This window comes from Microcoleus sp. Z1_B2, assembly GCF_036700325.1.
GTDB lineage: Bacteria > Cyanobacteriota > Cyanobacteriia > Cyanobacteriales > Microcoleaceae > Microcoleus.
In genome coordinates this window covers 129792-187462 of record NZ_JAUBOQ010000003.1, presented here as the reverse complement: position 1 = coordinate 187462, position 57671 = coordinate 129792, and the positions used below count along the sequence as shown (strand labels likewise).

Below are 57671 nucleotides of genomic sequence, written 5' to 3'. Positions count from 1 at the left end.
GGGTCAGTTTGCGATCGATATGCCGGCAAATCCCAAAATTAATTATGAAATTTTTTCAAATCAAATTATTGCTCATACATACCGATCGAACTTTAAAAACAAAGAAACTTATTTGCTTCAATACTTTGACCTAGATTTTCGCCTGACTAACAATAATATCAATAATATCAGAATAACTTTAAATAGTGCAGTTGATTTTTTCGTCGTAGGGGCGAATGCTAAAGTCTTGCAAGTGCGGGATATTTCCCTCGGAGGCTATCCGGGAAAAGAGTTTGAGTTTCAGCCACTTTCCCCTACTGAACCTGTAGGTGTAGGTCAAGTTTTTTTGGTAGAAACGCGCGTTTATGGGCTGGTAGCCACTACCTCAGAACCCGAAAATGCTCAAAAATTTCTCGACTCTTTTCGTTTATTTTGAAGCAGGAAGTTGGGTAATGGGTAGTGTACGATATTTAACGGATTTAACGGAGAAATGTTGAAGGAATAAGTCACAGATTCCAGGAAAGAGAGAAAAACGAGTGGGGAGCGGTTATCTAATTTATTAATAAAACTTATGCTTGGCAACTGGGTGTTCAGGAAAATCTTGACTTGGGCAACAAAAAAGATTCCCATCAACCGCGTTTTTGAGGAAGAATGTAGTCAGAACTAAATTACGCTTGATTTCACGTAATACCTTATTGTATTTTTTGTACTCTATCTAACGACATAGATAAATTTTACACCCGTGGAGCGATGTAGATACTTGCTCAAGTTTATATATTTGATATAAGGATTTTTAAATTGCAGAAAGCACAAACCAGAAAGCACAAACAAAGATGCTGTCTTGCTCCATCTCGCTCCCATCTGGCTCAACTAAGTCAGCCTCATAGAAAGCTTACCCGGAGGGTATTAACCTATTATGAACAAATTAACACCAATTCTCCTCAGCGGCATCCTATTATTTGGAGGTGCTGCTTGCAGCGACGTGGCTAAAACGAGCGCTGATGCTCCTAATTCGGCCACAGGAAATACCACTAGCCCGCCCCCAGCCGAGACAGTTCAAAAAACTCAGGGTGACGCCACTAGCCAGATTCGCCAAAACCAAGCAAATTCTGATATTAGGGCCAGAGAACAGCGCAACAATGTGACGGGAGGCGATGCCATAAGAGCCGATGGCGACCTGCAAAGTGAAGTGCGGTCCAAGTTAGAAGTAAACATCACTAAAGGTCAGCTAACTGTGGAGGCCAAAGACGGGCTTGTCACCGTAGGTGGCACAGTTCCCAATCAAACTGATCTAGCTAAAATTGAGCCGCTAGCTAAAGAGATTAAGGGTGTCAAAGATGTGAATGTTACGGCTGTTGTCGCCCCCGCTGCACCCGCATCGCCTAGCAGCAATCAATAAATGAGCCGGAAGAAGTCCGAGGGAAAGATGTAGTTATCTAGTAGGAGAGAAGTCTGAGGGAAGAGGGTAAAGTTTGGCATTGTAAGATTGCTTGCGGAGCAGATTACAATGCTTAGGTGACTATCTAGGGAGAGCTGGGTTTTAAAGTGAAAGAGTTTAAATTGAATTTTAAATTCACCCATTCAAAACTCACGCAATACCTGCAACTTCCCCTTCCCAATTTCCGATTTCCCATCCCGGAAAAAGAGTGGGAAACCAACCTGAAGATAGAGTGGGAAGTTATTCCCAGCGACCGATGAAAATTGTTGGGAAAAAATGACTAAATGTGATTGATGGCAGAGCATAAATTCTGTGGTTGTGTAAAAGTAGTATATTTTTCAGGAGAAAAAAAATGGCTTTAGGTCAACACAAGCGAGCTGTAGGAGCATTTTCTAATTACCGAGATACGGAACTAGCCCTGATGGAGCTGCAAAGTACCGGGTTTCCGATGAATAAAGTTTCGGTAGTTGCGGAAAAGCTAGATAACAGCGAAATTGCGGGCGCTAGCGCTGGTAAGAGTACCGACGAGAAAGTCGGTGGTGGCGCCAAAGCAGGGGCGACAGCGGGAGTCGTGACGGGCGGTTTGATTGGGTTACTCGGAAGCATTGGAGCGCTAGCGATTCCGGGAGTTGGCCCGGTGATGGCGGGGGGTGCGATCGCAACTCTGCTGGCAGATACTGTAGTCGGAGGCGCGATTGGGGCTGCAGCAGGCGGTTTGGTCGGCGGTTTGGTCGGTTTGGGAGTTCCCGAAGATAAAGCTAAAGCTTATAACGATCGCGTCTCGCGCGGAGAATATTTGGTATTCGTAGAAGGTACAGATGCCGAACTTGCCACAGCCGAAGGAATTATGAGCGTGCGGGGCATTCAGGATTGGGGCATTTACGATGTGCCAGCAGACACCGGCCGCAGAGCTTCTGGTCGCCAGAAGCGCGCCGTGGGAGTATTTTCAAGCCGCCACGAGACGGAACACGCACTGGGAGAACTGAGAACTGCCGGTTTCGACATGAATCGGGTTTCGGTCATCGCTAAGGATGCTGACTCCAAGGGCGACATCGCAGGCATTGACGTGCACGACAGCACGGACAACAAGGCCGATGAAGGGGCCACAAAAGGCGCCCTCACCGGTGGCACTTTGGGCGGTTTGACAGGCTTGTTGGTAGGTCTGGGCCTAGTGGCAATTCCGGGCATCGGGCCGATTATGCTGGCAGGAGCCTCAGCTACGGCGATCGCCACTACACTTGCCGGTACAGCTTTGGGTGCGGCAGCAGGGGGCTTGATCGGAGCTTTAGTCGGTATGGGAATTCCCGAAGAGGAAGCTAAAGTATACAACGATCGCGTGGCCAGAGGAGATTACTTGGTACTGGTTGACGGCAGCGAAGCAGAAGTCGCTAAAGCCGAAAGCATTCTGAGCCGCGGAGGTATTCAACATTGGAACACCTACGACTATAATCCCAGCGTCGATAGTGCTCGCGCTGATTACGGCGCACCGGGCACTCCAGGGGTTGATACTACGCCTGGTATTTACGATCCCAATCAGGGCGTTACGGGCAACCGTCGGATTTAATCATTCAGACTTTGTTTGGGTATGGTTTCTACTTTCTGCAGGGTAGTCGCACTCGCGCACTCGGATTGTAGAAAGCGATCCAAGCAACAGTGGCGAGCTAGCGGTTTTACGCTTCGTCGGTAAAATTATCTCAAAAGTCGGCTTTTTCTCTGAAAGCTGGCTTTTGTTTTGTTCTGGAAAGTTAAAAAAGCTCCCTGTCAAAAGTTTAATTTGGATTAGGGGCTCAATCCGTGAGCTGGGCTTTGCGCCGGAGGAGCGATGGGCTCCCTTAATTTTTATAGCCTAAATCAGCAGCAGTTTTTTACTCTGTAACACTCACTACAGCTCGATTGCAAACCCTGCAGTATTATCAAATTTGATGACATAAATTACAGCAGATATTGCCCAGTTAGTCAAAGAGCGACTATCTTTAATTATGGGGTGGCTAATTTCACCAACTTATACAGGTGAAGTACCCAGTCCCGCGCGCCCAGAAATGCCTGCGGTGGTCGGCAAATATTAGAATAGTAATAATTGTCGGAGGCTTCGGGCAAGACTTAGGCTGGTCATTAGTTAGCTGTAGCAGCAGAATTGCCGTTGGCAATACCTGCTACAGGAATACAGTTTTTCTGGGAATGCCTCACCGAAACATTTGAGAAGCCCAGAAACAGCTTTTATGTCCGGGAGCGCGTCAGGTGTCGGGTGTTCTGTAAATTAGAACCGCAAGCGCTCATGGATCGAGTAAACATTAACAGCAAGCACAGCAGCGCGGGAGCACAATGGCTCGCGGCTAATTTTTTCGCGAAATCTCAGGCTCAGCGCAGCGTATTGTTTGCTTTGCCTGCTGCTCGCTCAGCACTCCGAGGGAAACAGCCTTCCTGTTGGATTTCACGCTGCGCGCAGCACAGTGGGGGGAGGTGAAACTAGCTGAGCTGACCGAGCTCTGCTTTCAGGGGCGATCGAAGATAGAAGGCACTTATGTAGAAGGCATTTGGGGTTGAAGCTCCGATATCTTGTTTCTTGATTGCACTAACTAATAAATTCGATCGCCAGTACCAGCAATTTTTCCGGTCAGAATGCGGCGCGGATGCCGCCAGCAATACCCCAAATATTCGATCTATCTTTACAAGATCGATCGACAACTTCTCGGTATTTTGGTAATTAGTTAGCAGGTAATATTAGTGGTTAGCAGTTAGTATAAATAAAACTAACAATTAACAACTAACATCAACGGCTAAATAATTACTAGCCAAATAATACTTACAGGACTTACAGGCGGCGAGAAACGCGGTTTTTTCATAACTTCCGCGCTAGCCAACCTCAGATTATACCAGAACCCGGTTTATTTTCGTAAATTATAACTATGAGAGCAGGGTGATGGTAGGAATCAAGCAGTTTTGACAATTGTTAATGTGGCAGTATTAGTTTAAAAAACTGACTGGCAAACACGATAGTACAAACTTTCACACAACATAGAACATCGAGAAATTAAGGAAACTCACTCAATTTTTTTATGAATTTCACTGAACTTTTAAGTGCCGATGAACTTTTAATTAGACATAGAAACGGGGAACGAGATTTTCGAGGAGCTAACCTCATTGCAGCTCATTTGAGTGAAGCTAATCTCAGTCGAACAAATTTGAGCAACGCTAATTTGAAAGGTGCCAACTTAATTAGAAGCAAACTGATTGGAGCTAATTTAAACGCCGCCGACTTGAGCGGAGCTAATTTGTCTAAGGCGAAATTAATTGAAGCCAACCTGGGAAGTTCTAGTTTCACTGGAACTGTGGCGATCTCCGCAGATTTTAGCGGCGCCAATCTCAGCGGAGCAATATTGTCTCAGGCTGACTTGAGCAAAGCGGTTATGACGGGAGCGAGTTTAGTAGGAGCTTGTTTGCTAAGCGGCTCAAAACTAACTGAGGCTAATTTGAGCGGGGCGACGCTGAGCCGAGCAATTATGAGCGGGGTTGACTTAAGCAGAGCAAATTTGACGAGAGCCATTCTCAGCGAGGTAGACTTGACCGGGGCGAACCTGAGCGGAGCAACTTTAACTCGGGCTTATCTCAATCGCGGAAATCTCAGCGGCGTCAATTTGGTTGGGGCTTGTTTGAGCGAAGCAAGTCTGCGGGAGGCTTCTATTAGCGCTGCTAATTTGAGCGGTGCTGACTTGAGCGGTGCTGATTTGCAATCGGCCAATCTAAATGGCTCTAATTTGAGCGGGGCTGACTTGCAGGGAGCTAATTTAAGTAAAGCTAATTTAAATGGTTTGATTCTGCACAATGCTGATTTGAGGGCTGCGAATTTGAACAAAGCTTCTTTACGGGGAGCTAACTTGAGCGGTGCGAATTTGGCAGGTGCTAGCTTGCTGGAAGCGGATTTGCGGGGGGCGAATTTGAGTCACGCCAATTTGTCGGGAGCGGGTTTGCTCCTAAGTTCTCTGACAGGGGCGAATTTGACAGGAACTAATTTGTCCGAGGCTAATTTGATTGGGGCAAGCTTGAATGTTGATAATTTGAATGAAGCAGCTTTGGGCGGGGCGATTTTGCCGAATGGAGCTACTCACAGCCGGGATTGATGAGTTGAGTGAACTAACCTGACGGTCAACTGGGTACAGTTAGACCGCAGGCTTCTTTTTCCTTTTTTTCAAAGGCTTTTTTGAGTGACGGAGTTCCCCCGCCACTTTCGTAATTCAGACCAATCTTTCTTATGAGTTTGGCTGAGTTTTCGTCTCGATCTAATGATTCTCCACACTGACAAGAATGCCACCGCTCCGATAATTCTTTCGGTACTTTGTTGAGGCAGTTCCAGCAATGTTGGGAAGTTCCCTTCGGGTCAATAAACAAAACGCTTTTGCCTAGCTTCCAAGCGACATACTTGAGGACGTTAGTAAATTGCCCATGAGCAGCATCAAGCATGGATTTATTCAAACCGCTTTTAGCCGACTGACCGTTTGGCAAATAAACCAAACTGCCATCCTCAATATCAGTCTTGGGTTTGGCGCGTCTAGTCAGGTTTTTGACACTCAAGTCTTCAACAACTAAAACATCACACTTACCGAACAGCTCATGTGCCGTTTTGAATTGGAAATCCAATCTGGCTCTGGCAACGAATTGATGGAGTCTGGAAACCTTATCCTTGATAATTTTCCAAGGCTTAGAACCCTTGACTTTTTTGGCTAATTTCGCTTGAAGCCTTGCCAGTTTTTGGGCTGACTTTCTCAAGAATCTAGGATTCTCAACTCTTTCGCCATTGGAAAGATAGGCGTAATTTGTTATTCCTAAGTCGATACCAAGAGTGTTTTTGTCAGTCGGTTGAATTTCTGCAACCGTTACGGGAACCGTCTTATCTTCTAGCGTCAATGCAATATACCACCCATCCGCTTCTCTGATGACTGTAACCGTCTTAACTTTAAAACCAGTTGGTATTGGACGATGGAAAACCATCGGCACTTGACCTATTTTCGCGAGGTCAATACAAATCCTGTTTTGCTCATCCTTGATAATATCTAAATTGCCTAACTGAGGATAAGTGAAGGATTTGTAGTAGTGAAGCCCCTTAAATCTGGGCTTGCCTCTACGATTGCCATTTTTATCGGGCGTGGTGAAGTTTGAGAAGGAAGTTTCAACTCTGTTGACCACATCTTGCAAAACCTGAGAATCCAACACTTTGTAATCAGGAAACAGTTTTTTTGTGTTTTTCAAGTCAGCAAGTTGAATTGTCTGCCACTGTACATATCCGCCTTCAATGTTTGAGAAAACATCACCTTTTTTAGTCAAAGGATTGCCTGATTCATCCTTTTTCCTGCCATCCCTAGTTTGGACTCTCGTCAAAGGAATATTTCGATAAATCTCCTCAACGGGGACTATCGAAACAATCAAGGGACAAGCGTTTATGGGTGTTCTCGTGGTTTCCCACCACCTGAATCTTTCGCCTAATCGGTAGTTGTACTGCCGCCGACAAAGTTCTAAGTGAGCCACAATCGTTGTTGATTGAGCTTTCGTGGGTTTGAGGCGGTATTTGTAAGTGAGTTGCATTTCTAAACTTCCTGTTTTCGACCTTTGAATAGTATAGTTTATGTACGTCCAAAATGCCACCCCAAAAATTATTATTTCAACACTTGGAAAAAGCATCTAAAATCAAGATGTTCCCGAAGATTGATTCGTGATAGGCGAGATTAATTGTTGGTTTCCGTTCCTCCACCCAACGCTTCTGGACATCCCTGCGGTAATTTAGTCGGGGTACTTCGCGAGCGCTCAGATTAATCCCCTCTAAATATACCGAGGGACTTCCCGGCTGGGAGTTAAATAATCTTTCATTTAAAACTCAAAACTTTTCGAGCTTCAGCCCCAGCGGCAACTTCTTCAACCGGATTCGCGGTATGCAAGAGGGGAAGTTCAACGGTGAAGGTGGCTCCCTGTCCTTCACCCCTACTCTCAACCCAAATTCTGTCGCCGTGCAGTTCCCCAAGTTGACGCGCGCGCGCCAGCCCCAATCCCAAACCCCCAAATTTACGATTTAGAGCTCCATCCTCCTAATCTTCATCTTTCTTTGGGAAACATACTTGCAAAATTTTTGACACCGTGCTATGGTTAAAAGGTTTGAGACTTAAAAATCAATAGAGGTAAAACCCCGCAGAATGAAACAATTGGGAACCCATCTGGTCGCTGATGCTTGGCAGTCTCCTGGAGACCTGCTCAACGATCCTGAACGTATCCGCCGCGCTATTCTCGATGCGATCGAAGCCGGAGGAGCTACTCTCATCGATTTGTGCGTACACCAGTTTAGTCCTCACGGAGTGACAGCTACTGCTACTTTGGCAGAGTCTCATATAGCAATCCATACTTGGCCTGAACACGGTTATTTTGCTGCAGACTTATTTTTCTGCGGAGCCGGCGACCCTCACCGAGCCATGAAGGTGCTACAGACAGCTTTGGAAGCTAAACAGGTAAAACTCACTGAGTTCACGCGCGGTTTCGAGCCCGGGGTGGGAATCGTAGGTTCTGCTTGTGAAGAGCAGTATGCCCCTCGTTCAGTAGAAACGATTGCCGCCAGAGGATGATGGCCAATTAGCGTAACTTTGAACATTTTATGCTAGGTTTTGTTTAAAATCCCACGGCTTGAGCCGTGGGATTCTTGTTGGAATTTACTTTTTCATTAATAAAGGGCGAACAACTAAATAACCTGCACCGAAAGCTGCAATCACAATCAGAAAAATCGCGATCGCCAACCACAATCCACTTAAGTCTGAGGTTTTTTTGAGTTGCGATCGCACACGGTAAGGAGTTTCCGGCACCTCTGTAAATAATTTTTCGGGAAGTGGCTGCGGCATCGAGGCGGCTGTTGGCTCCGGTTCCGGTAGTGGGAAGGGGAAAGCCACTGTCTGAGGTGGTTGAGGTATGGCAGAGTTAGTCTGCGAGGTTACAGGTGGTGGGGGCGGAGGTTCAACGCTGAAATTGAATTTGACTGACGGCATTTGAGGCATCCCTGTCTGGGTAATACTCTGAGCCGAGTTGACTACTTGCTGTAACTGTTGGGATACTTGAACTACTGTTTCTACTTCTCGCCGCAGTTGTTGATTTTGTTGGACTAATTGCTGATTGTGGGTTTTGAGGGAGTCCACCATCGCTTGGGCTGCTTGCAGCTCTGCCGTGACTTCTCGATAGAGGGAAATTGGTACTGATGGAGAGTAACTATTTGAGTTTTCAGGGGAAGTATTGTCAGATAAGGTAGTATTTTGCATAATTGTAGATGGCGAGGGTGAACTTGTTTTAGTTTAGCCTGAGACTATTTGCAATTAGATCGATCGCAACACAATTCGTCAAGATATTTGTTACAGATATTGAACGTAAAATTAATTTAATGTTACAAGTTTTTAGTCGATCGCTATGAATAAGCACGCACCGGAACAAACTATGTCGCAAAAGTCAAGCACCGAAGAAATGAAATACGGCGAACGCCAGATTTTGGAAGGGGAGTTAATTACTTTCCCGAATCCGCGAGTCGGGCGGCGCTACTCGATTAACATTACGTTGCCAGAGTTTACTTGCAAGTGTCCGTTTTCTGGCTATCCCGATTTTGCGACTATTCACGTTACTTACGTGCCAGACGAGCGGGTGGTAGAGTTAAAGGCGCTGAAACTGTACGTCAACAGTTATCGCGATCGCTACATTTCTCACGAAGAATCGATCAATCAAATTTTAGACGATTTTGTGGCGGCTTGCGCGCCGCTGGAAGCGACGATTAAGGGCGATTTTTCGCCACGCGGGAACGTGCACACCGTGATTGAGGTGTCGCATCAGAAGTAGAAGGCTCAGCCTTTAAATGTGCGTTATCAGAATACTCAGATACCCGACTTCTTTAAGAAGTCGGGTATCTGAGTATTCTGTTTTTTTAGCCCTTGCTCACTTAACTAGATAAATTGTTATCAAAGACTAAAGATTATCCGCTGCTGGTTGGAGGCGGTATTGTTCGCGGACGCTCAATAACTTAGTCTTGGAACCCTTTGGTTCTAAGGCTTCCGTCAGCCAAAGCTCTTGCTCATGCTTGATGTTTATCGCCCGCCGGATTTCTTTCACCTCCTCACGAGAAATACCTAGCTTATCTGCCATGCAGTTATGAAGATGTAATTCTGACAAATCAATTTTGCCATCAGCAACGGCAATCTCCCAAGCTGTACATAATATTAGGCGATGCTTTAGTCGCTCTTTATTGCTTTGACTACAACTTTTTTCCCGATGTTCTTCATCAAAAGGAATACTCGTTGTCATGATTTCATCAAATTTTTGCCGTTGTTCTATGGCTTTGCGAACTAAATCTCGCTCTTCCTTTCTCATACCGGAGGTAGTCATCAATCTATCTATAGTATCTTCCTCCTTGTCATCTAATTGACCATCAATCCAAGCCATTGGTAAAGCAGCAATAATTATCTCTGATAAAAACTTGCTCATCTTGGCCGCTTCTTCTTGATTTTTCCAGCCCGTCAGACCGCTGTAAATCCCGACAGTTGCTAATACTCCCAGTCCAACAGGAGCAGCAAATGTTAGTAATGAGTAGTACCCTGCACTGACAACAATACCCGTTGAACTGCCCACCAAGCCCCCAATCAAAGGAATGCTGTGGATAGTTGTCCAAATACTAGCCGGCGCAAATACTGAGGTCGCAACTGCTGAAGCGCCAACACCAGCCAAAGCCCCTACAGTTGCACCTGTCCCTAGTGCAAAAGCATCTTTTGTCCAATCTTGCCCCTTATTTTGCTTTAATAAGTCGGCACTTATACCTTCATACTCTGCAACTGAATTTTTACCAACATATACATTCAATCCTTCTAATTCACGATCGATATAGCTTTGATAAGATTTATCACTAAAGTTGATGCCACGCTTACAGCCCTCTTCATAAATTTTCTGGCTGGCATCGTTAATAGTAGATTTAACTTTCTTCCAGGATTTGCCAAAAATATCTTTTAAATCTTTAATATCGGTTTCTATGTCATTTAATCCAGCAAAACCTTTTCCTCTTAGTCGCTCTAAGTAATAGCCTTTATTCATGTCAAAAATCATATCTAAAAGTGCCAGTGCCACCACAAGAGCAATAGCGCCAGCAATGGGACTGGTAATAGCACCGATCAGGGGTACACCCGTCCAAGGTATAACGGAATAAGCCATGAAAGTCACAATGCTACTAATTACCAGTAGTCCAACAGTAATAATTTTTCGCTCTGTGGCAGATGAGTCAATATCTGAATACAAAATTTTGAGGAGCCGAATATATGAGGGAATTTTGGGAATGCGAGTCAGAGCGAACTTGATAACAGGAGCCAGTACAGGAATCAAAAGAGCGAAAAGCGCACTGAGTATAGGTAAAACTGTTTGAAGGACAAAAGGAACGATAATTGGCATAAAAAAATACCAGGATAAGTTGATCCATAGTTATTGAGTTTTTTTAAATTTAAATAACTATGGGTAGATGATATCTCTTGTTGTGAAGATTTACAATTGTATAGTCACTGACTTTTATTAAAAATTACCTGATTAGCAGTACCATAATTTACGTAAATTCACTTATTTTCCGATATAAAATCTATTGCATTCGTGTCACCAACCAGGCTCAAACCCATAATGAAGGTCGCTTGTAGTCGAGTCTCTATCTCCCTAAATCCCCTTAAAAAGGGAGTAGGGCGTGACTTTGAATGCTCTTCCCCCTTTTTAAGGGGGGCTAAGAGAGATCGAGGGGATTGTGACTCAGACAGAAGACTGATACTACCTTTTACCTGGTTGTTGACATCAATGGTGGGCAATGCCCACCATAAAATTAATTTTGACTAGCTAGAGAAGTCGGCGCTATTTCGCTCTTTTCTTCCTCTTGTTTCGATTCTGCCAACTTGTCCAAAATCTCCACAACTTCTCTTTCAAAAGTCACCTGAGCGCGATTTGTGCGCCCGCCGACGTATAGTTTGCCGTCCTTTTCCAAAGCCCAAATCTGCGAGTGAGACAGATAGCTCATCAGCACACTAAGCATTAGCAACCCGAAGCCAGTATAAACGATCGGAATACCAGGATCGGCTTTAATTTGCAATCCCGTACTGCCTACAACTTCGTCAATTGTCAGCATGACTCCGTTAACTTCCACCGCCGTGCCGGCGCGAACTGTAGTTAACAATTTGCCATCCGTACCGTACACTAACATCGTTCCTTGCAAGTCTTTTGCTAGCAGAGAAACTCCCGCACTCAAATCTGGTTTTGTGGGAATCCAAGCACCCCAAATTCGGCCTTTACCTTGGGTGTCTAGCTGAGCCATTGGCAATTGTAAAACCGGGCTTTTGTTGAGGCGAACTCGCACGGCGGCTATTGCCCAATCTGCTTGATAAAATGTGACTCCCCGATATCTGAGGGGCTCGTTAACGTGAATGGTTTTACGATCGACCTCTTGGCCTGTTTTGTCCAAAACTGACAGATCAGAGTAAAATTGGTCGATCGCACCGCTCGGACTATAATCAATCCAGAACCGATTAACTCGCATCGACCAATCCTTCGGTATTTGCGGCCCCGCCCAAGGCCCCGCATCCAAGATATTCTGCACCTGAAATGTTTCGCCGCTGGCAACCATTTCTTGACCGAGAAATCCCGTCATTGCGCCCCATATCGACCCAGTTAAAATAATTAGCATACTGGCGTGAACAATAATCGGGCCGACTTTGCCAATTATTCCCTTGCGGGCATAAACTTTTTCGCCTTCTCGAAATATGCGGTAGTTTTTTTGCTGCAAAAGTGGTTCTAACGAAGTTAAAGCAACTGTTTCTAATTCCGCACTGAGAGCTAATTTTTCAAACTGCTTTGGTTCTTCATAAAATTTCCAGCGGCGGGCGGCTTTTAGTGCGGGAAATTGTCGGGTAAATGTACAAGCTGTTAAGCTGCTGCCAAACAAAATTAGGATTGACAAAAACCACCAAGTGCGGTATACGTGGTCAAGTCCTGCAATTAGCACAACTTTCCAAGTTAGGAAGCCGAACAAAGCAGGGTGTTCTGGATAGTTAGATTGGTAAAAGGGTACTGATTGGCCTTGTTCGATGACAGTGCCGGAAATGCTGAAAAATGCGATCGTCAGCAGCAAGATAATGGCCAGCCGCAAATCTGCGAGCACCGGCAAGATTTCTCGCTTGAAAAACTTTTGAGGGGCAGTCGCCCAGCTTGAGAGTTTTGATAGAAATACTTCTTTTGATGTCATTGGTAATTATGGAGGAAGTTCGGCAACGAGCAATGTACGGGATGTAACGGATGTCAGCAAGTTCGGCAACCAGCACTGTACGAGATGTAACGGATGGAAGAAGGGAGAAGGAAGAGAAAGGAGGGAAAAAAAAGATGAACAAAATATTATTATGTTTATTGAAAAAGTCTCAATCAATTTTGAATTCTTTCTCTTTTCTTTCTTTCTTCCTTCGTGTTCTAGCGCTTACGCGCGGCTTCGCCTAACGCGTCTTCGCGGTTCGTTAAAAAAAACTTAATTCACGCATTCCATAGTGATTGCTATATCTCTCAATAAGGACTGAATTCCTGAGAACGAAAGTTACGCGGGAAGGATGCGGGAAAGCAGAGAGAAAACGCCAAATCCTACTAGCAAAACGCCGCTAACAGGCGTAATCCAACTCGACCACCGACGTAATTCTAACAGCTTTTTTATGCTAGCAGTGAAAGTGCCTGCTATGATTAGCGGAGCGACGTAGCCAGCAGCGTAAAACAGCAGTAACACACCACCTAAAACTGTATCTCCCGTTTTGGAAACCCAAGCTAAGAGTGTAGCTAAAACCGGCGTGCTGCAGGGAGAGGCTACTAAACCAAAAGTTAAGCCCAATAAGTACGATCGCACACCCGCCGGCAAATCTTTCGGCACCCACCCCACAGCGTCGAAAGACGGCATTTGTAAGGGTAAAGCTTCGAGTAAATTCAGCCCCATTAGAATAGCAATAATGCTGACAAGAATCGGTAAACCCAGGCCAATTTTGCCGTAAACTTGTCCGGCAAATGATGCTACAATGCCTAAACCCGCAAGGGTAGTGGCCAATCCCAGGGAAAACCACGCAGACTGGGCTGCTGCTTGCAGGCGACTTTTTGCTTCGTATCCACCGATGTAGCCGATCGTGATCGGCAACATTGAAAGCATACAGGGCGTTAAGCTCGTTAGCAACCCTGCCAGAAAGATGACTCCGACGCTGACTAAACTGAGGTTTGTCAGTTGCGTATTTACTAAATTATTAGCAAATTGTGCGAGTTCGTAAAGTTGAGTTTGCAGGGTTTCCATCAGTCGATTCTAGATTTTAGATTTTAGATTTTAGATTTTAAATTTTAGATTGAGTCCACAGCCCATCGATTTTAGATTTTAGAGAGACTCTACAGATGAATTTGGGAGTTTAAACTAAATATCTAATATTTTTGTTATTCACGACTCCTGTCGGGGGCTGGTATCCCTAGGCAGGCGACTTCAGGTTCGGGGCTGTTCTGGCTTTGTTGAAAATTGTAACAGATGCGCGCAGGTTCGGTTTGAGATTTAAGATTTTAGCGAGATTTACTGGTTGGGAGTTAAAAGGTCGATCGCACCCTGGTTTAAATTGATATCTTGACCGCAAGCATCCAGGATACCCGCCACGTGATTCATTCCTTCGGAGACTCAGGAGGGAGAAATAAAAACCTGTATCCGATGAAACTTGCCGAACGTATTTATCTCGCGCAAGTCAAGGCTTCAATCTAAAATCTAAAATCTAAAATCTAAAATCGATTGACAGCATCCTCAACAAGCTGTTGGCAATGGGCGCAGCTACACCCGATAATGCGAAATCAGCCCGAAAGCCTGTTGTTGAAATTATTCAAGCAGACTTTAATTTTACTCTACTGTAAATTAAAGCCACTTTCTTCATTAATAGACCCGTCCGGCATTATTGCCCCAGCCAGCACCGCACCTCTGAGATTTGCTCCCGTTAAAATAGCGCCTTCTAAATTAGCATTGCTCAAATTTGTGACTTGTTTGGAACCTCGGAAAAAGAAGCTGTGCAAGTCAGCACCTGTTAAATTAGTGTCTGCCAAATTAGCATATTGCAAGTCAGCACCGTGCAGCGTCGCATCCGTTAAGTTAGCTTGGGTAAGATTGCTTCCCCAAAGTCGAGAATCTAAGACATTAGCATCTTGTAAATTGGCGCGGCTCAGATTTGCCAAAGTCAGATTAGCATCCCACAACTTGGTACCGTTGAAATTAGCTTCTGTCAAATTGGCTCGACTGAGATCCGTGCCTAGAATATCAGCATTTGCTAAATTAGCGCCGGTGAGGTCTGCGCCAGAAAGATCCGCATTTTTTAAGTTAGCACCGGACAAATTAGCGCCGGACAAATTAGCGCCGCTCAAATTGGCTTCTTGGAGATTAGCGCCCCGCAAATCCACAGCGCTCAAATCGCATTGCTTCCACAAAAAACTGACGCACCAATTATCCTTTAATAGGTGACTCAAATCCTCCCCATTCGCTGCCATCACAGGAGGAGTTAAGTAGAGAGTGAACAGGACGATCGCCAACAATGCAGCGAAGAAAATTTTCAACCTCATAACTTTTTTCATTGACACTAATTTGTGCCATAAATTATTGATGTCTAATCAAAGCATAGCAAATAATCGGCAACTTTCCTCAGCAATATTACTCAAAAATATTAGTAATTTGTGGAACAGGCCGTCGGGCCTGTTAAGCGAGAATGGTGCTCGGGGCGTGAGTAAAAACCGGGTTTAAGATGGCCGTGTCCGATGGACAAATCCCGATCGAATATCGCTACAAAGTAATACTTGCTGCCGACAGTTGCGATCGCTCTCCCAGGGGCATACCTGCCAATAATCCCGGTAGGAACTGCTCAATATGGGAAGAAAGAAACCGCCAATCTAGGCGGAAAACCTTATATTTAAAGGGTTCTAGACGCATTTGTTCTGAAGTGCGATCGGCATCACTAACTAAGCCCAACTTTCATCACACAAGTCAATGCCCCAGCATCACCAAATCTCATCAAAGTTATCACGTTCCTGACACTACGGATATCACTGTCAGTAGCTGAAGTATGGAGGAAAATGACAGCATACAGTTGAACACCACTCCTCCCATGCCTACTATCCCCCTTCTCCCAACCCAATTAGTTGTCACAACTATTTTCAATTCAATCGAATCTTTGGGATTCACTAATATTTCCGGGGTATTTTCGGGGGAGCAAGCTGAATCCCGACAAGAGGCAAATTTAAAAGTTAGTACCAAAAAGTTTTACACTCAGGGTTTAAGAAATCTCGAACAACAAAACTTGGACGGCGCTATTAAAAATTTTACTGCCACAATTAACATTAATCCGCAATTCGCGTCAGCTTACAACGATCGCGGTGTGGCCCGCTACAAATTAGGCTATAAGCAATCGGCGATCGAAGATTTAACTACAGCCATCGAACTCAATCCTTACCGAGCCAAGTATTACAGCAATCGGGGGTTTATGCTGACTCGTTTAAAACATTATACTGCGGCGATCGCAGATTACAACTCGGCACTCCTGCTCAACCCTAATCTAGCTCAATCTTACTTTGACCGAGGTGCTATCCGCCTGCAAATGGAGAATTCCCTAGCAGCACTAGCTGATTTTGAGTCAGCAATTCGCCTCAATAACGATTTTGCTAAAGCTTACTTTAACCGAGGAGTGATTAGATATAAATTGAGAGAGGTTCATGGAGCATTTGAGGATTTCCAGAAGGCAGCAGGGCTTTTTAAGCAGCAGGGGAGAATGGATTCTTATCAAGATGCGGTTTCTAAAATTAGTCAGCTATGGTATTAGTTGAATTTGGAAATTGGGAATTGATAATCAGGTAAGGTGCACCGAAGAGCACCCTACACCTATAATTAGGGCGCGAGTCTTGTTAAAGTTAGCCAACTCTCAAGGCGGCGTCTCCGGGGGGCAAGCCATCGGCAAGGAAAGCAGTAGAAAAGTTAATTGTAAAAGCAGCATTTTGAACTGCTGCAGGGGCGGCATTTTGAACCACAGCCAAAGTCACTCCTCCAAATTGAATGAGTGTGTTGCTGCCTGATTGGGTGAATGAGGTGTTGGATAAAGGGCTGGTTAAGCCAATACGATCGCCCTCTCCAGGCCTAAAATCAAGAATTATATCGCTCGCCCCATCCAACTCCAGATTTTCACCCGTAACCAGAACAAACGTATCAGTACCGCCACCACCAGTGAGAGTATCGCTGCCAGTATCGCCAATCAAAAAATCGTTACCATCGCCGCCGATTAAAACATCGTTTCCTCTGCCGCCTCGCAAAAAGTCGTTACCAGCATCGGCATTGATAATATCGTCGCCGAGATTTCCGTTGATAATATCGTCGCCAACACCTCCGCTAATGGAGTCGTTACCTTTGCCGCCTCTAAGAAAGTCGTCACCCGCTTCGCCCGTGATAGTATCGTTGCCTTGGCTGCCGTTAATTGCATCATCAGTCGGTGAACCGATGATGCGATCGTTTGCACTACCTCCCAGTACACCGCTGGGATTTTGCTGAGAGTCTTGGGAAGTGACTTGATAGTTGTTGGGGGTGTTTGGCAATCTGAGCGCTCCCAAAGATAGATTTACGAAATTGGTACTATTGATTAAAGCGTTGAGCGCATTAACATCGCTAACTATGCTAGAAACCCGACTGGGAACGATTCCTTGAACGACTTTTGCAGTTGAAATGCGATCGCCCTGCTGCACCGCATTCACCGTTTCAAAACCTTGAATAACGTTACCAAAAACAGCATAATTACCATCCAAAAATGGCAAATCATCCAAAGCAAAATAAAACTGCGAAGAAGCCGAATCCAAAGCATTAGAACGAGCCATTGCCACAGCCCCTCGATTATGCTGCAACTGCGGCGTCTGGGTTACAACTTGGCTGTAAACAGGTTGCGCGGCCCCTTGCGGCGTAATTTCCAAAGGAATAAAACGCGCCTGATTGGTATCAGGGTCAATAAAACTACCCGTTCCCAATTGACTCGCTGGAATTGTCCTATCTCTGCTGCGCGGATCGCCTCCTTGCACTACAAAAGGCTCTGGCTGGCGCACAACTCGGTGAAACATCACCCCGTCGTAAATGCCTCGTTCAACTAAGTCAACAAAATTTCCCCCAGTAATCGGGGCATTAGTGCCGTCTACTTCGATCGTAACGGGTTGACCGTTAATTATCTGGACTACTATAGCTTTGCCTGTTAACGGGAGTGCAGCGCTCATGGGTAAATTGCTATTTGAGTGAGTGATCGTTGGGTTTTAGAAGCAATCCGCGAATTGCCCCTACCCATTTAATCAGAAAACTGTAAACTTGTGTTAAGTACAGTTCTACTTCTAAATTTATGATGCCCCGTCGCAAGTTTTTTACCACTTTATTGGCAATTTGTCTAGTTTTTCTAAGTTTCAATTTTGCCACACCTGCATTTGCCCTAGGTGGCAAGCTTCCGGCGGTGAATCAACCAGCCCCGGATTTTAGTTTGCCAACAAACAGCGGCGACGGACAAGTGTCCCTGTCCGATTATCGCGGTAAGTGGCTGGTAGTCTATTTTTATCCGAAAGACTTTACTTCGGGATGTACGATCGAAGCGCGTCGATTTCAGGAAGACTTGCCGAAATACTTGGCAAAAAATACTCAAATTATCGGTATTAGCGCTGATGATGTCAACTCGCACGCGGAATTTTGCGATTCGGAAGGTTTGAAGTTTCCACTGTTAGCTGATACCGACGGTAAAGTGAGTAAAGCTTACGGTTCTTGGATGAGTTTTATCTCCGCGCGACACAGTTTTATTATTGACCCTGAAGGTATTTTGCGGGAAACTTTTGTGAAGATTAATCCGGCGATTCACTCTAAAGAAGTGTTTGCCCGCTTGCAGGAATTGCAGGCTAACGGGTAATACCATTTTAGATTTTAGATTTGAGATTTTAGATTTGAATAATTGGGAATGACTGATGAACCTTGTCTTGGTAGTGAAGACTACATTCCTCTGAAAATACAGAGGAATGTAGTCTTCACTGCCAACGTTATCAGGTTGATTTGAACTCACATCTTGCACCATTCTCAATAATTCTTTTTTGGGTGGATTCTCCTGCCCAACCCCTACTCCCCACAAGAAAATCTACTCTTTGTGGAACGGGCCCCAGAGCCCGTTCTTGACAATGGTGCAAAATCTCAGTTTTACGCGAAATGATAGCTGTAACGTGACAAGCGATAAAAGACTAAATCTAAAATCTAAAATCTAAAATCGCCTGTCATGACATATTCAATGAGAATTAAACTTGCTATTGACTGCAACAGATGCGACAGAAGATTCATTGTCTGAAAAATTTTTCTTTCTGCTAGCCATGCGACGTTCCGGGTCAATTCCCTCGAAGGTTGGCGGCAACCAAACTCGGACTACCAACAACACTGCCAAAACCAGCAAAAATGCGCCTGTTGATAATATTTGAACCGAGGGAGTTTCCAGCACTCCCCGCACTATCACTTCTCGCAAAACTGATACAATACAAACTTCCACAGCTACGCCGATCGAAACTCTTTTTTCTTGCAAGTAAATAATTAGCAGCCGAAATAATTCCACTAAAACTAATAGAAATAAAATATCTGCCGTGACTTCCTGGAAATTCAAAGGAGGTAGCAGCGAGAAGAACATTTCTCGCAGTTCTAGCACCATGAAACAAAACAAACCAATACATAGGGAAATTACAATTAAGTCTTGGACTGTTTCCAGACCGGTGACGATTAATTGCAAATTCAACCATTGAGGGGGGTTACTCGACGAGTTGTTTAAACGCTTTTCCATTGACATATGCTGCAACTTGTTTGGCTTTCTTACAGCTTAATTGAACTTAGGTTAATCTATGGCAATTTACAGGTTTAATCTCTTTATCAGTCTCATAAAATTTCGATTGGTTGACAATTTCACACACACTTTTATTTGCCACCCAGGTGGCTTGACATTTAGTGATAGTTTATGCTATGTGAATGCTGCAATAAGTAGCTTTGATATCTAAAAAATACAAGTCTGAATGCTGAAATGCCCCAACTGCTATAAAATATGAAAATTGTAAAGAATTATTTACCACAGCTTGATAAACTCAAGCTAGGGACTCTCGGCTTTAATCATACAAAAGCCGGAAAGTTAGCCCAAAAACCAAAAGTAATCCAGAGAGGATTGAACACAATGGCATTTGAACTTGCACCGTTACCCTTCGCCGCTGACGCCCTAGAGCCAGCTCATATGTCGGCCAACACTTTTTCGTTCCACCACGACAAGCACCACGCTGCTTACGTGACCAATCTGAATAAACTGATTGAAGGAACTGAAATGGCGAGCAAATCCCTTGAAGAAATTGTCAAGGAATCTGCTAAAGACCCATCCAAAGCCGGCATTTTCAACAATGCAGGTCAAGTTTGGAACCACAATTTTTTCTGGAATTCCCTCGCACCGGGCGGCGGTGGCACTCCGACAGGAGCTTTAGCTGAGAAAATCAACGCCGACTTCGGCAGCTTCGACAAATTCAAAGAAGAATTCAAGACTGCTGCGACAACTCAGTTCGGTAGCGGCTGGGCTTGGCTGGTTTTGGACAACGGCACTTTGAAAGTTACCAAAACTGCTAACGCTGACACCCCGGTAGCACACGGCCAAACTCCGTTGCTGACTTTGGATGTGTGGGAACACGCTTATTATTTGGATTTCCAAAACCGCCGTCCCGACTACATTACTAATTTCTTGGATAATTTGGCTAACTGGGAGTTTGCAGCAGCAAATTTGGCTGCGGCTTAGTAGCATCTTAGTTTGAGGACTAAAGTCCTCACTACAAACTTTATCGGTTTGTAGTGAGGACTTTAGTGGTGATGAATGAGAATTATTTAACCTGACATCTTGCAGCAATATCAATAAGAGGATTTTTCGTGGGGTCGGGCGGGTTTATAGAACCTATTTGCAAGCTTTAAGGCTGTTGGCGAACCCGCCCCTAGGGCTAATTGAGAATGGTGCAAGATATCAGTTTAACCACACTTGCTATTAAGGATCGCGAATTAAATAACTTACAATTTTAATTGTTATTGTGGGATGGGCCTAAGAGCCCGTCCTTTTTGGACGGGATCTTAGGCCCATCCCACTTTCAAGAGTGGAAGTTATTTAATTCTCATTCCTAAGCTGTTCGGCATTTAAAAGACGATTGTAGGGTGCCCAGCGTACAGAAGTGTTTCCCGCATAAGCGCGTAAGTGTTCACTCCTGACGCACCATACAAGCCTCGTTAGTGGTTTAAATGCTCCACAGCTTAGCAGACAAAAACAGCTTTCAACATTCCTTCGTCTCGGTCTGGGTGGAGTTCAAATCCTAGTTTTTTACAGAGGCTCTGCATCTTGTAGTTGCTATTAAGAATGTAGCCAACGATCGCCTCTAATTTCTCTTCCTGACCAATTTGCAACATCCGCCTCAATAATTCTGTTCCCAAACCGCGCTGCTGATAGCTATCGCTAACGATGAGGGCAAATTCGGCTTGGTTTGTGCCGTGGAGTTTGCTCAGACGCGCTATTCCCAAAATCCGGTGTGCTGAGGTTTCCGGGTCTGGACGATCGGCTACTAACACCATTTCGCGATCGTAGTCAATAAAACAAATCCGGGTCAAACGTTCGTGAGCAATGCGGTGCTTTAACTTTACCATGTGAGCGTAGCGCAAATACACGCTCTCTTCGGAAAGTTCTTTGTGGAAGAGCACCATCAGCGGCTCATCTTCTGGGCGAATCGGACGGATGGTGATGGGACGATCGCCCTCCGTTGACCATTTTTGAACGTATTGCGTAGGATAGGGGCGAATCGCCGTTGAAATGGGGTTTTCCGTTGTTTGCAGAACAACACGGGCATCAAGAGCGATCGCACCTTCAGGAGAAACCAACAGCGGATTAATATCAATCTCGGCAATTTGAGGTTGCTCTACAATCAGTTGACTGAAACGAACTAATAACTGTTCGAGTTGTACCAGGTCAATTGCCGATCTGCCGCGCACTCCTTGCAAAGCTTTATAGATGCGAGTTTGCTCCATCATCCGCCGCGCTAAGGTGGTATTTAAAGGCGGAAGTGCGAGCGATCGATCTTGAAAGACTTCCACTAATTGTCCGCCGGAACCAAACAGCATCACCGGCCCAAATTGTGGGTCAATACTGCTACCCAAAATTAGTTCATAGCCTTCCAAATGCACCATCGCCTGCACGGTTACGCCAAGAAACGCTGCAGGATCGATCGCCCGTACCCGCTGGGCGATCGCCTCAAAGGCACTAATTACAGCCTTAGCATCGCCTAAATTTAGTTGGACGCCCCCCACATCGGTTTTGTGAGTAATCGTCTCAGAATGGAGTTTTAGCACCACTGGATAACCGAGGATCTCGGCAATTTCCACAGCTTCGGCCGCACTCGCTGCAATTTCTGTCGCTACGGTGGGAATCCCGTAAGCTGCTAGCAACTGTTTTGATTCGTACTCGGTTAATAGAGTGCGATTGTTTTGACGGGCGGCAGTCAAAATCTTCGCAGCAGTAGCACACCCGGAAGTATCGAGTTCGCAATCAGCGGGGAGAGATGGCGTTTCGTAGATAGCGCGCAGGTTGTATGTGTACCGCCACATATAGTTGAATAACCTGACGGCGGTATCGGGATAAGGGAAAGTCGGAATATTTGCCTGATTGAGAATTTGCGTTCCCGCTGACACTTCCACACCGCCCATCCAGCTTGCTAATAAGGGCTTTCCGAGTTTGCTGTAAGACTTAAGTTTTTCTGCGGTTTGGGTGGGATTTGTCATCGCTTGTGGCGTCAGGATGACCAGCAATCCGTCACTATTGGGATCGGGAGCGACAACTTCTAAAGTTTTGGCGTAAAGATCGCTACTAGCATCGCCCAAAATATCGATCGGGTTGTGATGACTCCACTGAGGTGGCAAAAACTCATCAAGTCGCTGCAGCGTCTCCGGTGCCAAATCTGCCAGGGCACCGCCGTCGCTAATTAAGGCATCAGTGGCGATCGCCCCTGGGCCTCCGGCATTGGTGACGATCGATAGGCGGTTGCCCTGCGGTCGCGGTTGCTTGGCCAGAATTTCTGCCATGTCGAACAAATCGGAAATCGTATGTACGCGCAACGCGCCACAGCGGCGGAAAGCAGCGTTAAGCACGTCATCGCTACCCGTCAAAGCTCCCGTATGGGAAGCGGCGGCTTGGGCGGCGGCGGCGGTACGTCCTACCTTGAGAATGATGATCGGTTTGTCGATCGCCACTGGGCGGGCGGCGGACAGGAACGAACGAGCATCACCCATAGATTCCATGTACAAAACGATACTGTGAGTATGGGGATCGTCCCCGAAATACTCGATCAGATCGCCCCAACCGACATCGAGCATAGAGCCGATCGATACAAAGGCGCTAAAACCGACATTTTCCCCCAAACTCCAGTCGAGAATCGAAGTACAGAGGGCGCCGCTTTGACTGATGAAAGCGACATTACCCGGACGGGCGATCGTACCTGCAAAAGTAGCATTGAGCCCAACCACAGGATTCATCACACCGAGGCAATTTGGGCCGATAATCCGCATTCCGCCCAGACGCGCTTGGGCGAGAACTTGCTGTTCTAAAGCCTCCCCAGCCGCACCAATCTCTTTAAAGCCTGCAGAAACAATAATTGCTCCTTTCACCCCAGCAGCGATACATTCGCGGATCACTTGCGGCACCCCAGCAGCCGGCGTAGCAATCACCGCCAGATCCACTACTTCCGGGACGCTAGCAATGTCAGGATAAGACTTGAGCCCCAAGACGCTGTGGCGCTGCGGATTCACTGGAAAAACTGTGCCGCCAAACGGATTCCGAATCAAGTTCCACAGGAGAGTTCGTCCAACGCTTCCTTCTCTCTCTGTTGCGCCGATTACAGCCACGGAGCGAGGCCGAAAAATCCGATCGAGCGGATGACGCTGTTCTTTCCAAATATCGTGAGCCCGATCGCTCGCAGTGCTTTGATTCATTGAATTTATCTGCATAGTACCCTACTTCAATTAATCAGCAATTAATATTGCTCTGCTTTCGATAACTATCACCGAATCAAATCCGAACTCTTTTTCTGCTTTTTTTCTGCTTTTTCTTCATCTTCTTCGGGTGTTTGCGGTTCCTGAAAAAAAAAATCTCATTGCCCGTTTCCGACACGCCCGCCCTTAAACAACATTTGGGTTGTCTAAGTGTTAGTTCGGGAACCCCTTTGGTCAGAGCTTCCTCAACAATTCACGAGGAGGTTCTGCCTACTATCTATCTTAATTCTTCCCACCAAATTAGCAAGTCAACTTTTGTAACAAATAGCGAACCGGGTATTTAAAATATTGAAATTAAATATATACTAGATATAGTGGTCGAAGCAAAAAAGATCGATCGCTAATAAAAAATTGAGGTGAAAGCAAGCTATGTTTGCAGAATGGCACGGCTTTACTGAAGGCAACTGGACAAACGAAGTCAACGTCAGAGACTTCATCCAAAAGAATTACACCCCCTACGAAGGGAATGCAGAATTTCTCACAGCACCAACCGAAAAAACCCAGCAACTTTGGCAAAAAGTTCTGGAATTAATGAAGCAAGAGCGCGAAAAAGGTGTATTGGATGTTGATACAAAAGTTCCCACATCGATCACGGCTCATGCAGCAGGATACATCGATCGCGACTTAGAACAAATAGTAGGTTTGCAAACCGATCGACCTTTGAAACGCGCGATTATGCCCTTGGGCGGGATTCGCGTTGTCAAGGCAGGTTTAGAAGCTTACGGCTATCAGCTCGATCCGCAAACAGAAGAAATATTTACGAAATATCGCAAAACTCATAACGATGGTGTATTCGATGCTTACACGCGCTCGATGCGTCTGGCGAGACGTTCGGGTATCATCACAGGTTTGCCAGATGCCTATGGACGCGGGCGGATAATTGGTGACTATCGGCGCGTTGCTTTGTACGGTGTCGATCGCCTAATTGAGGATAAAAAAACACAGCAAGAATCACTCGAACTAGACGCGATGGACGAGGGAACAATTCGCTTGCGCGAAGAGTTATCCGAGCAAATTCGGGCATTGTTTGAGTTAAAAGAAATGGCTGCTAGCTACGGCTTTGATATTAGCCGTCCGGCAGCAAATGCACGAGAAGCTGTCCAGTGGCTGTATTTTGGCTACTTGGGAGCAGTGAAAGAACAAAACGGGGCAGCGATGTCTCTCGGCCGCGTATCGACGTTTTTAGACATTTATTTCGAGCGCGATTTACAAAGTGGCGCGAGTTCCGAAGTGGAATTGCAAGAACTGATCGACCATTTTGTAATGAAACTCCGCATGGTGCGGTTTTTGCGAACTCCCGACTATAACGCTCTGTTTTCTGGCGATCCAACTTGGGTAACAGAGGCGATCGGCGGTATCAGCGATGACGGTAGAACATTGGTAACTCGTAACAGTTTCCGATTCTTGCACACCCTGTCAAACCTCGGTACTGCACCCGAACCAAATCTCACCGTTTTGTGGTCGGAAAACTTGCCGGAAAACTTCAAAGAATTCTGTGCGAAGGTATCCAGCGACACAAGTTCTATTCAGTACGAAAACGACGATTTGATGCGTCCTCAATACGGCGATGATTACGCGATCGCCTGTTGTGTTTCCGCCATGCGAATTGGCAAGCAAATGCAGTTTTTCGGCGCGCGAGTTAACTTAGCTAAGACTTTGCTCTATGCGATTAACGGCGGTAAAGATGAGAAGTCCGGCGACCAAATCGCGCCGCAGTTCCCACCGATTACTACCGAATATCTCGATTATGACGAGGTAAGAGCCAGGTTCCGCGACATGATGGCGTGGTTGGCAAAAACGTATATCAATACGTTGAATGTCATTCACTATATGCACGACAAATACTGCTACGAACGCCTGGAAATGGCACTGCACGATCGCGATGTTTACCGGACAATGGCCTGCGGAATTGCCGGATTGTCGGTGGTGGCGGACTCCCTGTCGGCGATTAAAAACGCTAAAGTTAAGGTGATTCGCAACGAGCAAGGTTTGGCAGTGGATTACTCGATCGAAGGAGAATATCCCAAATATGGCAATAATGACGATCGCGTAGACAGTATAGCCATCGAACTTGTGCAAAGCTTCATGAACGAAATTCGCCAGCACAAAACCTACCGCGGCGCTGTAGCGACTCAATCGGTACTCACAATTACCTCTAACGTAGTTTACGGCAAAAAAACTGGTAGCACTCCCGACGGACGTAAAGCCGGCGAACCCTTTGCTCCCGGTGCTAACCCGATGCACGGCCGAGATTCCTGTGGGGCGATCGCATCCTTATCTTCTGTAGCCAAACTGCCTTACAGTGATTGTCAAGATGGCATATCGAATACTTTTTCGATTCTACCGCAAGCCTTGGGCAGAATGGAGAGCGATCGGACTAACAACCTAGTTAGTCTTATAGACGGTTACTTCCACGATGGCGGCCATCACATCAATGTTAACGCCCTCGATCGGCAAACATTACTAGATGCGATGGAACATCCAGAAAACTATCCCCAGCTAACAATTCGCGTCTCCGGTTATGCGGTTAATTTCATCAAACTTACCCGCGAACAGCAATTAGATGTGATTAAACGGACTTTCCACGAACGCGTCTAAATCCCAGCAGAAAAAACTCGGCGATTGAAACCGCTCAAGAGTCAAACGAAGTCCGAGCTGAGGGGGACTCAAGAAGCGCCTACATAATTGGTTCTGCATAAGTCTTTTTTCGTCTAGTTTCGCTGTTAAACCATGAGGCCAGATCCCCCCTAACCCCCCTTAAGAAGGGGGGAACAAGAGTATTCTTGAATTCCCCAGACTATCTGGGGATTCAAGGGGAACCGTCCACTTCTCAAAGTCAACCCCTACTCCCCTTTTTAAGGGGGATTTAGGGGGATCGAGCCTCAGCAACCAAACGAACAATCCGCAAGTTTCCCGGCTTAAGTTAACACCGAGATTCCCTCATCTCAAATCCGTTAGCATCGTCCTGTATTCATCTCTCTCTTCTCTTCCTCTGCGTTCTCTGCGTACTCTGCGGTTTAATCATTCCAATGCAACCGGAATTGATATCATCCCTACTCTCAAAATCCTTACCAACAAACAGCAAATTAAATGTCTGGAATTGGTCGCATTCACTCAATCGAAACATTTGGTACAGTAGACGGCCCCGGAATCCGGTTTATCGTCTTCACCCAAGGCTGTCCGTTACGCTGTCTGTACTGTCACAATCCCGACTGTCGCAATTCCCACGATGGTAAAGAAGTAACCGTCGATTATTTAATCGAGCAAATTATAAAATGTAAATCCTACCTACGGAAAGGAGGCGTTACCGTCAGCGGCGGCGAACCATTGATGCAGCCGGATTTTGTCAAAGAAATCTTTACCCGCTGTCATCAAATGGGTTTGCATACAGCGCTGGACACATCAGGCTTCTGTGTTTTAGACGTTGCTAAACCGGTTCTGGAAATGACCGATCTGGTTTTGTTGGACATCAAATCCTACATTCCCGAACTCTATTACAAAGTCACCAATGTTTCCATCGAGCCTACTTTAGCAATGGCCAAATATCTCAGCGAAATTGGCAAACCGACGTGGATTCGCTTCGTTCTAGTTCCTCACCTCACCGATCACATCGAAAACGTAGAAAAATTAGCGGAGTTTATTGCCAATCTGAACAATGTGGAAAAAGTCGAAGTATTACCATTTCATAAAATGGGAGAATACAAATGGGAGCAATTAAAATTGGATTACGAACTCAAGGATACACCTCCAGCTTCACCGGAACTCGTGCAACAAACAGTTGATATTTTTCGCAGTCGCGGGGTCAATGCGATCGGAGCTAGCGGTATATAATAATTAAAAGGCCACGTTCACAAGTCACCCACAATCTTGAAATTATCTGCGTCGATCTGCAGGTTCCCTACCAATCAAAGATTGAGGCAATAATTTTTCCGAAATCCACATCACGAAAAATCACATGAAAGTTACCAATTTAGAAGAATTAGAAGTCCTAATTCAAAAAGTAAAAGCAGCCCAAGCTGAATTTGCCACCTACACTCAAGAACAGGTCGATCGCATATTCAAGCAAGTAGCTTTAGCCGCTAATGCCGCCCGCATTCCCTTAGCCAAAGCAGCAGTCAAAGAATCGGGAATGGGAGTCATCGAAGATAAGGCAATCAAAAATCATTTTGCCTCGGAAATGATTTACAACAAATATAAAAACGACAAGACTTGTGGTATCATCGAGTCCGATCGGCATTTTGGCTACGAACGCATTGCCGAACCAGTGGGATTGCTAGCGGGAATCGTTCCTGTAACTAACCCGACTTCCACCACCATCTTTAAGTCATTAATCGTGCTCAAGACGAGAAATGGCATTATATTTTCGCCCCATCCCCGCGCCAAATCCTGCACGGCTGCGGCGGCAAAAATCCTCCTCGATGCTGCTGTAGCAGCCGGCGCACCACCGGATATTATTGGGTGGATTGATGAGCCAACTGTGCCACTTTCCCAAGCTTTGATGCAGCACCCCGATATCAAACTAATTTTGGCAACTGGCGGGCCGGGAATGGTAAAAGCTGCCTACTCTTCAGGACATCCCTCCCTCGGTGTCGGCGCTGGAAATACTCCCGCCATCATCGATGAAACCGCCCACATCCAAATGGCTGTCAGCTCAATTTTGCTCAGCAAAACTTTCGACAACGGCACGATTTGTGCTTCGGAACAATCGGTAGTTGTTGTGGATGAGGTGTACGATGCCGTGCAACTGGAATTTATCAAGCGCGGTGCTTATTTCCTGAATGCTGAAGAACGAGAAAAAGTGCGGCGGGTAATCTTAATTGATGGTCGATTGAATGCCGAAATAGTCGGACAATCGGTGCAAAAGGTGGCGCAGATTGCGGGTTTTGTAGTGCCGTCAAACATCAGGGTTTTGATTGGAGAAGTGGATACGATAGGTAAAGAAGAACCCTTTGCTTGTGAAAAACTTTCGCCGATTCTCGCCATGTACCGCGCCAAGGACTTTACTGAAGCAGTAGACAAAGCTGAAGCGCTGATAATTTTTGGCGGACACGGACATACTTCTGTACTCTACACCGCCCCCCACAATCAGGAACACATTCGTTATTTTGAAAGCAAATTAGAGACTTCGCGGGTGCTGATTAATACGCCTTCTTCTCAAGGTGCGATCGGCGATTTGTACAATTTCCGCCTCGATCCCTCCCTTACCCTCGGTTGCGGTAGCTGGGGCGATAATTCGATTTCTGTCAACGTGACACCCCATCACCTGCTCAATATCAAAACCGTAGCAGAGCGACGCGAGAATATGCTCTGGTTCCGCATTCCTCCCAAGATTTATTTTAAGTCGGGTTGTCTTCCTGTAGCTTTGAGGGATCTTGCAGGTAAGAAACGTGCTTTGATTGTGACGGATAAACCATTGTTTGAATTGGGATTGACTAAGGAAGTCACAGAGAGTTTGGAAGAAATCGGCATCGATCACTACACATTTTACGATGTGGAACCCGATCCTTCGCTGGCTACTGTTCGCAAAGGTTTAGAAATCTGCAATAGTTTCCATCCAGATGTGATTATTGCTTTTGGTGGTGGCTCGCCGATGGATGCTGCTAAAGTAATGTGGCTGATGTATGAGCATCCAGAAATTGAGTTTGAAGGATTGGCGATGCGGTTTATGGATATCCGCAAGCGGGTATACGAACTGCCGCCTTTGGGTTCAAAGGCAATTATGGTGGCAATTCCAACTACTTCGGGAACGGGTTCGGAAGTCACGCCTTTTGCGGTTGTTACGGATGAACGATCGGGGATTAAGTATCCGCTGGCAGATTATGCTCTGACTCCGAGTATGGCGATCGTCGATCCAGAACTTACGCTGAATATGCCCCGGAAACTGACTGCTTACGGCGGCATTGATGCGCTAACCCACGCTTTAGAAGCTTATGTTTCTGTGTTGGCTTCTGAGTATACAAATGGTTTGGCTTTAGAAGCGATTCGTTTGCTGTTTAAATACCTGCCCAGCGCTTACAAAAATGGTGCCAACGATCCGAAAGCGCGGGAGAAAGTACATTATGCTGCTACGATCGCCGGCATGGCATTTGCCAACTCTTTTCTGGGGGTTTGTCACTCAGTAGCTCACCAATTAGGTGCAACTTGCCACGTCCCTCACGGTTTAGCGAATGCGCTGATGATTTCCCATGTAATTCGCTACAATGCAACGGATGTTCCGTTCAAACAAGCGATTTTTTCTCAAAACAAGTATCCTAACAGCAAGTGGCGTTATGCTCGAATTGCAGACTATCTGAATTTGGGCGGCGATACCGAAGATGAAAAAGTTGAGAAGTTGATCGCAGCGGTGGAAGCTCTGAAGCGTGAGGTAGATATTCCTAGCACGATTCAGGAGGCGATCGCCAGTCAGGGAATGAGTGATGATTTCTTCTTTGCTCGCGTTGAGGAAATGGCCGATCGAGCTTTTGACGATCAGTGTACCGGAGCGAACCCCCGCTATCCGCTGATTGAAGATTTAAAGCAACTTCTGGTGCAAGCGTATTCTGACGGCGACACTTCCGATCTCAATCGAGTGTTAACTTTAGTGTAATCGGCGCGGTGCCATAGATTTCTCCTCAAAAGCCTGTCAATGGGGGGCAGGATACCTAACTCCTACTCCCCACAGTTTCTGGAGAAATCTAACGCAGGGCCCGGTGGTGAAAATAAACCCCGAAGCGGATCAAAATACCAAGTAGGGGTTGAAAAAATATGAAATTGTGTTATAATTTTAGAGGTAACTTTTTTACGAATTTTGTAGTTTTAGTGGCTGTTCGCGCGATGACCTCTTCACCAACCATAGCACCCGTTCGATCGAGTCAAGTTACCCGCAAACCTTATCCCAACTATCGGGTAATAGTCCTCAACGACGATTTCAACACATTTCAGCACGTTGTGGAATGTTTGACGAAATACATTCCAGGGATGACGAGCGATCGAGCTTGGAAACTCGCCAACCAAATCCACCACGAAGGCCAAGCCACCGTGTGGGTTGGCCCGCAAGAGCAAGCAGAACTTTATCATATGCAATTGAGCCGTGCTGGACTGACAATGGCTCCGCTAGAGTCTACTTGAAAAGTGTCTAGAGGGCCGAAAGTTCGATGAATTTTCGGTAATTAATCTGAAATTGAACGCAGATTGGGATTTAAGAGGCGATCGTGATTTTGCCAATCATCCCCGCCTCTGTATGTCCGGCTACCGTACAGCGCAGGTTGTAGGTTCCCGATTTCATCGGCACAAACACCCATTCTGCCATAGCGCCCGGTTTAAGTTCTAGTTCGTGAATCGCTCCTTTAATTTCCACTTTCCCAGCTTCAACTTTTTGAGTCCAACTCGCATCAGCAAAGTTTTTAGCAGTAAAATAATGTTTCTGCGAACTGGGATTTTTTAGCACTAATTTATAGCGCTTGCCCGATTCAAATTCTAGCAGATTGGGAAAGAATTTGAGTTCCCCAGCTTCGTTACCTAAACTAACAGTAATTTCGGTAACAGGTTGGCGAGACAAATCACCGGCAGCACTAGCAATTGTCGCTGGCATCAAGATTGTGCTCAAACATAAAATTAGTCCCAAAATCACCTTGAAAGTTTTTTGTAACCCCTGGCTGCGGTAGAATTTGCCTAATTGCCAACCGAGTAAATTGATCATGGCTGTTCTGACTACTGTTAACTATTAACTGACTAATGACTAATGACAACTGACAACTGACAACTGACTACTGACTACTGACTACTGACTAATGACTTAATTCGATCGCCAAACTTCATCCCAAGGCCCGCCCCCAACTTCCAAACCCGATAAAGAGCTTTGAGCCTCTAAGATAATTCTAGAACGCTGCTTGCCATTTTTTTCCACATTTCCCCCCAACAACTCTCGCAGTTGCAAGCGCAATTCACCGTGCGTCGTATCCCGGCAGCAAAAAGCCATGCCTTTTTCGGTAGGAGTTCGCACATAACTACCAGGAATGTTTGTAGTGCCAATCAACTCAACTTCAAACTGACTGTTTCTAGCCTGCATTTTCCAGCTTCCCCAAGGTTCAATAGTCCAACTAACTTGCGAATTCCAAGGCACAAATTCGTAAAATTTGCCTCGGTAATGCAGACCAATCATTGCTACCGATTCCATCCACCACAGCACGCCCCGCTTGCCACCACCTGCGGTTAAAGCTAAATCATTTTCGCCTTGAAAACAATTGCAATTAATCCAAAACCACTTTTGCGGAAAAGCACCGCCCCAGTTTTTTTCGCTGTAAGCGGGAGCATCTTTAAATTCGTAGCGATCGCCATTCCAATCGATCCAGCCCGTGGCTAAACCGTGAGCCATTAAAATTTGCCATCCAGGCTCAAAAACGGGCAGTAAAGATAGCATTCCTGCGGTAGATTTCTGGATTTCTTCAGAGTTTCCCCAGCCATAGATAGGTTGAATTTCGTACTGCCAAAAACAGTGGCTGCCGCTTCCCGGATCGTGCAAATAACCTTGATTTAAAGTAGCAGTAGCTTGATAGCCTTCTTCGACGCTGCTGTCGAATACTGCCGGCTCTAAATATTGGGGTTTAATTTGTAAATCTGTTTTGCCCCAATGTCCGAAACCTAAGCTTTCTCTGTGCGCCCAAAACTTATTTACATCTGGAAAGGTGCGACACAAATAGCTATCTTTCGGACCGAGAATCTGAGCTGCACCGCCACTGTAAGGTTGACCGCCTCTGGGGTCTTCGATGGAATACATGAATGCAAAGGATTGTCCGTGAATCGGTAATGTTATTCGGTAGTACCAGCCTTCAAAAAAGCGGCGTGAACTACCGTCCCAGTGGTAGCCACTGTGGGGAGTTTCAAGAGTTTTGAGTTTTGAGAGTGAATTTGACATAGAATTACCAATAGCATGACAGGGAATTCACGGATAACTGTTTCTTCCTTCTTCCTTCTTCCTTCTTCCTTCCTTTATGTCTCTAGCACTTTGGCGATCGCCCTTAGCTCGTGCCCTCCACCGCAACCGCAGTCTTGCTTTTGCCCGTTACTTGCAACTAGCAACTGTTCGGGCTACCGGGCGTCCGGCTAACCGCACTGTGGTGTTTCGAGGCTTTTTAGCAGATACTAATCAGTTAAAGTTTATTACAGATATTCGCAGTGAAAAGGCTGAGGAGATTAATCTCTATCCTTGGGGGGAAATTTGCTGGTATTTCCCGAAAACTCGCGAACAATTTCGGATTGCTGGAAAGCTAGTTTTGGTAGGGGCAGATTATCCAGATGCCCAGTTGTGTTCATCGCGGTGCACAACTTGGCAGGAGCTTTCTGAGGCGGCTAGATCGCAGTTTGCTTGGCCTCATCCGGGGGATGACAAAGCCGAGGCTAGTGCTTTTGATTCTGCTTCCCCAGATGCGATCGAGCCGCTGCCTAATTTTTGCTTGCTGTTGTTGGAACCGGAAACGGTGGATTTGTTGGAGTTGCGGGGGGAACCGCAAAACCGATCGCTTTATCGGCGCGACGGGGAGGGAAATTGGTCTGTGCGATCGGTTAATCCTTGAAAAAGAAGTCAACCGATTTTAGATTTTAGATTTTAGATTTTAGATTGAAGAAAGCGACTCCACTGATAAATCTGGGTAGTCATTAGTCAGTGATTATTGGTTATTGGTTATTTGTTACCAATAACCTTCCAGGCCCCATTGCCAATTCCCTGTTTGGCCAATTCCCTGTTTGGCCAATTCAAATTTTAGATGCCGCTGCCGTCGAAAAATTCTTGAATTGCTTTATCTTTTAACTTGCAGCTAGGGGTTGTAACTAGCTGTGTTTTTTCGGCTACGGCTACATTGCTGGCTTGGTTTAAAGCTTCTGATACTGAGTGGAAATTGTGGGAAGTGGGATCAGAAGTTAAGGAGACAGATGGTTGAGGAACCAAACTTTTTACTTGCTGTTCGAGGGATTCGATACGATCGAGCAAAGAGCGAATTACCACAGCTTCCGAATCCGGCAAACTGCCGTGTTCTAGGGGATTGACGCGCACTCCCGATCGATAGACGATGCGGCCGGGAATCCCTACCACTGTGCAGTCAGATGGTACGTCGCGGAGTACGACGGAACCGGCGCCGATGCGGACGTTATTGCCAATTTGCAGATTGCCGAGTACCTTGGCGCCGGCACCGACAACTACGTTTTCGCCGACTGTAGGGTGACGCTTGCCGCTTTGTTTGCCAGTACCGCCTAGGGTGACACCTTGGTAAATTAGGGCAAAATCGCCGATAATCGCTGTTTCGCCGATCACAACCCCCATACCGTGGTCGATGAATACGCTTTTGCCGATGGTTGCCCCTGGGTGGATTTCAATTCCGGTCAAAAAGCGAGCTATGTGGGAAATCAAGCGGGGGATGAAGGGAAGTCCCAACACGTAAAGCCAGTGTGCGAGGCGGTGCAGCACTAGGGCTTGAAGACCGGGGTAGCAAAACAAAACTTCCAGCCAGTTGCGAGCTGCAGGGTCGCGATCGAAAATTATACTGAAGTCAGCTCTAAGAGTCTTTAGCACTTTCGGAGTTACCTATTTTGGTTAAACACGCCACTTTCGATTTTACATTTTACTGGATGGGGAAGTGAGCGGTCGATCGGGAGATTGGGGGATATGACGGAGTGGAACCGTGGGAGAGTGGGAGATTGGGGGAGAATTTGATGATATTTTATTGTCTCCATCCAACAGCGCCGCTGCGTTCTATTCCTGTACTGAGATTGTATAGTTAGACTTGACTCCGGGTTCGACAGTACCTACCCAAATCCTGTAAGAGCCTGCTTGCCAGTCAGAATCAAGTATGCCAGCATCTTTATTCTGACCTATATCGTCTCCGCAGCGCACCGCATTACCGGGGCCTTGTACGAGTAAGGTTGTGTCCTTGCCTCCGCTGTTGATTTGGAGTGTGAGTTTTGAAAAGTTTTGCTGCAAGACTATGATGTGGTCGGGAGTTGGGGTGGCAAAACCCAAACATTTGTTTTTGTGGCGATCGGCGTTGGCTATGGCAGATAGAGAGTAGGATCCGCCTGTGGAACCTCTCAAAACTGCTGTTGGGGCTGCAAAACCTCGCGATAAACTTAAAGTGCCGAAATTGGCTGTTTCTGCTAAAACTGGTAGGGCGACGATCGCCGCGATCGCACCCAAGAGCGCACCGTTTTTGAAATTGGCTCCCTGATTAAACAACATGGCCATACTCCTGGCGTCACAACTTAAAATCACAACTCAGAATTTACCCATCGCAGCCCCTGGAATACAAACTATGGAGGAAGAATAATTTTTTTTAAATTAGTTCAACACCTCCTGGCTTATCTTCCTTATGTCTATCAGGACAATCCCTCTACGATCGCGCTCGCTTGTGCCACTCGGATTTCTGCCACAGGCGATCGACTCATATCCGAAATTGTACGGTGTCAAGATGATAAATTTGATACTTTTAGCCTTGCTGTTGGCCCTCGGTTCCCTATTGACACAGGTCTTGGTATTGTTACCTATAGGTCTATCTGGCTGGCTCCACCTGCCTAATTGGCTGAGCCTGACCTTGATTTTTCTGGCTATTTCTTGGTGCTTGGGGGATTAGTAAGCAGTCATGAGTTAATTAGTGATTAGTCAATAGCTAACGCTCAATCATTCCGCTTCCCCCAAGGGTCAAGGCCCGATCGCCCCGGTCTGATGATGTATACTTCACAATTGACAATTCAAGAATCTAAAATCTAGGATTTGACATCTACCTATAGAATGATGCAACGACAAGTTTATTCGATCTCAGCATTTCACTCTCCTGACAAAAGCCTGGGGGAAACTCCTAAAAAACAGGATCGTCCGATACACCGGGCGATCGTGTTAATGCTGGTGGCAACAGGTTTGCTGGGCCTGCACGCTAGTCGGCTGGTGGAATTGCAACTGATACAAGGGAAGCAACACCGGGAACGAGCCGAAAACAATCGCGTTCGCCTAGTGCCGATGCCGGCGAATCGCGGACACATTATCGATCGCAAAGGCAAGTTGCTAGCTGCAAACAATTTAGCTCGATCGGTATATTTGTGGCCGAAAGAACAAACGCCGGAACAGTGGAAAGTGACAGCAGAAAAGTTGAGTCCGCTGGTTAAAATTCCAGCAAAAGAAATTTTAAAAAAAATAAAAGAGGTCGATCCTCAATCCTATAGACCGGTGCGGCTCAAGCAAGCAATGCCGCCAGAGGTGTTCGTGCCACTAGCAGAAGAGGTGGGACAAATGCGGGGAGTGGAAGTGCGGCCAGAAGCGAACCGCTACTATCCCGAAGGCAGTTTGGCATCTCACGCGATCGGATATATCGGCGAAGCTACCGCAGCCGACTTGGAAGCTCATCCTGAATATCCGATGGGGATGATTGTCGGTCAAATGGGCATAGAAGCGAGCTCTAACGAGAAGATTGCGGGAGTGTGGGGCGATCGGCTGATCGAAGTAAATGCCCAAAATGAAGAATTGCGGCTGATGGGAGAGACACCGCCCAAACCCGGTGAGGCGGTGCAGCTAACCATAGACTTGTCCATGCAAAAAGCAGCCGAAAAAGCCCTGGGGAACCGCCGGGGAGCAGTAGTGGCGCTGGATGTCAACACCGGGGCGGTATTAGTTATGGCCAGCCACCCGACTTTTGACCCCAATCTGTTTACGCGAAAAATCACTAAGGATGAGTGGAAAACTCTTCAAGATCCGGAAAATCCATTTTTGAATCGGGCCACGCAGGGCTATCCCCCCGGTAGCACCTTTAAAATTGTGACTTCCGTCGCGGCCCTGGAGTCGGGCAAATTTTCGCCGGACTCAATTCTCGGTACTTCGTCTTACATTACTGTGGGGGGAATTGATTTTAACGAACACAGTGGCGGTTTCGGCGACATCGGCTTTCGGGATGCTTTGGCTTTCAGCAGCAATACGTTTTTTTATCAATTGGGGATTAGTACCGGGCCGGAGCAAATTTCTAAGTGGGGACAGCGCTTGGGAATTGGCAAGGAGACGGATTTGAATCTTTTGGGGCTAGGCGGTGGCGATTACGGTCAAATCCCGACGCCGGAGGAGAAGGAGAAACTTTATAAAGAACCTTGGTATGCGGGTGATACGGTAACGATGTCGATCGGGCAGGGGTTGGTGTTGATGACTCCTTTGGAGGGGGCGGTAATGGTGAGTTCGATCGCTAATGGGGGTTATCGCGTGAAGCCTCATCTTTTGACTTCTATGACCGGCACAGCGGAGACTCAACGGGTACATACGGGGATGAAACCTTCAACAGTTCAGGTGATTAAGGAAGGACTGATCGCGGTAGTTGCCGAGGGTACTGGACAGGGATTGAATGACGGTTCGATTCCGCTGACGGCGGGCAAAACAGGGACTTCGGAGGTCATCGGACAGGAGGATCACTCTTTGTATGTCGCCTTCGGGCCCGCCCAGAAACCGGAAATTGCGATCGCCGTGGTTGTGGAAAATGGCGGTTATGGTTCTGTTGCCGCCGCCCCGATCGCCAAAGAGGTATTTCAAGCTTATTTTGGGCCACAGAAAAATGTGAAGCAGCCAGTAGTTATTAGTCCTTAGTCCTTAGTCCTTAGTCAGTAGTCATTAGTCATTAGTCCTTAGTTATTGGGAATGGGGAATTGGGCATAGTGTCTTGTTTTTCTTCTGACTTCTGACTACTGACTAATGACTACTGACTACTGACTACTAACTAATTGAGCCGCATAAATATAGTAGCTTTGCGAATTCCTGTTATTTCTCCCGTACTGGTGACAGTTAGCGATCGCAAGTGATCGAACAATGGTCTTGCCGAAAGTTCAATTAACCTCAACAGCGGGATTTGTTTTTCCCAAATTGCCCTGCTGGAGGGCCAGTCTAAATAAAAATAGCCGTCGTTAGAGGGCGGAAGCGGTTCAATGCTGGTTTGAAAATCTTGATTGGCAACTAAAGAGACTGTTTCGGCTGCTTCTAGTGCTGCGTCCATTGCTTCTACTGAAGTGGTGAAAATTTCGTATTTGCCGACGGTGGCTCGGACTCCTTTTGCCTCGGTTTCGATCGCACTTTTTCTATTATTTTCTTTACCATAATTCTGGCTAGTTGTCAACTGCGTCCAAGCGGTAATTTTCTGGTTTCTCAGAGTGAAGCTGCCGATGCTGTACTCTTTGCTGCGGGCAATTTCATCGAGTTTGTCGATCGCCTTTTGGGAATCAGCAGAGTTTTCGGCGGCAAAAATCCAGTCGGCACCATTTGACGAATTCGGAAGCACTGCTAAAGCGTATTCTCCTTGTACCCAGTCAAATATATCCTGCGGCAGGTTGACGCCCCAAAGTTGCTGAATATCTCCCAGGGTGCGATCGACTAAATTTGAGACTTCTGGATTAGTAGAAACCGCCGATGACAAATCAGCCCAAAAATTCCTTAAGTCGGTGCTGGCGACCGCGAAAGGACTCGCTGAGGGAATGTATTGCAAGGCTTGCACAGGTTCGGAAAGCGTTGGAGAAGCTGTGTTTTCTCGCGATGTCACTAAAGCAGTTTGAGCCAGCAATCCCCGTCGGTTGACTCCGACAGCAACTGCGAGGGAATTAAGAGAAACTTGGGGATTTTGCTCGGTTGCTGATTGCGGGAGATTGACAAATGCTAAAGCGATTCTGCCTTGAGTTAGCTGCTGCAAAGCTTTTTGATATTCCGGGGTATTGTTGAGATTTAGGTTTGCTGTTTCAAGGTTATTAATTGCATCTCGAATCACAATCGGGCTATTGGAAAATAAAACAAAACTTTGGTTATTCCCAGAATTAAAATTACCGCCGATGGCTGCTGTTGCGAAGCTGGATGGCAACTTGGAAGTCGGCAGAGAAAACGGATTAAAAGGCGAAAGCGAAGCAGATTTTTTCTGGGATTTTGGTGCTTGTTTATAATTAATTCTCACGCCTTTATATATTTCCGACTGCACTGTTTTATCGCCACGAGATTGTTGGCGCCAGTAGGAGTCAAGAAATTTTTGGCTGCGATCGACCTTTTGGGAGGAAACGGCCAGCAAAAACCCGGTTTGTTTGCCGTTGCTGCTGTCGCCATCGAAATCTGGGTTTGTGACGGCGAGGGTAATTTCGTCACCTATCCAAGGTTGGATATCTCGACTGTAATCGAGGCCTGTATTGCCGAGGAAACTTTTTTTGATTTGCTCAAATTCTGCGTGCGATCGACTTCTTTCTTCGGGAGTGGCAAAAACTTGTCGCAATGCTTCGAGGCGATCGGGATTTACCAGCATTGATGCTAACAAAGGTGCTTGTTTCGAGACAAACACAGCCGCAGCCGGAGTAGTTGTCGGCCCGCCAGCGAGCAAATTCAGGGGAGTGTGAGTTGTCAGCCAGTAAAAACCACCGGCACTCAAGCCTAAGAGTGCCAAGACGCCAGCAATGAGGAAAGAAAAGAACGATCGCAACTTCATACAACAAGGACTAATGACCACAGTCTATTATTAACTAGAGTAGCGCATGACCGTAGCTGTCGGCAGATACTTTTTGTGCTGTTCGCAAAAAAAAAGAATCAATTAAAATATTCTCAAGCTCTAAAACTCAAGTAAAATGCTAACAATATCAACGCCCCCCGAACAGCGAGTTTTACTGCCAAATATCAGTTGGCAGTTATATGAAAGCCTGCTAGCGGAACTGGGCAACCAACGTTCCACCAGAATTGCTTATCATCAAGGTCAATTAGAAATTATGGTGCCGCTACCGGAACATGAAAATCGCAACAGGCTGATCGATCGCTTAATTGTAACTCTCATAGAAGAACTCAATCTAGAGTACAACCCCTTTGGCTCGATGACGATCAAAAAACGCAAAAAAGCAGCGGGTAAAGAACCAGATTCCTGTTATTATATCCAGAATGAAGCACTGGTCAGAGGGAGAACAGAATTAGACTTTGCTCAAGATCCGCCGCCCGATTTAGCACTGGAAATTGATATTACCAGCAGTTCCTTAAATCAATTCGATTTATATGCAGATTTAGGCGTACCCGAAATTTGGCGGTACGATGGACGAAGCATCAAGTTTTATCAATTGCAAAATGGCGAATATGCCGAGTGCAATTTTTCGCGGGCTTTCCCGATGCTACCTACTGCAAAAGTTGAGGAATTTATCGATCGCACTCAAACTACAGGCGCAACCACAGCAGTGCGAGAATTACGGGAATGGGTCAATCGATTTTAGATTTTAGATTTTAGATTTTAGATTTTAGAATTGAAGCATTCACCCCACGAATAAATACGTTCGGCAAGTTTCATCGGATACAGGTTTTTTATTTTTCCACGGATGAATCCGGGGGCTTGTATCCTGGATGCTTTCGGTAAAAAATCAAAAAAATCAGTAATTGTGCAGTCTACCACGGCACTCCTCGCGCATCAGAAAAATCTGCATCTAGAACCACCCCCGCATCGAATACAGCATCAGTTAAATCAGCTTTTCTAAACGACGTTATCGACAATTTTTCTATCTGTTCAACAGCGATAAAAAAGCCGATCGCAGTTAACCCCAGAATTACCCCAGAAACCAAAAATAAGACAATTCCCCTGAGAGTATCTCCGCCCAAAAATGTCACAATACCGCTAGCGCCGATCGCAGCAGCAGCCCCAGCCACAGCCCCCGCCACAATTCCAGCTTCGCACCGAGTCGCAGCAATCGCCGTAGCAGCGGTTCCAGCCACAGCCACAGCCCCCGCATCCGCCCCGGCTATCAGTCCCGTCAAAGCCCCAGCAGCCGTCACTGTCACCGCTGTCACCCCAGCCCTAGCAATCAAATTTCTCACCCGCCTGCGGCTTTGTCCGGTTCTGACACCCTGAAAATTTGCCCCCCTCAAAATCGCCCCGGTGAAATTGCAGCCTCGAATGTCGCAACCGCTGAAATTCGCCCCAGATAAGTCAAGCCCTTTAAAAGAACGGTTCCGCAAGTTTTGGTTAGCAAAATTGAGATTTTGAGGTAAAGTCATTCGATTTTAGATTTTAGATTTTAGATTTTAGATTAACCAAGCAAGGATCTGGGTTTTTAGATTTTAGATTATAGATTTTAGATTAACCAAGCACAGGGCATTTAGAATAAAGCCTGTGGTTTATAACGAGTTTCCATGTCTCCCATCTCCGAATCCCCATTTTCCCCCGAACAAATTGCTGCTGAAAGACTCAAACCAGAAGAATATCAAGAAATCGTTCAGCGTCTTGGCCGCCATCCTAATAAAGCTGAATTGGGAATGTTCGGCGTCATGTGGAGCGAACACTGCTGTTACAAAAATTCGAGGCCACTATTAAAACAGTTTCCCACAGAGGGCGATCGAATTCTCGTCGGGCCCGGAGAAAATGCCGGCGTCGTAGACTTGGGAGAAGGCTTGCAACTCGCCTTCAAAATTGAATCCCACAACCACCCCTCAGCAGTCGAACCTTTCCAAGGTGCAGCAACCGGTGTCGGGGGGATTCTCCGCGATATCTTCACAATGGGTGCTCGCCCGATCGCACTTTTAAATTCCCTGCGTTTTGGCAACTTAGACGATGCTAAAACTCAGAGATTGTTCAAAGGCGTAGTATCGGGAATTTCCCATTATGGAAATTGCATCGGCGTGCCCACAGTTGGCGGCGAAGTTTACTTCGATCCGGCTTATTCCGGCAACCCATTAGTTAACGTCATGGCCTTGGGTTTAATGGAAACTCAAGAAATCGTCAAATCCGGCGCATCCGGCATCGGAAATCCCGTGCTTTACGTCGGTTCAACTACTGGCAGAGATGGCATGGGAGGAGCAAGTTTTGCCAGTGCCGAATTGACCGACAAATCAATGGACGATCGCCCCGCAGTCCAAGTAGGAGATCCATTTTTAGAAAAATCCTTAATTGAAGCTTGTTTAGAAGCATTCAAAACCGGTGCAGTCGTCGCCGCCCAAGACATGGGTGCGGCGGGAATCACCTGTTCGACATCAGAAATGGCAGCCAAAGGCGGCGTCGGCATTGAATTCGATTTAGACAAAGTTCCCGTTCGAGAAAGCGGCATGATTCCCTACGAATACCTGCTTTCAGAATCCCAAGAACGGATGTTGTTTGTTGCCCAAAAAGGACGGGAACAGGAATTAATCGATATTTTCCATCGCTGGGGATTACACGCAGTAGTAGCGGGGACAGTCATCGAAGAGCCGATCGTCCGAATTCTCTTTAAAGGCGAAATCGCTGCCGAAATTACCGCAACTGCTTTGGCAGATAACACGCCAATTTATCACCGAGAACTGTTGACAGAACCGCCAGAATATGCTAAAAAAGCATGGGAATGGACGGCGGATTCCCTGCCACAATCCACAGTTGCAGGTATCGAAATTAACGGCAATTTCCAAACTTGGACTCAGATTTTGCTGACGCTTTTAGATACTCCTACCATCGCTTCTAAACGCTGGGTTTATCGCCAATACGACCATCAAGTGCAAAACAATACTGTTGTTTTGCCGGGAGGCGCTGATGCTGCGGTTGTCAGATTGCGTCCGCTAGAACCTTGCCACTCTTCCCTTGCTAACGGGTTAGAAGTACACCCCCTTGCTAAGGGGGATCTACTGAGAGAAAATGCCGTTTCTCTAGCTTCCGAAAGCAAACAGGAAGAAGAGGTAATTCCTCTATTTACAAAGGCACAAGGTAGGGAAACTCCAAAAGTTTCTCCCCCCCTTAGCAAGGAGGAAGCGCCGCAGGGGGCTATTCCCGGAGTTGCTGCAACGGTTGATTGCAATTCTCGTTATGTTTATCTCGATCCTTATGAAGGTGCAAAAGCAGTCGTAGCGGAAGCAGCGAGAAATTTGAGTTGTGTGGGTGCTGAACCTCTCGCAGTTACTGATAATTTGAATTTTGGCAGTCCTGAAAAGCCGATCGGATATTGGCAGTTAGCGTCAGCTTGTCGCGGGATTGCTGATGCTTGTCGGGAGTTGGGAACGCCTGTTACTGGCGGCAATGTTTCTCTTTACAATGAAACGGTTGATGCTGAGGGGAATCCTCAACCAATTTATCCGACTCCGGTAATCGGAATGGTGGGGTTAATTCCCGATTTGAGCAAGCTTGCTGGCCAAGCTTGGCTAAAGAAAGGTGATTTAATTTATGTGCTGGGAATTGGTGAATCCTCCCAAAACTCCGAACTTTCATCTGAAAGCTCAAAAATCACAACTTCTCCTACTTTGGGAGGTTCGGAATATTTAGCGGCAATTCACGGGATTGTAGCTGGGAAACCGCCAAGGATAGATTTTGAGTTGGAAAGAAAAGTGCAATCGGTTTGTCGCGATGGAATTCGCCAAGGTTGGGTATGTTCTGCCCATGATTGTGCGGAAGGTGGAATTGCGATCGCCCTCGCGGAATCCTGTATTTCTGCTAAAATGGGTGCAGAAATTCATCTCAGCTTCAATTCGGAAAATGTCGGCCGCTGGGATGAAATTTTGTTTGGTGAAATGGGCAACTGCATTGTAGTTTCAGTCGCACCGAAAAATCAAGAAATTTGGGAGTCTTACCTGCAAGAACATTTGACCAAAATGTGGCAGAAAATTGGTTTAGTTTGCTGTGCTGAATCACCTTTGCGGGTTGTGAGTGCTGATAATCAAGTGTTAATTGAGGTTGGGATGGGTGAGATGGGCGATCGATTCTATAATGCGATCGAGCGTCGGATTGCATCTGCCTGACAACCTGAAGTTTCGATCCCCCTAAATCCCCCTTAAAAAGGGGAGTAGGGGCTGACTTTGAATACTCTTGTCCCCCCCTTCTTAAGGGGGGCTAGGGGGGATCTCCGGGTTTAAAACACGCCCAATAACCCCAACTTCTTACAAAATTCACGATTCTTAGAAAAACCTATAACAGAAGTCCGGGTTCTTAGACACTATACAATATAAACAGTATCATTCATAAAATAAATGATTTGCTGTATCAATCCCGACTGCGCCAATCCTCAAAACCCCGACGGGCAAACATATTGTATCAGTTGTGGCTTTAAACTCGTACCCATCCTGCGAAGCCGTTACCGCCCCATCGGATTCCTCGGCAAAGGTGGCTTCGGCAGAACTTATTTAGCAGAAGATATTGATAGACTAAATCAACCCTGTGTCGTTAAACAATTAGCACCAAATTTCCAGGGGACTTGGGAGAGTAGCAAAGCGAGAGAATTATTTCAGCAAGAAGCCAGACAACTGCAACAGCTAGGACAACATCCGCAAATCCCATCACTAGATGCCTATTTTGAACAAGACAAATATTTGTATCTCGTACAGCAGTTTGTCGATGGTGATAATTTGTTAAACCTTTTGCAAAATCAGGGAATTTGGCAAGAAAGCCAAGTTAAGCAACTATTACTCGAACTTCTACCTGTTCTCAAGTTTATTCACGAACAAAAAATCATTCATCGAGATATCAAGCCTGAGAATATTATGCGCCGTCGCAGCGACGGTTTGTTAGTGCTGATTGATTTCGGAGTTTCCAAACAGTTGTCGGGAACAGTGATGTCGAGACTGGGAACGCGAATTGGTTCGGATGGTTATGCACCATTTGAACAAATGAAATCGGGTGAAGCTTATCCAGCCAGTGATTTGTTTAGCTTGGGGGCGACGGCTTTTCATCTACTCACGGGGATACATCCTTCTGATTTGTCGGTGGAACAGGGTTATAGTTGGACTGGAAATTGGCAGCAACATTTGAAAAGTCCCATAGACAAGGGATTGGAATTGATTTTATCTAAGTTGTTGGCAAAAGATATCCAGCAGCGCTATCAATCAGCAGAGGAAGTTTTAATAGATTTTCAACGTCAGTCAACGCCCAAAAATAGCATAAATTTACAAAAAATAGACTTTGAAGTGGTGACAGTTGATGTGCGGGGTAATATAACTAACCGCCAACAGCGTCAAGCACAATTTTTCAGCGAAAATTTAGGTAGCGGTGCAATCTTAGACATGGTAGCAATTCCTGGCGGCCGTTTCGTGATGGGTTCCCCCAATACGGAAGCAGGGCGAAGTAACAATGAAGGGCCGCAGCGTACTGTTAATATCTCTCCTTTTTTTATGGGTAAATATCCCATTACTCAAGAACAGTGGGAAGTAGTGATGGGGAATAACCCTTCTGATATCAAAGGTTTGAAACGTCCTGTAGAACAAGTAAGCTGGAATAATGCTCTGGAATTCTGCCAGAAAATTTCTCAAAAAACAGGGAAGACTTATCGCTTACCATCGGAAGCGGAATGGGAATATGCTTGTCGCGCGGGAACTACAACACCTTTCTATTTTGGCGAGACAATTACCCCGGATTTAGTTAATTATGATGGCAATTATCCCTACGGTGCTGCGCCGAAGGGACTTTACCGCAAACAAACAACGGATGTGGGGAGTTTTCCGCCGAATCCGTTTGGTTTGTATGATATGCAGGGGAATGTTTGGGAATGGTGCAGCGATAAATGGCACGATAATTATAGTGGCGCACCGACTGACGGAAGTTCTTGGGAAACTGCAACGGATAATAAGCGGGTGCTGCGTGGTGGTTCATGGAACAACCATGCGCTCTATTCCCGTTGTGCCGATCGTGACAGGAATTCGGCGGGCTACAAGTTGAGGAACTGGGGTTTTCGTGTGGTGGTAACGTCGGTTTCTTCCTCGTCCTAGTTTCCGCGTAGTAGTGGTAGGGTGCGTCGCATCAAAAATCTGTAAGGAAGACCGACAATTTCACAGCGACGCACCACACAATAGTAAGGTGCGTCGCATTAAAAATTTGCAAATTGCCTAGAAAATTTCACAGCGACGCACCCTACAAATTAGGCTAATTTTTTCAATCGCCCTATCAATCGTCGATTCAATCGCCCAGTCAATCTATACAATATAAACAATATCATTCCTAAAATAAATGATTTGCTGCATCAATCCCGACTGCCCCAATCCTCAAAACCCTGACGGGCAAACATATTGCATCAGTTGTGGCCTTGGACTCGTACCCATCCTGCGAAATCGTTTCCGCATGATCAAACTCCTCGGTCAAGGTGGCTTCGGCAGAACCTATTTAGCAGAAGATATTGATAGACTAAATCAACGCTGTGTCGTTAAACAATTAGCACCCGATGTCCAGGGAACTTGGGCGATTAACAAAGCGGTAGAATTATTTCAGCTAGAAGCTAGACAACTGCAACAGCTAGGACAACATCCCCAAATTCCCTCACTAGATGCCTATTTTGAAGACAACAAATATTTGTATCTCGTACAGCAGTTTGTGGATGGGGATAATTTGTTGACGCTTTTCCAAAATCAGGGAATTTGGCAAGAAAGCCAAGTTAAGCAACTATTACTCGAACTTCTACCTGTTCTAAAATTTGTTCACGCACAAAAAATTGTTCACCGAGATATCAAGCCAGAGAATATTATGTGCCGTCGCAGCGACGGTTTGTTAGTGCTGATTGATTTCGGAGTTTCTAAACAGTTGTCGGGAACAGTGATATCGCGACAGGGAACGCAAATTGGTTCGCATGGTTATGCACCGCTTGAACAAATGCAAGGGGGTGAAGCTTATGCAGCCAGCGATTTGTTTAGCTTGGGGGCGACGGCTTTTCATCTACTGACGGGGGTACATCCTTATGGTTTGTGGACGGAGCACGGTTATAGCTGGACTGGAAATTGGCAGCAACATTTGAAAAGTCCCATAGACAAGGGATTGGAATTGATTTTATCTAAGTTGTTGGCAAAAGATATCCAGCAGCGCTATCAATCAGCAGAGGAAGTTTTAAGAGATTTTCAACGTCAGTCAAGACAATCTCCCGCACCGACACCAATTCCCACAATTCCTGTCATTCCACAGCACTCTTTGCCGTTACGAACTAACACAACAAGGCGAGGTTTCTTGCAATTAGCGGGTTTTGCTGGGGGAGGATTTGCATTAGCTGTGCTGGGTCAAAGTTTGTTGAACAACAAAACTTCTTCATCTTCACCAAATCTTCCACCTTCATCCAACAAGGCGGCCCCATCTCCTAAATCCTCAGCTCAAAAATCATCTCCAAAAACTACAGCCAAAAGTTCATCCCCAAAACCATCTCCACAATCTGTAGCAGAAAGTCCATCGCCAAAACCCTCTCCAAAACCCGCACCAGAAACTCCAAAACCTACGCCATCTTCCAATGCTTTAAAAAGCTTTACTTTTGAAACAGTGACAGTCAACTCAACGGGGCAAATTGCCAACCGTCGTCAAGGAAAAGCACAGGCTTTTATAGAAAATATGGGGAATGGTATTACTCTAGACATGGTAGCAATTCCTGGCGGCAGTTTTGTGATGGGTTCGCCCGATACGGAAGCCGGACGAAGTAGCTATGAAGGGCCGCAGCGTACCGTGAATATCCCTGCTTTTTTTATGGGTAAATATGAGATAACTCAAGAACAATACCAAGCGGTGATGGGAAATAATCCTTCTGAGTTCAAAGGTGCGAAACTTCCTGTCGAAAAAGTAAGCTGGAATGATGCTGTGGAATTCTGCAAGCGGCTTTCTCAAAAAACAGGCAAGACTTATCGCTTACCTTCAGAAGCGGAATGGGAATATGCTTGCCGCGCCGGAACTAAAACACCTTTCTATTTTGGTGAAACAATTACGCCGGATTTAGTTAATTATAATGGCAATAATCCCTACTCTGGGGCATCGAAGGGACTTTACCGCAAACAAACAACTGATGTCGGGAATTTTTCACCCAATGCTTTTGGACTTTATGATATGCACGGAAATGTTTGGGAATGGTGCAGTCATCCCGACAACGATCGAAGCGATCGCCGGGTGCGGTGTGGCGGTTCCTGGAAGGACGCTGCGGTGAATTGTCGCAGTGCGTATCGTCTTAGCAATTTGGCGGGCGATCGTTACTCGGACATCGGTTTTCGCGTGGCTTTGGTTTCCGCGTAGTCTCTGGTTTTCGGTTCTTTGCTGTAGTCTCCCGCGAGGACTTTTCTTTTAAGGCTGGGCGGTTTCAACCTGGTTGATAAATATAGTCCTTGACGCATCAAAACCTTCATAACCGGGTTTTTTGGGGTTTTTGCGGTCTGTAGCGCGTCTTCTGGGCAAAAAAAACCGGTTTCTGGCTACCCGTGCAGAAGTCCTATAATAGTTAAAATATGCCACGGTCACATATTAGGAAGGATAAAAAATATGACCCTCAATCTTCCTCTTCCCGATTCAATTCAAAATTTTATTAACGAACAAGTGGCAATCGGAGGCTACAGTAATGCAGCGGAATACATCTTGCACCTAATTCGCCAAGAACAAGCAAGAGCCGCGCGGGTTGAGTCGTTATTGTTGGCTGGTTTGGATAGTGGCAATTCTATAGAGATTACCGATGATTGGTGGGAGCAAAAACGGGCTCAGTTGGTGCAGAATCTTGACCCACACCAGCAATGACTAAACGGATTGTCATTACACCAAGAGCAAGTCAAGATTTAGACGAAAATTTTGCTTATATTGCTCAAAATAATCTTGATGCTGCATTGCGTTTTTTTGATGCAGCACGTCAGACATTTGCGAGATTGGCTCAAATGTCGGGAATGGGTCGCCTGTATCCGGTTAAAAATCCACGGTTGGAGGGTTTGCGAAGATTGTCAGTTAGGGGGTTTGAGAATTATCTGATTTTCTATCTGTCTTTTGATAACTATATTGAGGTAGTGAGAATTCTGCACGCAGCGAGAGATTTAGAGGAAGTTTTGTCAGGAGATGAAGCTGATTGACTTTGTAAAGTAGGAAAATTTTTCAGGCTGCCAAATCTCCATCCCACGGTTCACTCCTGTCGGTATTACTTAATACTCGATCGCCCCCAAAATGACATTACATGGCCGCACAGATTCCCATGATGATATAGTATGTCAATCTCACAGAAAAGTCAAGCTCGATCGCCCTTAAATTCTAATATTTGAAAAAGCCCATCAAGCAAGTTTCTAATTTATTTGCCATTGCACGATCGCCAATCTATTCAGTCTGGCGTTGCGCTGACTTCGTTTGACAATCGCCCCAGCCATCGCCCCAGCCATCGCCCCAGCCCTCGCCCCAGCCATCGCCCGCTGTTAATTAAGGTTAATATAGGATTTGGGGGCGATCGATACTACAATGCCATTAAACGCCGCATCGCTTCTGTCTGAAATGCTACACGATTTGGAAATAATGACAGATCCGTGGCAAGATTAAGGGAATGTTAAGTTATGCGACGCCTTCGCAAACAAGATTTCCCGCTGAAACTGTCCCCCTAACCCACCTTCCCCATTAGGAACCCACCCATCTATGATTCCCAACCATTCCTTCGCGGCTGACGAGCATTCTAGCAAACCCGACAAGCCCGAGGAAGCTTGTGGCGTTTTCGGTATCTACGCACCGGGTGAAGATGTCGCCAAGTTGACCTACTTCGGTTTGTATGCTTTGCAGCACCGCGGTCAGGAATCAGCAGGGATTGCTACCTTTGACGGTGACACAGTACACCTGCACAAAGATATGGGACTGGTTTCCCAAGTCTTCAACGAATCGAGTTTAGGTCACTTGCCCGGTAACTTAGCCGTAGGGCACACTCGCTACTCTACTACGGGCTCCTCGCGCGTGGTCAACGCTCAGCCTGTGGTTGTCGAAACTCGTTTGGGAAGTCTGGCCCTAGCACATAACGGTAATCTTGTCAATACTAAAGAATTGCGCGAAGAATTGCTGTCTCGGAAGTGCGAATTTGTCAGCACGACGGATTCAGAGGCGATCGCAGTGGCGATCGGTTCCGAGGTAGACAAGGGCAAAGACTGGCTGGAAGCAGCGATCAGTGCCTTTGGTATGTGCCAAGGAGCCTTTAGTTTGACGATCGCCACCCCTAAAGGCGTGATGGGAGTCCGCGACCCCCAAGGCGTCCGCCCGTTGGTAATTGGCATCCTCCCCACAACTCCGGTACGATACGTTTTAGCATCGGAAACTTGCGGCTTGGATATTATCGGTGCTGAATTTTTGCGGGACGTAGAACCCGGGGAATTAGTTTGGATTACAGAGGAAGGTATGGCTTCCTTCCACTGGAGCCAGCAACAGAAGCGCAAACTTTGCATCTTTGAAATGATCTATTTTGCTCGCCCCGACAGCCAGATGGAAGGTGAAAGTTTGTACAGCTACCGACTGCGGATCGGGCGTTTGTTGGCAGCAGAATCTCCGGCTGATGCTGATATAGTTATCGGCGTTCCCGATTCTGGAATCCCGGCGGCGATCGGCTTTTCTCAAGCTTCCGGCATTCCTTACGCCGAAGGATTGATTAAAAACCGCTACGTGGGGCGCACTTTTATTCAACCGACTCAGACAATGCGGGAGTCAGGAATCCGCATGAAACTCAACCCTCTCAAAGATGTGTTGGAAGGAAAGCGGGTAATTATTATCGATGATTCGATCGTGCGCGGCACTACCAGTCGCAAAATCGTCAAAGCCTTGCGGGATGCTGGCGCAACAGCAGTTCACATGAGAATTTCCTCGCCGCCGGTGACTCATCCGTGTTTCTACGGTATCGACACCGACAATCAAGATCAGTTGATTGCTGCTACTAAGTCAGTCGCAGAAATCGGCACCCAAATTGGGGTTGATTCCTTGGCTTTCTTGAGTTGGGATGGAATGCTGAAGGCGACTAACGAAGACCCGATGAGTTTTTGTTCGGCGTGTTTCACCGGTGATTATCCGATCGACGTTCCAGAAATGGTAAAACGGTCTAAGCTCATATTAGAAAAAGCTGGAACCTAGAAAATCCCAAAGCGAGAAAGCGATCGCCCGTCACTTTCCGCAATTTATGGATTTTCAAGTTTTTCTGGTAAGTCATTGCCAGAATGTGTGTAGAAATGTTACATTAACTTAGCTTTAGCAATTCTTGCAGAATTGGTGAACTGTAGTGAACAGTCGCTTGGGTAGAACTTGTGCGAAACCCAACCCTCGGATTGGAGATGGGAGATGGGAGATTTGAGACTTGTGCTTGAATCTAAAATCGGCAATCTAAAATCGATGGTTTTTCCCTACACTCTCGTTCACAATTCCTGCTCGAAACGCTGTATGCTACCTGCAGACTGGAGGTAGTTCCTCCAGATGTCCACTCTCAGATGGAAGTCGCATTTCGCACCAACAACGGGCACATGAGATTTTTTCAGATAACAGGGTCGATCGCACTAATTTTTCCGACACAAGTATTCGACAAGCCAACTTGCTTGAGAATCGCGGACGGGCTATTCATGCGAACTAAATAACTTTAGAAACCCTTGCAGAGTAAAAAGATGGCTCCTTGCAGGTTGAATGTTACCTCACCTGCATAGGGCATACAACCCCCCGACTCCTGTCCGGGAGAGCCAAAAATTTAGATATTAGTTTAAGCCCCCAGATTCATCTGTGGAGTGAATCTAAAATCTAAAATCTAAAATCTAAAATCGATTGACTGTTAAAAGAAGGCGGAATGCGGTTTCTCAAGTCAGCTTAAATCGGAAACTTCGTGCAATCAAATACTGTTCTCAATCAGCCGAGCAATCAAGGCTCATCCTCTCGTACAGCAGAGTTACCTTTTACTCTTCAAGATATCAAGGCAGCCATTCCAGCCCACTGTTTTGAGCCATCGGCATGGAAATCTCTGGCTTATTTCTTTTTAGATATTGGCATCATCGCAGGTTTGTATGCGATCGCCTACACCCTGGATTCCTGGCTCTTTTATCCAATCTTTTGGTTGATGCAGGGAACCATGTTTTGGGCATTGTTTGTAGTGGGTCACGACTGCGGACACGGTTCATTTTCTAAGAGCAAATGGCTCAACAACCTGATCGGACACCTGTCCCACGCTCCAATTCTCGTGCCCTTCCACGGTTGGCGGATTAGTCACAGAACCCACCACGCAAATACAGGCAGCTTAGATAACGATGAAAGCTGGTATCCGGTATCGGAAAGCAAATACAATCAAATGCCTTGGTACGAAAAGCTAGGACGCTTTTATTTGATGTTATTTGCCTATCCAATTTATCTATTTCGCCGATCGCCCGATCGGGTAGGTTCTCACTTCATGCCCGGTAGCCCGATTTTCCGTCCGTCCGAAAAATGGGATGTGTTGACAAGTTCCGCATCCTTGGTACTGATGGTAGGCTTTTTAGGCGCGCTAACCTATCAGTTTGGTTGGCTGTTTTTACTCAAGTTCTACTTGGTTCCCTATGTAGTGTTCGTGATGTGGCTGGATTTGGTAACATTCCTGCACCACACAGAAGCCGATATTCCTTGGTATCGCGGAGATGATTGGTCTTTCTTGAAAGGTGCATTGTCTACGATCGATCGCGACTACGGAATCATCAATTCCATCCATCACGATATCGGCACCCACGTAGCCCACCACATTTTCTCGACAATGCCGCACTATCACTTGAAGGAAGCAACGGAAGCCATCAAGCCAGTGTTGGGCGATTATTATCGCAAGTCAACCGATCCAATTTGGAAGAGCTTTATTCGCTCTTACTGGGATTGTCATTTTGTCTCCGATACAGGTTCTGGAGTTTACTACGAATCACCTAACAGTCGGCGATCGGCTGAAGTTAAGTAGTTTAAATAAACAATAGAATACGCAAAAACCCGGCTTCTTTAAGAAACCGGGTTTTTCTTTTTTGTGCGTGTTTGATCATAAGATATTCCACATTTAACCTGCATATTGGGGGCGGGCAAGATGCCCACCCACAATAAATTTACAGATTACCTTTAAGCCCGATCGCCGTAACAATAGTCCACGCATCCACCAACAGCAGCAGCAGCGTACATCCCAGCAAAATAAGATACATCCAAGGCTGCGACAAAGGGCGGACATCTCTAGTATCAATACCTGTTTTTGCTTCCACCAAACCGACTAATTTACCAAATCCAGCCACCCGCATTGGCAACAAATAACCTTCACCCGAATGACTCAAAAAATAGTAAACTAAACCTCCTTGACCGGTCGATCGAGGTTTGAGAGCTTTTACCTCAGTCCAAGGTAGGGACCAACCCTTGCGAAAAAAATGCGGAAACCACTTGGGATATGTGACTTCAATCCCTTCCTCGCTCAAAATTACCCTTTCACTGAGCACGCCGTAGAGGCCCACAGCCCCAACAACAATTCCCGCCCAGAGTGCGGCGGGAGGAACCGGTGCTTTCGTTACTTCCGACAAAAACGGCAATGGAATTGTCAGGGCTGTGTACAAGCTCAACAGCGTGATTCTAATCAGGGGAGAAAGCCGGAATACCGCCGGCTCAAATACTGGGGCAGAAGATGGGGAAGAAGCAAGAGGTTGTGCTGACATGGCTGAATTCGAGAAGCTGTTTAAGGATATTTTTGCACAGCTTTTGGGCCCGCCAACCAAACTCAGAGAAATACGAAAAACCGGACAATATTTCCAGTTGTGAGTTTTGATCTAAAATTCATTTCACAAACTTTGATTCTTAACTGTTGAGTTTTTACCGCTTTGCAGAAGTTGGAATTTTGAGCGCGGAGTTATCAATTAACTGACAATTATATAACTCAAAACTCACAACTGGGATTAATCAACGGCGGTTAGCGCCGGTACAGTCAAAGGTTCTGAGATTTCTCTGGATTTGGGGCGGCCGGCCATGATTGTTCGATCGCCCTGAACTGCCTCTGGGGATCTGCTAGGATTGACCTTTGAATAGGGGCCTTCGTTAATCTGCAAGCGATCGCAAGGAATTTTATCCGACAAAATTGCACTAGCCATCATCCCGGTGTGAATTTCCAATGCTGCAGCGGGCATCGCTTCAAACACTAAGCGCTGTCCGGGAAACACCACTCGTTCAAAGTACCAGTTAGGAATGTTGGCGATGCGAGCAATCTGAATCTGACTGGTGGCGTTGACGTAGCAGCACAGAATCTTGCTGTCAATGTTTGAGGGTACGGGGTCAAGAATTTGAGCCATAACTGCTGAGGGAGCCTTGCCTAAAAGTTTTAGTTATCTTCTCAGGCTAACACTAGGCGATCCCGCCTACTGTAAAGCCGACTACCAACTCCCTAATACATGAGAGACCGATCGAACTTCTATTAAAATATAACCGGATAAATATCGGCTTTTTGACTCCTAGCAGAGATTTTTTGTCAAAATAAGCTGTATTCACTTAAAAATTAGCTTTTTTCTGCTGCTGTCGCCGATCGACACCAACAAGCTCGGCTTTTAGCCAGTTTAAAAAAATTTAAGAATATTTAATGTCAAATTGCGAAAATTAGACATATTGTAAAGTTATATTAAAAGAATATTAACATAGCTGAAAAAGTTCCACTTTAGGATATGGCAATCATGGAAAACCGAGAAAACCGAGTCCTGTACGTTCGCCTCCCTTGCAATCCGATTTTCCCGATCGGAGTTGTCTATCTTTCGGATCACGTACACAAGCTGTTTCCCGATGTCGAACAGCGCATTTTCGATTTAGGTGCCGTACCCCCCCTGGATTTCGCTAAAGCTTTAGATGCCAGCATAGACGAGTTTAAGCCGACTCTGCTAGTTTTCTCTTGGCGGGACATTCAAATTTACGCGCCCGTCGGCGGCAGAGGCGGCAATCCGCTGCAAAATGCCTTCGAGTTTTACTACGCCAAAAATCCGCTGATCAAGTTCCGGGGAGCACTCGGAGGACTGCGTTTGGCCGCGTCTTACTACACCGAACTCTGGCGCAATTTAGGACTGATTAAGCGCGGATTGAAGCGGGCCCGGAAATACCGCCCCGAAGCTCGTGCAGTGGTCGGAGGCGGTGCTGTGAGCGTGTTTTACGAACAGTTGGGCCGCAGTTTGCCGGCGGGAACAGTGGTTTCGGTGGGGGAAGGCGAAGCTTTGCTGGAGAAGTTGATTAAGGGCGAAGATTTGGCAGAGGAAAGATGTTATGTGGTGGGAGAAACCGTGCCGCGCGCGAAGCTAATTCACGAAAAGCCAGCCAACATCGAGAAAACTGCTTGCGACTATAACTACATCGAAACGATTTGGCCGGAATTTTCCTATTATCTACAGGATATGGACTTCTACGTCGGAGTCCAAACCAAGCGCGGCTGTCCTCACAATTGCTGTTACTGCATTTATACGGTGATTGAAGGGAAACAAGTGCGGATCAATCCGGCGGATGAGGTGGTGGCGGAAATTCGGCAATTGTACTCGAGAGGTATCCGCAATTTCTGGTTTACCGACGCTCAATTTATCCCAGCCCGCAAATTCATCGACGATGCAGTTGAATTATTGCAAAAAATCATCGCCGCCGGCATGGACGACATACACTGGGCCGCTTACATCCGTGCGGACAATCTCACACCAGAGTTGTGCGATTTGATGGTAAAAACGGGGATGAATTACTTTGAAATCGGCATCACCAGCGGTTCCCAGGAACTGGTTCGCAAAATGCGGATGGGCTACAACTTGCGAGTAGTTTTAGAGAATTGCCGCGATTTAAAAGCAGCCGGTTACAACGATGTGGTTTCCGTGAATTACTCGTTTAACGTCATTGACGAAACCTTTGAAACCATCCGGCAAACTATTGCTTATCACCGAGAATTAGAGCGGATTTTCGGAGCCGATAAAGTAGAACCCGCGATTTTCTTTATCGGCTTGCAGCCGCACACAATTTTGGAAGAATACGCCTTTAAAAAGGAGATTCTGCAACCGGGTTACGATCCCATGAGTTTGATGCCTTGGACAGCGCGAAAGTTGCTGTGGAATCCCGAACCTTTGGGTTCGTTTTTCGGGCAAATTTGTTTAGAAGCTTGGCAGCGGAATTCCAATGATTTCGGCCGCGAAGTGATGGCAATTCTGGAGGAAAAACTCGGCTGTGCGGATTTGGAAGAAGCATTAACCGCGCCAGTGGAAATCAAAGACAAACAATTGGCAGCAGTTAATTAATTACCAGGTTCGCAGTCAGGAAGACGGTTCTTTTCAAAAGGGGAAATGGGAGGAAAAATCTATCTTCTATTTCCCTTTTTATTATTCAATAAATAGGTAAGTGCAAATAAACATTACCGTGTAATATCAAATCCGCCCTTCATCGTCCTGTATTCATCTCTCTGTTCTCTGACCGAAAGCATCCAGGATACAAGCCCCCGGATTCATTCCTTCGCAGACTCAGGACCCAGAAATAAAAAACCTGTATGCGATAAACAAGCCCCCGAATTTATCCGTGGGGTCAATTCTTTAATCTAAAATCTAAAATCTAAAATCTAAAATCTAAAATCGATTGACTCTGCGTTCTCTGCGTTCTCTGCGGTTTAATCATTCCAATGCAACCGGAATTGATATAAAAGAGTCCGTTCGCGACATGGGGGCGCTGATTCCCGGTTTCTACGAAAATCAAAGGTTTAGTAACGAGAAATATATGAAGAAACCCGGTTTCTCAAATCGGCGTGAACAAGTCATAAAATCTTAAAAATGTCATAAATACAAGAGATTGCTTGCCTGCGATCGCATTGACATACTTGTGTATTTTCACGGGTGTTAGGTGCACAGTTCGCACCTTACTTAAACCGAGGGTATACCGGGTTCCCTGCACCTCTCACCTCTGAGATTAAATATTATTAATATCCAGCAAAGATAGCTTAAGATGTAATTATATAGTTAAAACCAGGAGTAACAGGATGTTTTATAAAGATACAGTTAAGGACATTAAAGCAGTAGTTCTAGTTATGGCGGGGATTAGTGCGATAGGCTTTTTGACCGCCTCAGCAGAAGCAACTGCACTAAATCAACCCGCACCCAACACTTTGGGCAATAATCAACCGCTGCAAATTGCTCAAGTTGAGGGATGTCCGAGGGCCGAAATGGTGCAATTTTTCGCAACGCCCAACTTTTCTATATACATTTGCAAAACCCAGGAAGGCGATATTTTTTACCGCGGCCTTAGCAAAATAAATGGCACCCAAATCAATGTCATGCAAGTAACAGCAGGTGATGACGGAAGTTATGAAGCGACTAACGGCAATATTATCTATTCGATTAATCCCCAACGCCTGCAAGTCCGCCAGAATGGTAAGGTAATTTTGACCGAAGCTGTCATTAAGTAACACTAACTGTTATTTAATGATAAATTCACTAAATTTAGGGTGTATTTTATTTAATATCATGTCCGATCGATTAACCATAATATGCCGATGGGGGCGGGTTTTTAATATTGTCAATTATTGGCAGGTATTGTTGGTGAACCCGCCCCTACAAAAATTGCGATGGCTCGACCGGACATGATTTAAGTTAAAAATTTAATGCCCACCAAAACATATTGATTCCTTAATAATCCAAGAGAATCAATGGTAACGGTTATAAGATTGACTAACTTTTGTTCAAATATCTCTCAATCAAGACGATCGCCACAATATCGTCCACTGGCTTCGGTGGCGTCCGCATTCCCTGGGGAATCAAGCGCGAAAGTCCCGTGGGAGGGTACATTTGCCAGTAGCGTTCCCTCGCTTCTAAACTGCTGTACCTCTCGTCCACCTGAACAATTTTGAGCGCTGGCGACAAACTCTGTGTCAGTTTTTGTTTCCAACTCTTAGAAGTCGTTTGATCTCCGATTACCAATAACTCAATGGGAAACTGTTCGCACAAAGATTGAATAGTAGATATCGCTGCTTCCGACAGCACAACTTGATGGTAGCAGACCTTCTTATCTCTACCCATTACAGCTATGCCGCATTTGTCTTTACCTGGATCGAAACCTAAAATCATATTTATGAGTCCTGTGTTAATAAGTTTGTAGTTGCGATCGAGCGCCAGTCAACTCAATCGCCAACCTATATCTAATCTGATACTTGCATTCTTGAATGTCTCAAAATCTTTGCGGGCGATCGTACTTATTTTGCTTGACTTTTTTGCAGGATTGACATATTATATCATCATGGGAATCCCTGCGGCCATATAATGTCTAAAATCAGAAACCGGGTTTTTGCCATAATCTTTACTTCCAGTTTTAATTTATCGAAAAAACCCGGTTTCTTTTGCCCCCCCGCAGCAATCAGAAACCGGGTTTTTGCCACAATATTTGCTTCCCAGTTTGGATTTATCGAAAAAACCCGGTTTCTTTTGCCCCCCGCAGCAATCAGAAACCGGGTTTTTGCCACAATATTTGCTTCCCAGTTTGGATTTATCGAAAAAACCCGGTT

At 46.0% G+C, this 57671-nt stretch carries 47 protein-coding genes and 1 pseudogene (1 of these 48 only partly in view); 27 read left to right on the top strand and 21 right to left on the bottom strand.

The features are described 5' to 3' along the window. The 5 genes from QT984_RS02685 to QT984_RS02665 form a co-directional block, all read left to right on the top strand. Nucleotides 1-415, top strand: partial view of a hypothetical protein gene (locus QT984_RS02685; RefSeq protein WP_333052397.1) — the 3' portion only. It extends 140 nt beyond the left edge of the window; 415 of the gene's 555 nt are visible here — the last part of the coding sequence; its start codon lies beyond the left edge, outside the window; it ends in the stop codon at nucleotides 413-415. 480 nt (nucleotides 416-895) lie between these two features. Further along, entirely contained in the window at nucleotides 896-1378 is a 483-nt protein-coding gene (locus QT984_RS02680) for a BON domain-containing protein (protein ID WP_333052400.1), read from the top strand. 391 nt (nucleotides 1379-1769) lie between these two features. Then, nucleotides 1770-2981 (top strand): histidine kinase, encoded by a 1212-nt coding sequence (locus tag QT984_RS02675; RefSeq protein ID WP_333052403.1) that lies wholly within the window; start codon nucleotides 1770-1772, stop codon nucleotides 2979-2981. Between the two features lie 446 nt (nucleotides 2982-3427). Further along, the gene (locus QT984_RS02670) at nucleotides 3428-3616 is read left to right on the top strand and encodes a hypothetical protein (RefSeq protein WP_333208433.1); all 189 of its coding nucleotides are present in this window, start codon (nucleotides 3428-3430) and stop codon (nucleotides 3614-3616) included. A gap of 857 nt (nucleotides 3617-4473) precedes the next feature. Beyond that, nucleotides 4474-5535: a pentapeptide repeat-containing protein gene (locus tag QT984_RS02665; protein WP_333052406.1), complete on the top strand. Its 1062-nt coding sequence runs from the start codon at nucleotides 4474-4476 to the stop codon at nucleotides 5533-5535. 25 nt (nucleotides 5536-5560) lie between these two features. On the opposite strand, the gene QT984_RS02660 is transcribed toward QT984_RS02665, so the two are convergent. Then, nucleotides 5561-6994, bottom strand: a complete 1434-nt coding sequence (locus QT984_RS02660) for a transposase (RefSeq protein WP_333052407.1) — start codon at nucleotides 6992-6994, stop codon at nucleotides 5561-5563. Between the two features lie 278 nt (nucleotides 6995-7272). Then, nucleotides 7273-7464 (bottom strand): annotated as a pseudogene (locus tag QT984_RS02655) (ATP-binding protein); the annotation flags it as partial. Nucleotides 7465-7596: 132 nt separating this feature from the next. Here QT984_RS02655 and speD point away from each other — a divergent pair. Then, a complete protein-coding gene (gene speD / locus QT984_RS02650) occupies nucleotides 7597-8019 on the top strand; it encodes an adenosylmethionine decarboxylase (protein ID WP_190743421.1) in 423 nt (140 codons plus the stop codon). Nucleotides 8020-8103: 84 nt separating this feature from the next. Here speD and QT984_RS02645 read toward each other — a convergent pair whose 3' ends face one another. Next, the gene (locus QT984_RS02645) at nucleotides 8104-8700 is read right to left on the bottom strand and encodes a hypothetical protein (protein WP_333208431.1); all 597 of its coding nucleotides are present in this window, start codon (nucleotides 8698-8700) and stop codon (nucleotides 8104-8106) included. Nucleotides 8701-8845: 145 nt separating this feature from the next. Between QT984_RS02645 and queF the strand changes: the two genes are divergently transcribed. Continuing rightward, a complete protein-coding gene (gene queF, locus QT984_RS02640; protein ID WP_333208430.1) occupies nucleotides 8846-9265 on the top strand; it encodes a preQ(1) synthase in 420 nt (139 codons plus the stop codon). 126 nt (nucleotides 9266-9391) lie between these two features. Here the strand turns inward: queF and QT984_RS02635 are convergent, their stop codons facing one another. The 5 genes from QT984_RS02635 to QT984_RS02615 all read right to left on the bottom strand — a co-directional run bounded on the left by QT984_RS02635 (nucleotide 9392) and on the right by QT984_RS02615 (nucleotide 15446). Beyond that, a complete protein-coding gene (locus tag QT984_RS02635; RefSeq protein WP_333208429.1) occupies nucleotides 9392-10858 on the bottom strand; it encodes a TerB family tellurite resistance protein in 1467 nt (488 codons plus the stop codon). Between the two features lie 412 nt (nucleotides 10859-11270). Next, a complete protein-coding gene (locus tag QT984_RS02630) occupies nucleotides 11271-12683 on the bottom strand; it encodes a cytochrome c biogenesis protein (protein ID WP_333234314.1) in 1413 nt (470 codons plus the stop codon). Between the two features lie 339 nt (nucleotides 12684-13022). After that, complete coding sequence (locus QT984_RS02625; RefSeq protein ID WP_333233091.1) at nucleotides 13023-13754, bottom strand: cytochrome c biogenesis protein CcdA; 732 nt, start codon at nucleotides 13752-13754, stop codon at nucleotides 13023-13025. A 584-nt stretch (nucleotides 13755-14338) separates the two neighbouring features. Then, nucleotides 14339-15055: a pentapeptide repeat-containing protein gene (locus QT984_RS02620; RefSeq protein WP_333052421.1), complete on the bottom strand. Its 717-nt coding sequence runs from the start codon at nucleotides 15053-15055 to the stop codon at nucleotides 14339-14341. Nucleotides 15056-15260: 205 nt separating this feature from the next. Further along, nucleotides 15261-15446: a hypothetical protein gene (locus QT984_RS02615; protein ID WP_333052424.1), complete on the bottom strand. Its 186-nt coding sequence runs from the start codon at nucleotides 15444-15446 to the stop codon at nucleotides 15261-15263. A 136-nt stretch (nucleotides 15447-15582) separates the two neighbouring features. On the opposite strand from QT984_RS02615, the gene QT984_RS02610 reads away from it, so the two are divergent. Then, nucleotides 15583-16293 carry a tetratricopeptide repeat protein gene (locus tag QT984_RS02610; protein WP_333208426.1) on the top strand — a complete coding sequence of 237 codons (711 nt, stop codon included), beginning with the start codon at nucleotides 15583-15585 and terminating at the stop codon, nucleotides 16291-16293. Between the two features lie 88 nt (nucleotides 16294-16381). On the opposite strand, the gene QT984_RS02605 is transcribed toward QT984_RS02610, so the two are convergent. Beyond that, nucleotides 16382-17719 carry a peptidylprolyl isomerase gene (locus QT984_RS02605; protein WP_333052429.1) on the bottom strand — a complete coding sequence of 446 codons (1338 nt, stop codon included), beginning with the start codon at nucleotides 17717-17719 and terminating at the stop codon, nucleotides 16382-16384. A 119-nt stretch (nucleotides 17720-17838) separates the two neighbouring features. Here QT984_RS02605 and QT984_RS02600 point away from each other — a divergent pair, with 119 nt between their 5' ends. Continuing rightward, complete coding sequence (locus QT984_RS02600) at nucleotides 17839-18390, top strand: peroxiredoxin (RefSeq protein ID WP_333052432.1); 552 nt, start codon at nucleotides 17839-17841, stop codon at nucleotides 18388-18390. Between the two features lie 366 nt (nucleotides 18391-18756). Here the strand turns inward: QT984_RS02600 and QT984_RS02595 are convergent, their stop codons facing one another. After that, complete coding sequence (locus QT984_RS02595; protein WP_333052434.1) at nucleotides 18757-19296, bottom strand: phosphate-starvation-inducible PsiE family protein; 540 nt, start codon at nucleotides 19294-19296, stop codon at nucleotides 18757-18759. A 381-nt stretch (nucleotides 19297-19677) separates the two neighbouring features. Here QT984_RS02595 and QT984_RS02590 point away from each other — a divergent pair, with 381 nt between their 5' ends. Then, nucleotides 19678-20280, top strand: a complete 603-nt coding sequence (locus QT984_RS02590) for a superoxide dismutase (protein WP_333052685.1) — start codon at nucleotides 19678-19680, stop codon at nucleotides 20278-20280. Between the two features lie 500 nt (nucleotides 20281-20780). On the opposite strand, the gene QT984_RS02585 is transcribed toward QT984_RS02590, so the two are convergent. Continuing rightward, complete coding sequence (locus QT984_RS02585; protein WP_333052437.1) at nucleotides 20781-23501, bottom strand: bifunctional acetate--CoA ligase family protein/GNAT family N-acetyltransferase; 2721 nt, start codon at nucleotides 23499-23501, stop codon at nucleotides 20781-20783. Nucleotides 23502-23930: 429 nt separating this feature from the next. Between QT984_RS02585 and pflB the strand changes: the two genes are divergently transcribed. The 4 genes from pflB (at nucleotide 23931) to clpS (ending at nucleotide 30668) form a co-directional block, all read left to right on the top strand. Further along, nucleotides 23931-26159 (top strand): formate C-acetyltransferase, encoded by a 2229-nt coding sequence (gene pflB / locus QT984_RS02580; RefSeq protein WP_333208423.1) that lies wholly within the window; start codon nucleotides 23931-23933, stop codon nucleotides 26157-26159. Nucleotides 26160-26651: 492 nt separating this feature from the next. Further along, the gene (gene pflA / locus QT984_RS02575) at nucleotides 26652-27392 is read left to right on the top strand and encodes a pyruvate formate-lyase-activating protein (protein WP_333052442.1); all 741 of its coding nucleotides are present in this window, start codon (nucleotides 26652-26654) and stop codon (nucleotides 27390-27392) included. A 124-nt stretch (nucleotides 27393-27516) separates the two neighbouring features. Continuing rightward, nucleotides 27517-30147, top strand: a complete 2631-nt coding sequence (adhE, locus tag QT984_RS02570) for a bifunctional acetaldehyde-CoA/alcohol dehydrogenase (RefSeq protein ID WP_333052445.1) — start codon at nucleotides 27517-27519, stop codon at nucleotides 30145-30147. Nucleotides 30148-30374: 227 nt separating this feature from the next. Beyond that, a complete protein-coding gene (clpS, locus tag QT984_RS02565) occupies nucleotides 30375-30668 on the top strand; it encodes an ATP-dependent Clp protease adapter ClpS (protein ID WP_172185659.1) in 294 nt (97 codons plus the stop codon). 70 nt (nucleotides 30669-30738) lie between these two features. On the opposite strand, the gene QT984_RS02560 is transcribed toward clpS, so the two are convergent. Further along, complete coding sequence (locus QT984_RS02560; protein WP_333052448.1) at nucleotides 30739-31239, bottom strand: plastocyanin/azurin family copper-binding protein; 501 nt, start codon at nucleotides 31237-31239, stop codon at nucleotides 30739-30741. 96 nt (nucleotides 31240-31335) lie between these two features. Then, entirely contained in the window at nucleotides 31336-32454 is a 1119-nt protein-coding gene (locus QT984_RS02555) for a tocopherol cyclase family protein (RefSeq protein ID WP_333052451.1), read from the bottom strand. A 76-nt stretch (nucleotides 32455-32530) separates the two neighbouring features. On the opposite strand from QT984_RS02555, the gene QT984_RS02550 reads away from it, so the two are divergent. Then, nucleotides 32531-33112, top strand: coding sequence for an Npun_F5749 family FMN-dependent PPOX-type flavoprotein (locus QT984_RS02550; RefSeq protein WP_333052453.1), 582 nt, complete (start codon nucleotides 32531-32533; stop codon nucleotides 33110-33112). Nucleotides 33113-33297: 185 nt separating this feature from the next. Here QT984_RS02550 and cysE read toward each other — a convergent pair whose 3' ends face one another. Both cysE and QT984_RS02540 read right to left on the bottom strand, forming a co-directional pair. Next, nucleotides 33298-34104 carry a serine O-acetyltransferase gene (cysE, locus tag QT984_RS02545; RefSeq protein WP_333052456.1) on the bottom strand — a complete coding sequence of 269 codons (807 nt, stop codon included), beginning with the start codon at nucleotides 34102-34104 and terminating at the stop codon, nucleotides 33298-33300. Nucleotides 34105-34284: 180 nt separating this feature from the next. After that, nucleotides 34285-34767, bottom strand: coding sequence for a hypothetical protein (locus QT984_RS02540; protein ID WP_333052459.1), 483 nt, complete (start codon nucleotides 34765-34767; stop codon nucleotides 34285-34287). 549 nt (nucleotides 34768-35316) lie between these two features. On the opposite strand from QT984_RS02540, the gene mrdA reads away from it, so the two are divergent. Further along, the gene (mrdA, locus tag QT984_RS02535) at nucleotides 35317-37143 is read left to right on the top strand and encodes a penicillin-binding protein 2 (protein WP_333314359.1); all 1827 of its coding nucleotides are present in this window, start codon (nucleotides 35317-35319) and stop codon (nucleotides 37141-37143) included. Nucleotides 37144-37273: 130 nt separating this feature from the next. Here mrdA and QT984_RS02530 read toward each other — a convergent pair whose 3' ends face one another. Beyond that, entirely contained in the window at nucleotides 37274-39028 is a 1755-nt protein-coding gene (locus QT984_RS02530) for a DUF3352 domain-containing protein (protein WP_333373077.1), read from the bottom strand. A gap of 115 nt (nucleotides 39029-39143) precedes the next feature. Between QT984_RS02530 and QT984_RS02525 the strand changes: the two genes are divergently transcribed. Next, the gene (locus QT984_RS02525; protein WP_333233344.1) at nucleotides 39144-39770 is read left to right on the top strand and encodes a Uma2 family endonuclease; all 627 of its coding nucleotides are present in this window, start codon (nucleotides 39144-39146) and stop codon (nucleotides 39768-39770) included. 169 nt (nucleotides 39771-39939) lie between these two features. On the opposite strand, the gene QT984_RS02520 is transcribed toward QT984_RS02525, so the two are convergent. Further along, entirely contained in the window at nucleotides 39940-40545 is a 606-nt protein-coding gene (locus QT984_RS02520) for a pentapeptide repeat-containing protein (RefSeq protein WP_333052467.1), read from the bottom strand. Between the two features lie 135 nt (nucleotides 40546-40680). Here QT984_RS02520 and purL point away from each other — a divergent pair, with 135 nt between their 5' ends. The 7 genes from purL (at nucleotide 40681) to QT984_RS02485 (ending at nucleotide 52112) form a co-directional block, all read left to right on the top strand. Further along, nucleotides 40681-43242: a phosphoribosylformylglycinamidine synthase subunit PurL gene (purL, locus tag QT984_RS02515; RefSeq protein ID WP_333373074.1), complete on the top strand. Its 2562-nt coding sequence runs from the start codon at nucleotides 40681-40683 to the stop codon at nucleotides 43240-43242. Nucleotides 43243-43470: 228 nt separating this feature from the next. Then, on the top strand, nucleotides 43471-45201 hold the full coding sequence (locus QT984_RS02510) for a bifunctional serine/threonine-protein kinase/formylglycine-generating enzyme family protein (RefSeq protein WP_333373071.1): 1731 nt from the start codon (nucleotides 43471-43473) through the stop codon (nucleotides 45199-45201). Nucleotides 45202-45439: 238 nt separating this feature from the next. Continuing rightward, nucleotides 45440-47464 (top strand): bifunctional serine/threonine-protein kinase/formylglycine-generating enzyme family protein, encoded by a 2025-nt coding sequence (locus QT984_RS02505; protein WP_333373068.1) that lies wholly within the window; start codon nucleotides 45440-45442, stop codon nucleotides 47462-47464. Nucleotides 47465-47707: 243 nt separating this feature from the next. Then, on the top strand, nucleotides 47708-47956 hold the full coding sequence (locus tag QT984_RS02500; protein ID WP_333052475.1) for a type II toxin-antitoxin system ParD family antitoxin: 249 nt from the start codon (nucleotides 47708-47710) through the stop codon (nucleotides 47954-47956). Next, complete coding sequence (locus QT984_RS02495) at nucleotides 47953-48279, top strand: type II toxin-antitoxin system RelE/ParE family toxin (protein WP_333052477.1); 327 nt, start codon at nucleotides 47953-47955, stop codon at nucleotides 48277-48279. The genes QT984_RS02500 and QT984_RS02495 overlap by 4 nt, the downstream gene beginning before the upstream one ends. Before the next feature lie 547 nt (nucleotides 48280-48826). Continuing rightward, nucleotides 48827-50293: an amidophosphoribosyltransferase gene (gene purF, locus QT984_RS02490; protein WP_333052479.1), complete on the top strand. Its 1467-nt coding sequence runs from the start codon at nucleotides 48827-48829 to the stop codon at nucleotides 50291-50293. 733 nt (nucleotides 50294-51026) lie between these two features. Continuing rightward, a complete protein-coding gene (locus QT984_RS02485) occupies nucleotides 51027-52112 on the top strand; it encodes a DUF3474 domain-containing protein (RefSeq protein ID WP_333052482.1) in 1086 nt (361 codons plus the stop codon). Nucleotides 52113-52251: 139 nt separating this feature from the next. Here QT984_RS02485 and QT984_RS02480 read toward each other — a convergent pair whose 3' ends face one another. Then, the gene (locus QT984_RS02480; protein ID WP_333259650.1) at nucleotides 52252-52842 is read right to left on the bottom strand and encodes a hypothetical protein; all 591 of its coding nucleotides are present in this window, start codon (nucleotides 52840-52842) and stop codon (nucleotides 52252-52254) included. Nucleotides 52843-53079: 237 nt separating this feature from the next. Further along, nucleotides 53080-53469: a DUF1830 domain-containing protein gene (locus QT984_RS02475; protein WP_333052487.1), complete on the bottom strand. Its 390-nt coding sequence runs from the start codon at nucleotides 53467-53469 to the stop codon at nucleotides 53080-53082. A 375-nt stretch (nucleotides 53470-53844) separates the two neighbouring features. Here QT984_RS02475 and QT984_RS02470 point away from each other — a divergent pair, with 375 nt between their 5' ends. The 3 genes from QT984_RS02470 (at nucleotide 53845) to QT984_RS02460 (ending at nucleotide 56579) form a co-directional block, all read left to right on the top strand. Beyond that, nucleotides 53845-55425 (top strand): photosystem II high light acclimation radical SAM protein, encoded by a 1581-nt coding sequence (locus QT984_RS02470; RefSeq protein WP_333269646.1) that lies wholly within the window; start codon nucleotides 53845-53847, stop codon nucleotides 55423-55425. 331 nt (nucleotides 55426-55756) lie between these two features. Then, nucleotides 55757-55945, top strand: a complete 189-nt coding sequence (locus QT984_RS02465) for a hypothetical protein (protein ID WP_333208418.1) — start codon at nucleotides 55757-55759, stop codon at nucleotides 55943-55945. 208 nt (nucleotides 55946-56153) lie between these two features. After that, nucleotides 56154-56579: a hypothetical protein gene (locus tag QT984_RS02460; protein WP_333052491.1), complete on the top strand. Its 426-nt coding sequence runs from the start codon at nucleotides 56154-56156 to the stop codon at nucleotides 56577-56579. A 262-nt stretch (nucleotides 56580-56841) separates the two neighbouring features. On the opposite strand, the gene QT984_RS02455 is transcribed toward QT984_RS02460, so the two are convergent. Together QT984_RS02455 and QT984_RS02450 are read right to left on the bottom strand one after the other, a co-directional pair. After that, nucleotides 56842-57237, bottom strand: coding sequence for a pre-16S rRNA-processing nuclease YqgF (locus QT984_RS02455; protein WP_333052493.1), 396 nt, complete (start codon nucleotides 57235-57237; stop codon nucleotides 56842-56844). A gap of 167 nt (nucleotides 57238-57404) precedes the next feature. Further along, the coding region (locus QT984_RS02450) for a hypothetical protein (RefSeq protein ID WP_333298168.1) at nucleotides 57405-57671 on the bottom strand (267 nt) is incomplete at its 5' end.

Excerpts from the sequence above, each read along its gene's own strand:
- adhE (WP_333052445.1), top strand. The coding sequence starts at position 27,517 with ATGAAAGTTACCAATTTAGAAGAATTAGAAGTCCTAATTCAAAAAGTA.
- QT984_RS02680 (WP_333052400.1), top strand. The coding sequence starts at position 896 with ATGAACAAATTAACACCAATTCTCCTCAGCGGCATCCTATTATTTGGA.
- queF (WP_333208430.1), top strand. The coding sequence starts at position 8,846 with ATGAATAAGCACGCACCGGAACAAACTATGTCGCAAAAGTCAAGCACC.
- pflB (WP_333208423.1), top strand. The coding sequence starts at position 23,931 with ATGTTTGCAGAATGGCACGGCTTTACTGAAGGCAACTGGACAAACGAA.
- QT984_RS02510 (WP_333373071.1), top strand. The coding sequence starts at position 43,471 with ATGATTTGCTGTATCAATCCCGACTGCGCCAATCCTCAAAACCCCGAC.
- QT984_RS02475 (WP_333052487.1), bottom strand. The coding sequence starts at position 53,469 with ATGGCTCAAATTCTTGACCCCGTACCCTCAAACATTGACAGCAAGATT.
- QT984_RS02550 (WP_333052453.1), top strand. The coding sequence starts at position 32,531 with ATGTCTCTAGCACTTTGGCGATCGCCCTTAGCTCGTGCCCTCCACCGC.
- clpS (WP_172185659.1), top strand. The coding sequence starts at position 30,375 with ATGACCTCTTCACCAACCATAGCACCCGTTCGATCGAGTCAAGTTACC.
- QT984_RS02585 (WP_333052437.1), bottom strand. The coding sequence starts at position 23,501 with ATGAATCAAAGCACTGCGAGCGATCGGGCTCACGATATTTGGAAAGAA.
- QT984_RS02620 (WP_333052421.1), bottom strand. The coding sequence starts at position 15,055 with ATGAAAAAAGTTATGAGGTTGAAAATTTTCTTCGCTGCATTGTTGGCG.
- QT984_RS02605 (WP_333052429.1), bottom strand. The coding sequence starts at position 17,719 with ATGAGCGCTGCACTCCCGTTAACAGGCAAAGCTATAGTAGTCCAGATA.
- QT984_RS02525 (WP_333233344.1), top strand. The coding sequence starts at position 39,144 with ATGCTAACAATATCAACGCCCCCCGAACAGCGAGTTTTACTGCCAAAT.
- QT984_RS02495 (WP_333052477.1), top strand. The coding sequence starts at position 47,953 with ATGACTAAACGGATTGTCATTACACCAAGAGCAAGTCAAGATTTAGAC.
- QT984_RS02625 (WP_333233091.1), bottom strand. The coding sequence starts at position 13,754 with ATGGAAACCCTGCAAACTCAACTTTACGAACTCGCACAATTTGCTAAT.
- QT984_RS02500 (WP_333052475.1), top strand. The coding sequence starts at position 47,708 with ATGACCCTCAATCTTCCTCTTCCCGATTCAATTCAAAATTTTATTAAC.
- QT984_RS02455 (WP_333052493.1), bottom strand. The coding sequence starts at position 57,237 with ATGATTTTAGGTTTCGATCCAGGTAAAGACAAATGCGGCATAGCTGTA.
- QT984_RS02610 (WP_333208426.1), top strand. The coding sequence starts at position 15,583 with ATGCCTACTATCCCCCTTCTCCCAACCCAATTAGTTGTCACAACTATT.
- QT984_RS02660 (WP_333052407.1), bottom strand. The coding sequence starts at position 6,994 with ATGCAACTCACTTACAAATACCGCCTCAAACCCACGAAAGCTCAATCA.
- QT984_RS02665 (WP_333052406.1), top strand. The coding sequence starts at position 4,474 with ATGAATTTCACTGAACTTTTAAGTGCCGATGAACTTTTAATTAGACAT.
- QT984_RS02470 (WP_333269646.1), top strand. The coding sequence starts at position 53,845 with ATGGAAAACCGAGAAAACCGAGTCCTGTACGTTCGCCTCCCTTGCAAT.
- QT984_RS02635 (WP_333208429.1), bottom strand. The coding sequence starts at position 10,858 with ATGCCAATTATCGTTCCTTTTGTCCTTCAAACAGTTTTACCTATACTC.
- QT984_RS02675 (WP_333052403.1), top strand. The coding sequence starts at position 1,770 with ATGGCTTTAGGTCAACACAAGCGAGCTGTAGGAGCATTTTCTAATTAC.
- purL (WP_333373074.1), top strand. The coding sequence starts at position 40,681 with ATGTCTCCCATCTCCGAATCCCCATTTTCCCCCGAACAAATTGCTGCT.
- QT984_RS02480 (WP_333259650.1), bottom strand. The coding sequence starts at position 52,842 with ATGTCAGCACAACCTCTTGCTTCTTCCCCATCTTCTGCCCCAGTATTT.
- QT984_RS02555 (WP_333052451.1), bottom strand. The coding sequence starts at position 32,454 with ATGTCAAATTCACTCTCAAAACTCAAAACTCTTGAAACTCCCCACAGT.
- speD (WP_190743421.1), top strand. The coding sequence starts at position 7,597 with ATGAAACAATTGGGAACCCATCTGGTCGCTGATGCTTGGCAGTCTCCT.
- QT984_RS02540 (WP_333052459.1), bottom strand. The coding sequence starts at position 34,767 with ATGTTGTTTAATCAGGGAGCCAATTTCAAAAACGGTGCGCTCTTGGGT.
- QT984_RS02600 (WP_333052432.1), top strand. The coding sequence starts at position 17,839 with ATGATGCCCCGTCGCAAGTTTTTTACCACTTTATTGGCAATTTGTCTA.
- QT984_RS02520 (WP_333052467.1), bottom strand. The coding sequence starts at position 40,545 with ATGACTTTACCTCAAAATCTCAATTTTGCTAACCAAAACTTGCGGAAC.
- QT984_RS02645 (WP_333208431.1), bottom strand. The coding sequence starts at position 8,700 with ATGCAAAATACTACCTTATCTGACAATACTTCCCCTGAAAACTCAAAT.
- mrdA (WP_333314359.1), top strand. The coding sequence starts at position 35,317 with ATGATGCAACGACAAGTTTATTCGATCTCAGCATTTCACTCTCCTGAC.
- purF (WP_333052479.1), top strand. The coding sequence starts at position 48,827 with ATGATTCCCAACCATTCCTTCGCGGCTGACGAGCATTCTAGCAAACCC.
- QT984_RS02505 (WP_333373068.1), top strand. The coding sequence starts at position 45,440 with ATGATTTGCTGCATCAATCCCGACTGCCCCAATCCTCAAAACCCTGAC.
- QT984_RS02590 (WP_333052685.1), top strand. The coding sequence starts at position 19,678 with ATGGCATTTGAACTTGCACCGTTACCCTTCGCCGCTGACGCCCTAGAG.
- QT984_RS02595 (WP_333052434.1), bottom strand. The coding sequence starts at position 19,296 with ATGGAAAAGCGTTTAAACAACTCGTCGAGTAACCCCCCTCAATGGTTG.
- QT984_RS02560 (WP_333052448.1), bottom strand. The coding sequence starts at position 31,239 with ATGATCAATTTACTCGGTTGGCAATTAGGCAAATTCTACCGCAGCCAG.
- QT984_RS02460 (WP_333052491.1), top strand. The coding sequence starts at position 56,154 with ATGTTTTATAAAGATACAGTTAAGGACATTAAAGCAGTAGTTCTAGTT.
- QT984_RS02630 (WP_333234314.1), bottom strand. The coding sequence starts at position 12,683 with ATGACATCAAAAGAAGTATTTCTATCAAAACTCTCAAGCTGGGCGACT.
- pflA (WP_333052442.1), top strand. The coding sequence starts at position 26,652 with ATGTCTGGAATTGGTCGCATTCACTCAATCGAAACATTTGGTACAGTA.